The sequence below is a fragment of the Nocardioides sp. genome, from assembly GCF_030149505.1.
Classification (GTDB): Bacteria; Actinomycetota; Actinomycetes; order Propionibacteriales; family Nocardioidaceae; genus Nocardioides.
The window spans coordinates 1-56,533 of sequence record NZ_JASBRN010000001.1 but is presented as its reverse complement, the minus strand read 5'-3'; the positions used below and the strand labels follow the sequence as shown (position 1 = coordinate 56,533).

Annotated in this window: 55 protein-coding genes and 1 pseudogene (1 of these 56 cut by a window edge); 24 read left to right on the top strand and 32 right to left on the bottom strand. The window is 72.7% G+C overall.

Annotation, left to right across the window (positions count from 1 at the left end; translation table 11 throughout):
• The 3 genes in view from cofD to Q1V71_RS00270 are tightly spaced (at most 56 nt apart) and all read left to right on the top strand, a layout consistent with a single transcriptional unit that may run on beyond the window.
• A protein-coding gene (gene cofD, locus Q1V71_RS00280; protein WP_300639048.1) for a 2-phospho-L-lactate transferase crosses the window boundary here: on the top strand, positions 1 to 563 show its 3' portion. It extends 451 nt beyond the left edge of the window; only the last 563 of its 1,014 coding nucleotides appear in the window; its start codon lies beyond the left edge, outside the window; it ends in the stop codon at positions 561 to 563.
• Positions 560 to 1,552: a coenzyme F420-0:L-glutamate ligase gene (gene cofE, locus Q1V71_RS00275; RefSeq protein ID WP_300639045.1), complete on the top strand. Its 993-nt coding sequence runs from the start codon at positions 560 to 562 to the stop codon at positions 1,550 to 1,552. The genes cofD and cofE overlap by 4 nt, the downstream gene beginning before the upstream one ends.
• Positions 1,553 to 1,608: 56 nt before the next feature.
• Positions 1,609 to 2,361, top strand: coding sequence for a DUF3105 domain-containing protein (locus tag Q1V71_RS00270; protein WP_300639042.1), 753 nt, complete (start codon positions 1,609 to 1,611; stop codon positions 2,359 to 2,361).
• 36 nt (positions 2,362 to 2,397) lie between these two features.
• Here Q1V71_RS00270 and Q1V71_RS00265 read toward each other — a convergent pair whose 3' ends face one another.
• A complete protein-coding gene (locus tag Q1V71_RS00265; RefSeq protein ID WP_300639039.1) occupies positions 2,398 to 3,471 on the bottom strand; it encodes a mannose-1-phosphate guanylyltransferase in 1,074 nt (357 codons plus the stop codon).
• A gap of 24 nt (positions 3,472 to 3,495) precedes the next feature.
• Between Q1V71_RS00265 and Q1V71_RS00260 the strand changes: the two genes are divergently transcribed.
• Positions 3,496 to 4,188, top strand: coding sequence for a TIGR03089 family protein (locus Q1V71_RS00260; protein ID WP_300639036.1), 693 nt, complete (start codon positions 3,496 to 3,498; stop codon positions 4,186 to 4,188).
• Positions 4,189 to 4,215: 27 nt separating this feature from the next.
• Here Q1V71_RS00260 and Q1V71_RS00255 read toward each other — a convergent pair whose 3' ends face one another.
• The 12 genes from Q1V71_RS00255 to Q1V71_RS00200 form a co-directional block, all read right to left on the bottom strand.
• The gene (locus Q1V71_RS00255) at positions 4,216 to 6,999 is read right to left on the bottom strand and encodes an FG-GAP-like repeat-containing protein (protein WP_300639034.1); all 2,784 of its coding nucleotides are present in this window, start codon (positions 6,997 to 6,999) and stop codon (positions 4,216 to 4,218) included.
• A 163-nt stretch (positions 7,000 to 7,162) separates the two neighbouring features.
• Positions 7,163 to 7,981, bottom strand: a complete 819-nt coding sequence (locus Q1V71_RS00250) for an ABC transporter ATP-binding protein (RefSeq protein WP_300639031.1) — start codon at positions 7,979 to 7,981, stop codon at positions 7,163 to 7,165.
• Complete coding sequence (locus Q1V71_RS00245; protein WP_300639028.1) at positions 7,978 to 8,880, bottom strand: ABC transporter permease; 903 nt, start codon at positions 8,878 to 8,880, stop codon at positions 7,978 to 7,980. The genes Q1V71_RS00250 and Q1V71_RS00245 overlap by 4 nt, the downstream gene beginning before the upstream one ends.
• Positions 8,873 to 10,876 (bottom strand): glycosyltransferase, encoded by a 2,004-nt coding sequence (locus tag Q1V71_RS00240; protein WP_300639025.1) that lies wholly within the window; start codon positions 10,874 to 10,876, stop codon positions 8,873 to 8,875. The genes Q1V71_RS00245 and Q1V71_RS00240 overlap by 8 nt, the downstream gene beginning before the upstream one ends.
• The gene (gene glf, locus Q1V71_RS00235; protein ID WP_300639022.1) at positions 10,873 to 12,057 is read right to left on the bottom strand and encodes a UDP-galactopyranose mutase; all 1,185 of its coding nucleotides are present in this window, start codon (positions 12,055 to 12,057) and stop codon (positions 10,873 to 10,875) included. Before glf ends, Q1V71_RS00240 begins: the two co-directional genes overlap by 4 nt.
• Before the next feature lie 6 nt (positions 12,058 to 12,063).
• Positions 12,064 to 12,975 carry a glycosyltransferase gene (locus Q1V71_RS00230; protein WP_300639019.1) on the bottom strand — a complete coding sequence of 304 codons (912 nt, stop codon included), beginning with the start codon at positions 12,973 to 12,975 and terminating at the stop codon, positions 12,064 to 12,066.
• Complete coding sequence (locus Q1V71_RS00225) at positions 12,972 to 13,886, bottom strand: glycosyltransferase family 2 protein (protein WP_300639016.1); 915 nt, start codon at positions 13,884 to 13,886, stop codon at positions 12,972 to 12,974. The genes Q1V71_RS00230 and Q1V71_RS00225 overlap by 4 nt, the downstream gene beginning before the upstream one ends.
• Positions 13,887 to 13,891: 5 nt before the next feature.
• Entirely contained in the window at positions 13,892 to 14,596 is a 705-nt protein-coding gene (locus tag Q1V71_RS00220; protein WP_300639013.1) for a PIG-L deacetylase family protein, read from the bottom strand.
• Complete coding sequence (locus Q1V71_RS00215) at positions 14,593 to 15,159, bottom strand: GNAT family protein (RefSeq protein WP_300639010.1); 567 nt, start codon at positions 15,157 to 15,159, stop codon at positions 14,593 to 14,595. The genes Q1V71_RS00220 and Q1V71_RS00215 overlap by 4 nt, the downstream gene beginning before the upstream one ends.
• 155 nt (positions 15,160 to 15,314) lie before the next feature.
• A complete protein-coding gene (locus tag Q1V71_RS00210) occupies positions 15,315 to 16,784 on the bottom strand; it encodes an HNH endonuclease signature motif containing protein (protein ID WP_300639007.1) in 1,470 nt (489 codons plus the stop codon).
• Between the two features lie 336 nt (positions 16,785 to 17,120).
• On the bottom strand, positions 17,121 to 18,569 hold the full coding sequence (locus Q1V71_RS00205; RefSeq protein WP_300639004.1) for an LCP family protein: 1,449 nt from the start codon (positions 18,567 to 18,569) through the stop codon (positions 17,121 to 17,123).
• A 118-nt stretch (positions 18,570 to 18,687) separates the two neighbouring features.
• Positions 18,688 to 19,137: an acyl-CoA thioesterase gene (locus Q1V71_RS00200; protein WP_300639001.1), complete on the bottom strand. Its 450-nt coding sequence runs from the start codon at positions 19,135 to 19,137 to the stop codon at positions 18,688 to 18,690.
• A gap of 80 nt (positions 19,138 to 19,217) precedes the next feature.
• On the opposite strand from Q1V71_RS00200, the gene Q1V71_RS00195 reads away from it, so the two are divergent.
• Both Q1V71_RS00195 and Q1V71_RS00190 read left to right on the top strand, forming a co-directional pair.
• Positions 19,218 to 20,462 carry an LCP family protein gene (locus Q1V71_RS00195; protein ID WP_300638999.1) on the top strand — a complete coding sequence of 415 codons (1,245 nt, stop codon included), beginning with the start codon at positions 19,218 to 19,220 and terminating at the stop codon, positions 20,460 to 20,462.
• Between the two features lie 21 nt (positions 20,463 to 20,483).
• Entirely contained in the window at positions 20,484 to 21,356 is an 873-nt protein-coding gene (locus tag Q1V71_RS00190; protein ID WP_300638996.1) for a crotonase/enoyl-CoA hydratase family protein, read from the top strand.
• An 18-nt stretch (positions 21,357 to 21,374) separates the two neighbouring features.
• Here the strand turns inward: Q1V71_RS00190 and Q1V71_RS00185 are convergent, their stop codons facing one another.
• The 9 genes from Q1V71_RS00185 to Q1V71_RS00145 form a co-directional block, all read right to left on the bottom strand.
• Positions 21,375 to 22,160 (bottom strand): sigma-70 family RNA polymerase sigma factor, encoded by a 786-nt coding sequence (locus tag Q1V71_RS00185; RefSeq protein WP_300638994.1) that lies wholly within the window; start codon positions 22,158 to 22,160, stop codon positions 21,375 to 21,377.
• A 64-nt stretch (positions 22,161 to 22,224) separates the two neighbouring features.
• Positions 22,225 to 22,773, bottom strand: coding sequence for a DNA starvation/stationary phase protection protein Dps (gene dps / locus Q1V71_RS00180; protein WP_300638991.1), 549 nt, complete (start codon positions 22,771 to 22,773; stop codon positions 22,225 to 22,227).
• A 198-nt stretch (positions 22,774 to 22,971) separates the two neighbouring features.
• Positions 22,972 to 24,177 carry a heparan-alpha-glucosaminide N-acetyltransferase domain-containing protein gene (locus Q1V71_RS00175; protein ID WP_300638988.1) on the bottom strand — a complete coding sequence of 402 codons (1,206 nt, stop codon included), beginning with the start codon at positions 24,175 to 24,177 and terminating at the stop codon, positions 22,972 to 22,974.
• A 24-nt stretch (positions 24,178 to 24,201) separates the two neighbouring features.
• Positions 24,202 to 24,717 (bottom strand): 5-(carboxyamino)imidazole ribonucleotide mutase, encoded by a 516-nt coding sequence (gene purE, locus Q1V71_RS00170; protein ID WP_300638984.1) that lies wholly within the window; start codon positions 24,715 to 24,717, stop codon positions 24,202 to 24,204.
• Between the two features lie 4 nt (positions 24,718 to 24,721).
• Positions 24,722 to 25,879, bottom strand: a complete 1,158-nt coding sequence (locus Q1V71_RS00165) for a 5-(carboxyamino)imidazole ribonucleotide synthase (protein WP_300638982.1) — start codon at positions 25,877 to 25,879, stop codon at positions 24,722 to 24,724.
• A gap of 50 nt (positions 25,880 to 25,929) precedes the next feature.
• The gene (locus tag Q1V71_RS00160) at positions 25,930 to 26,241 is read right to left on the bottom strand and encodes a winged helix-turn-helix domain-containing protein (protein WP_300638979.1); all 312 of its coding nucleotides are present in this window, start codon (positions 26,239 to 26,241) and stop codon (positions 25,930 to 25,932) included.
• 146 nt (positions 26,242 to 26,387) lie between these two features.
• Positions 26,388 to 27,404, bottom strand: coding sequence for an adenylate/guanylate cyclase domain-containing protein (locus tag Q1V71_RS00155; protein WP_300638976.1), 1,017 nt, complete (start codon positions 27,402 to 27,404; stop codon positions 26,388 to 26,390).
• A complete protein-coding gene (locus Q1V71_RS00150; protein ID WP_300638973.1) occupies positions 27,388 to 27,903 on the bottom strand; it encodes a PH domain-containing protein in 516 nt (171 codons plus the stop codon). Before Q1V71_RS00150 ends, Q1V71_RS00155 begins: the two co-directional genes overlap by 17 nt.
• A gap of 57 nt (positions 27,904 to 27,960) precedes the next feature.
• Positions 27,961 to 28,779: a biotin--[acetyl-CoA-carboxylase] ligase gene (locus Q1V71_RS00145; protein ID WP_300638970.1), complete on the bottom strand. Its 819-nt coding sequence runs from the start codon at positions 28,777 to 28,779 to the stop codon at positions 27,961 to 27,963.
• A 53-nt stretch (positions 28,780 to 28,832) separates the two neighbouring features.
• Between Q1V71_RS00145 and Q1V71_RS00140 the strand changes: the two genes are divergently transcribed.
• The 4 genes from Q1V71_RS00140 to Q1V71_RS00125 all read left to right on the top strand — a co-directional run bounded on the left by Q1V71_RS00140 (position 28,833) and on the right by Q1V71_RS00125 (position 33,016).
• Positions 28,833 to 30,440, top strand: a complete 1,608-nt coding sequence (locus tag Q1V71_RS00140; RefSeq protein WP_300638967.1) for an acyl-CoA carboxylase subunit beta — start codon at positions 28,833 to 28,835, stop codon at positions 30,438 to 30,440.
• Positions 30,437 to 30,649, top strand: a complete 213-nt coding sequence (locus Q1V71_RS00135) for an acyl-CoA carboxylase subunit epsilon (RefSeq protein WP_300638964.1) — start codon at positions 30,437 to 30,439, stop codon at positions 30,647 to 30,649. The genes Q1V71_RS00140 and Q1V71_RS00135 overlap by 4 nt, the downstream gene beginning before the upstream one ends.
• Before the next feature lie 136 nt (positions 30,650 to 30,785).
• Positions 30,786 to 32,291 carry a glycosyltransferase gene (locus tag Q1V71_RS00130; protein WP_300638961.1) on the top strand — a complete coding sequence of 502 codons (1,506 nt, stop codon included), beginning with the start codon at positions 30,786 to 30,788 and terminating at the stop codon, positions 32,289 to 32,291.
• Entirely contained in the window at positions 32,288 to 33,016 is a 729-nt protein-coding gene (locus tag Q1V71_RS00125; RefSeq protein ID WP_300638958.1) for a hypothetical protein, read from the top strand. Before Q1V71_RS00130 ends, Q1V71_RS00125 begins: the two co-directional genes overlap by 4 nt.
• A 1-nt stretch (position 33,017) precedes the next feature.
• On the opposite strand, the gene Q1V71_RS00120 is transcribed toward Q1V71_RS00125, so the two are convergent.
• Both Q1V71_RS00120 and Q1V71_RS00115 read right to left on the bottom strand, forming a co-directional pair.
• A complete protein-coding gene (locus tag Q1V71_RS00120) occupies positions 33,018 to 34,046 on the bottom strand; it encodes a response regulator transcription factor (protein ID WP_300638955.1) in 1,029 nt (342 codons plus the stop codon).
• A 28-nt stretch (positions 34,047 to 34,074) separates the two neighbouring features.
• Positions 34,075 to 35,070 (bottom strand): glycoside hydrolase family 6 protein, encoded by a 996-nt coding sequence (locus Q1V71_RS00115; RefSeq protein ID WP_300638952.1) that lies wholly within the window; start codon positions 35,068 to 35,070, stop codon positions 34,075 to 34,077.
• 29 nt (positions 35,071 to 35,099) lie between these two features.
• Between Q1V71_RS00115 and Q1V71_RS00110 the strand changes: the two genes are divergently transcribed.
• Complete coding sequence (locus Q1V71_RS00110) at positions 35,100 to 35,714, top strand: nucleoside triphosphate pyrophosphatase (protein WP_300638949.1); 615 nt, start codon at positions 35,100 to 35,102, stop codon at positions 35,712 to 35,714.
• Positions 35,715 to 35,732: 18 nt separating this feature from the next.
• On the opposite strand, the gene Q1V71_RS00105 is transcribed toward Q1V71_RS00110, so the two are convergent.
• Positions 35,733 to 36,929 carry an acyl-CoA dehydrogenase family protein gene (locus tag Q1V71_RS00105; protein ID WP_300638946.1) on the bottom strand — a complete coding sequence of 399 codons (1,197 nt, stop codon included), beginning with the start codon at positions 36,927 to 36,929 and terminating at the stop codon, positions 35,733 to 35,735.
• A 32-nt stretch (positions 36,930 to 36,961) separates the two neighbouring features.
• Positions 36,962 to 37,471 (bottom strand): hypothetical protein, encoded by a 510-nt coding sequence (locus Q1V71_RS00100; protein WP_300638943.1) that lies wholly within the window; start codon positions 37,469 to 37,471, stop codon positions 36,962 to 36,964.
• A 185-nt stretch (positions 37,472 to 37,656) separates the two neighbouring features.
• Here Q1V71_RS00100 and Q1V71_RS00095 point away from each other — a divergent pair, with 185 nt between their 5' ends.
• The 6 genes from Q1V71_RS00095 (at position 37,657) to Q1V71_RS00070 (ending at position 43,469) form a co-directional block, all read left to right on the top strand.
• On the top strand, positions 37,657 to 39,450 hold the full coding sequence (locus Q1V71_RS00095; protein WP_300638940.1) for a biotin carboxylase N-terminal domain-containing protein: 1,794 nt from the start codon (positions 37,657 to 37,659) through the stop codon (positions 39,448 to 39,450).
• 108 nt (positions 39,451 to 39,558) lie between these two features.
• The gene (locus Q1V71_RS00090) at positions 39,559 to 40,041 is read left to right on the top strand and encodes a PH domain-containing protein (protein WP_300638937.1); all 483 of its coding nucleotides are present in this window, start codon (positions 39,559 to 39,561) and stop codon (positions 40,039 to 40,041) included.
• Positions 40,038 to 41,540: a PH domain-containing protein gene (locus tag Q1V71_RS00085; protein ID WP_300638934.1), complete on the top strand. Its 1,503-nt coding sequence runs from the start codon at positions 40,038 to 40,040 to the stop codon at positions 41,538 to 41,540. The genes Q1V71_RS00090 and Q1V71_RS00085 overlap by 4 nt, the downstream gene beginning before the upstream one ends.
• A gap of 11 nt (positions 41,541 to 41,551) precedes the next feature.
• Complete coding sequence (locus Q1V71_RS00080) at positions 41,552 to 41,794, top strand: biotin/lipoyl-containing protein (RefSeq protein ID WP_300638931.1); 243 nt, start codon at positions 41,552 to 41,554, stop codon at positions 41,792 to 41,794.
• On the top strand, positions 41,791 to 42,972 hold the full coding sequence (locus tag Q1V71_RS00075; protein ID WP_300639079.1) for a benzoate/H(+) symporter BenE family transporter: 1,182 nt from the start codon (positions 41,791 to 41,793) through the stop codon (positions 42,970 to 42,972). The genes Q1V71_RS00080 and Q1V71_RS00075 overlap by 4 nt, the downstream gene beginning before the upstream one ends.
• Positions 42,973 to 43,346: 374 nt before the next feature.
• Positions 43,347 to 43,469, top strand: a complete 123-nt coding sequence (locus Q1V71_RS00070; RefSeq protein WP_300638928.1) for a hypothetical protein — start codon at positions 43,347 to 43,349, stop codon at positions 43,467 to 43,469.
• A gap of 21 nt (positions 43,470 to 43,490) precedes the next feature.
• On the opposite strand, the gene Q1V71_RS00065 is transcribed toward Q1V71_RS00070, so the two are convergent.
• From Q1V71_RS00065 to Q1V71_RS00050, 4 genes are all read right to left on the bottom strand, one after another.
• Complete coding sequence (locus Q1V71_RS00065) at positions 43,491 to 44,720, bottom strand: SpoIID/LytB domain-containing protein (RefSeq protein ID WP_300638925.1); 1,230 nt, start codon at positions 44,718 to 44,720, stop codon at positions 43,491 to 43,493.
• A gap of 88 nt (positions 44,721 to 44,808) precedes the next feature.
• On the bottom strand, positions 44,809 to 45,951 hold the full coding sequence (locus Q1V71_RS00060) for a SpoIID/LytB domain-containing protein (protein WP_300638922.1): 1,143 nt from the start codon (positions 45,949 to 45,951) through the stop codon (positions 44,809 to 44,811).
• A 13-nt stretch (positions 45,952 to 45,964) separates the two neighbouring features.
• Positions 45,965 to 46,168 carry a hypothetical protein gene (locus Q1V71_RS00055; RefSeq protein ID WP_300638919.1) on the bottom strand — a complete coding sequence of 68 codons (204 nt, stop codon included), beginning with the start codon at positions 46,166 to 46,168 and terminating at the stop codon, positions 45,965 to 45,967.
• Positions 46,165 to 47,514: an MFS transporter gene (locus Q1V71_RS00050; RefSeq protein ID WP_300638916.1), complete on the bottom strand. Its 1,350-nt coding sequence runs from the start codon at positions 47,512 to 47,514 to the stop codon at positions 46,165 to 46,167. Before Q1V71_RS00050 ends, Q1V71_RS00055 begins: the two co-directional genes overlap by 4 nt.
• Positions 47,515 to 47,612: 98 nt before the next feature.
• Here Q1V71_RS00050 and Q1V71_RS00045 point away from each other — a divergent pair, with 98 nt between their 5' ends.
• The gene (locus Q1V71_RS00045; protein ID WP_300638913.1) at positions 47,613 to 48,266 is read left to right on the top strand and encodes a hypothetical protein; all 654 of its coding nucleotides are present in this window, start codon (positions 47,613 to 47,615) and stop codon (positions 48,264 to 48,266) included.
• Positions 48,267 to 48,296: 30 nt separating this feature from the next.
• On the opposite strand, the gene Q1V71_RS00040 is transcribed toward Q1V71_RS00045, so the two are convergent.
• Together Q1V71_RS00040 and lpdA are read right to left on the bottom strand one after the other, a co-directional pair.
• Positions 48,297 to 49,691, bottom strand: a complete 1,395-nt coding sequence (locus tag Q1V71_RS00040) for an NAD(P)H-quinone dehydrogenase (RefSeq protein WP_300638910.1) — start codon at positions 49,689 to 49,691, stop codon at positions 48,297 to 48,299.
• Positions 49,692 to 49,818: 127 nt separating this feature from the next.
• Positions 49,819 to 51,219, bottom strand: coding sequence for a dihydrolipoyl dehydrogenase (gene lpdA / locus Q1V71_RS00035; protein ID WP_300638907.1), 1,401 nt, complete (start codon positions 51,217 to 51,219; stop codon positions 49,819 to 49,821).
• A gap of 45 nt (positions 51,220 to 51,264) precedes the next feature.
• Between lpdA and Q1V71_RS00030 the strand changes: the two genes are divergently transcribed.
• From Q1V71_RS00030 to Q1V71_RS00005, 6 genes and pseudogenes are all read left to right on the top strand, one after another.
• Complete coding sequence (locus Q1V71_RS00030; protein ID WP_300638904.1) at positions 51,265 to 51,717, top strand: gamma-glutamylcyclotransferase; 453 nt, start codon at positions 51,265 to 51,267, stop codon at positions 51,715 to 51,717.
• Between the two features lie 18 nt (positions 51,718 to 51,735).
• A complete protein-coding gene (locus tag Q1V71_RS00025) occupies positions 51,736 to 52,539 on the top strand; it encodes a purine-nucleoside phosphorylase (RefSeq protein ID WP_300638901.1) in 804 nt (267 codons plus the stop codon).
• A gap of 22 nt (positions 52,540 to 52,561) precedes the next feature.
• A complete protein-coding gene (locus tag Q1V71_RS00020) occupies positions 52,562 to 53,239 on the top strand; it encodes a TetR family transcriptional regulator (RefSeq protein WP_300638898.1) in 678 nt (225 codons plus the stop codon).
• Positions 53,236 to 53,874 (top strand): heme oxygenase (biliverdin-producing), encoded by a 639-nt coding sequence (locus Q1V71_RS00015; RefSeq protein ID WP_300638895.1) that lies wholly within the window; start codon positions 53,236 to 53,238, stop codon positions 53,872 to 53,874. The genes Q1V71_RS00020 and Q1V71_RS00015 overlap by 4 nt, the downstream gene beginning before the upstream one ends.
• Before the next feature lie 37 nt (positions 53,875 to 53,911).
• The gene (locus Q1V71_RS00010; protein WP_300638892.1) at positions 53,912 to 55,582 is read left to right on the top strand and encodes a phospho-sugar mutase; all 1,671 of its coding nucleotides are present in this window, start codon (positions 53,912 to 53,914) and stop codon (positions 55,580 to 55,582) included.
• Positions 55,583 to 55,908: 326 nt separating this feature from the next.
• Positions 55,909 to 56,533 (top strand): annotated as a pseudogene (locus Q1V71_RS00005) (hypothetical protein); the annotation flags it as partial.

Below are 56,533 nucleotides of genomic sequence, written 5' to 3'. Positions count from 1 at the left end.
GTGTCGAGACCCACGTGGTCGTCGCCGACCCCGACGAGCCGAGCGGGCGGCGCGCGATCCACTTCCAGGAGTACTGGGTGCGCCTGCGCGCCTCGGTGCCCGCCGAGACCGTCGTCGTCGTGGGCCTGGACCGGAGCACGCCCGGTCCCGGTGTGCTGGAGGCCATCGGCGAGGCCGACCTGGTGGTGCTGCCGCCGTCGAACCCCGTCGTCTCGGTCGGCACCATCCTCGGCGTGTCGGGGATCCGCGACGCCCTGCGCGCGACGGCCGCCCCGGTCGTCGGCCTCTCCCCCATCGTCGGCGGCACGCACGTGCGCGGCATGGCCGAGCAGATGCTGCGCTCGATCGGGGTCGAGGTCAGCGCCCGCGGCGTGGGCCTGCACTACGGCGCCCGCTCGGCCGCGGGCGTGCTCGACGGCTGGCTGGTGGACTCCCGCGACGCCGACGCGCTGCCCGCGCTGCACGAGGCCGGGCTGGCGGCGGCCGCGGTGCCGCTGATGATGAGCGACCCGGCCGCCACCGCGGCGATGGCCGCAGCGGCGGTCGAGCTGGTCACCCGGTGAGCGGGCGACTCAGCGTCCTGGCCCCGGACGGCGTCGCCGAGGTCACCGAGGGCACCGACCTGGCCGCGCTGCTGCTCGACGCGCTGGCCGCGGCCGGGGAGCCGCTCGCCGACGGCGACGTCGTCGTCGTGACCAGCAAGGTGGTGAGCAAGGCCGAGGGCCGCACCCGTCCCGGTGACCGGGAGACGGCGTTGGCGGAGGAGCTGTCCGCGCCCGGAGCGCGCGTGGTGGCGCGCCGCGGCCCGACCACGATCGCGCGCACCCGGCACGGGCTGACGATGGCCGCAGCCGGGATCGACGCCTCGAACGTCGCCCTCGGCACCGTGGTGCTGCTGCCGCTGGACCCCGACGCCTCGGCACGCGCGCTGCGCCGGCGGTTGCACGACCTGACCGGCCTGCGGCTGGGCGTGGTGGTCACCGACACCGCCGGCCGCGCCTGGCGCGAGGGCCAGACCGACATCGCGGTCGGCGCCGCCGGGATGCTGGTCGCCGAGGACTTCGCCGGTCGGGTCGACGCGCACGGCAACGAGCTGGCCGTCACCGCCCCCGCGGTGGCGGACGAGATCGCCGGCGCGGTCGAGCTGGCCCAGGGCAAGCTGGGTGGGCGCCCCTTCGGCGTGGTGCGGGGTCGTGCCGACCTGGTGCTCGACCTCGACGACGACGGTCCGGGCGCCGCTGCGCTGGTGCGGCCCGAGGGCGGTGACCTCTTCGGGTACGGCGCCCGCGAGGCCGTCGTGCGGGCCCTCGCCGGGGACCCGGGCGACCGGGCACCCTTCGGGGCGCCGGCCTCGGCGGAGGAGCTGACCGACGCGTTGCAGCGGGTCACCGCGCGCACCAGCACGCCTTCCGGGGACGGCCTGGCTGTCGTCGTACCGCTCGAGCAGGTGGCCGTCGTGGCGGCGCTGGCGCTCGCCCACGGCTGGGAGGTCGAGTCACGACTTCGTGTCGAACCCGACGTCGAGGTCCGGTTGCGTCCCGCCACTCCGTAGACTCCCCGCGACACGCCCGCCAGGGGCACCACCCGATCGACGAGGACAGCCGAACCGTGGCCAAGCCCGCCAAGTCCGACCGCCAGGCGAGGATCGAGCAGATCCGCAAGCAGCAGAAGGGCGCCGACGCCCGGCGCAACTTCGCCATCATCGGCACCTGCATGCTCATCGCGCTCCTGATCATCGGCGCCGCGGCCTTCCGGCCGATCAAGGACTGGTGGGACCAGCGCGGCTTCGAGGACACCGAGCTCGCCGCCATCGGCGCGCCAGCCTCGGTCTGCGCCGAGCCGGTCACCGAGTCCGCCGAGGGCAGCGGCCAGCACGTCCCCGAGGACCAGCAGGCCACCTACGACGCTTCCCCGCCGGCCTTCGGCCCGCACTGGAGCGTCCTGGGCCTGGCGCCGGTCCCGATCGGGCGCGAGTTCTACACCGAGGACGACCGCCCCGAGCTCGAGCAACTGCTGCACAACATGGAGCACGGCTTCACGGTGATGTGGTACGACGAGTCGCTGGCCGACGACGCCGAGGCGATGACCGAGCTGCGGGCCATCTCCCGCAAGTTCTCCGACACCACCGACCGCCGCAACGCCTTCATCGTCGCGCCGTGGACCTCCGAGGACGGCGAGCCCTTCCCCGACGACCAGAAGGTCGCGCTGACCCACTGGTCGGCCGGCGGCGCTGGAGAGACCGACCCGGCCAAGCAGGTCGGCGTGTGGCAGTACTGCTCCGAGGTCAGCGGCGAGGCCGTCGAGACGTTCGTGCGCAACTACCCGCAGCTGGACAGCCCGGAGCCCTCGACCCAGCTCTGACCCTGCCGGCGGACCCTCGGGGTCAGCGCGGGTCACTCACGTGAGGTCGTCGCGCCCGGACTCCTTCAGCCCGGCGACGACGGCCTTGACGTCCTGCGCCCGGGCGCGGGTGGTGACCAGCAGGGCGTCGGGGGTGTCGACGACCACGACGTCCTCGAGGCCGACGACCGCGACGGTGCGCCCGCCGGTGACGACGAGGCCGGAGGCGTCGACGACCCGGACCGCGTCACCGTCGCCGAGCACGACGAGGGACTCCTCTCCGTCGCGGCCGAGCAGCTCCGCGAGCGAGTCGAAGTCCCCGATGTCGTCCCAGTCGAAGGCGGCCGGGACGGTGGCGACCCGGCCGGCCTCCGCGGCGGGCTCGGCCACGGCGTGGTCGAGGGCGATCTTGGGCAGCGAGGGCCAGACCCGCTCCAGGGATCCGGGGTCGGCGGCGACCGCGCGCAGGGACTCCGCGAACCGCGGGTGCCACTGCGCCAGCAGGTCGAGCAGCACCCCGGGGCGCACGACGAACATGCCGGCGTTCCAGCGGTAGCCGCCCTCGGCGAGGTAGCCGGTGGCCACCTCGACGCTCGGCTTCTCCACGAACGCCGCGACGTGCTGGGCGCCCGGGTGGTCGCGCAGCGCGTCGCCGGAGCGGATGTAGCCGAACGCCGAGGAGGGGAAGGCCGGCTCGATACCGAGGGTCACCAGCCAGCCGTCGCGGGCCACGTCGACGGCCGTGCGGACGGCCGCCCCGAACGCCTCGGCGTCCGTGATGACGTGGTCGGCGGCGAAGGAGCCCATCACCGCGTCGGGGTGGCGGCGCTCCAGCAGGGCTGCGGCCAGCCCGATCGCGGCCATCGAGTCCCGGGCCGACGGCTCGGCCAGGATCGCCCCGGCCGGGAGGTCGCCGAGCTGGTCGGCGACCGCAGCGGCGTGGGCGGCACCGGTCACGACCACGATCCTCTCCCCCGCGAGCGGCGCGAGCCGGTCGTGGGTCTCCTGCAGCAGCGAGCGGCCGGTGCCGCGCAGGTCGCGCAGGAACTTGGGCGAGCCGGCGCGGGAGAGCGGCCACAGCCGGGTGCCGGCGCCGCCGGCGGGCACGACGGCCCAGAAGTCCTCGATCACGGAGGTCACCCTAGGGTCGGTCACGTGACGACGTTCGCCGATCTGCTGCAAACCCAGCTGCGCCGCGACCCGGGCCGGCCGTTCGTGACGTTCTACGACGTCGCCACCGGTGAGCGGACCGAGCTTTCGCTGACGACGTACGCCAACTGGGTGGCCAAGGCCGCCAACCTGCTCGTCGAGGAGCTCGACCTCGAGCAGGACGACGTGCTGCTGCTGGACCTGCCGAGCCACTGGCTGGGCCCGGTGTTCCTGGGGGCGGCGTGGACCGTCGGCCTGGAGGTGGCGTACGCCGGCGACGACGCGACCCCGGACGCGGTCGTCTGCGGTCCGCAGGGCCTGGCGAGCTGGGCGCCACGGGCCGACGAGGTCGCGGTCGTCGCCTCCGCGTTGCACCCGCTGGGGCTGCGCTTCCCCGACGGCGTGCCGCCGGGCGTGCACGACCTCGGCGTGGAGGTCTGGTCCCAGCCCGATGCCTTCCTCGGCCTCGCGGCCGTCGGCCCGTCGGAACCGGACTGGGAAGCGGCCGCCTCCGGGAGTCTCCTCACCGAGGGCGGCCGCCTCCTGTCGACGGCGAACCCGGCTTCCCCACCGGGACTCCCCGTCCTCACCGAGCCGCTCGCACGCGGCGGCTCGCTGGTCCTGGTCGTCGGTGCCGACGAGACCCGGCTCGAGTCGGTCGCGACCGACGAGCGCGTGACCGCGCGGCACCACCCCTAGGCTTCCCCACCCAGGCCACCAGGTCTGCTAGTCCACCAGGTCGTAGGCCTCCGCCCCGTCGCCGATCACCCGCGGCGCCTTGAACCCCGTCGGCGTGCTCTCGACCAGCAGCAGTCGCCCGGTCCCCCGCTCGCGCACCACCAGGTCGGGGCGGTCCGCCAGCCGGGCGTCGGAGATGCCGGTCACCAGGTCGTAGGACGACAGGTCTAAGGACAGGCTCCGCGAGGAGGACAGCCCGCCCGGGCCGTTGCCGGTGTAGAGCAGCAGCGAGCTGCCGCGCCGCACCAGGACGTCGGGGGCGCCGTCGCCGTCCCAGCGACCGACCCCGAGCTGCTGGGTGGCGTCGAGGCCGCTGTGGGCGACGTACGACGGGCCGAGCGGCGCGGTGCCGCGACCCGGGTAGATCCGCATCGGTCCGCCCGCGGGCTGCCCCATCAGGTCCGGCCAGCCGTCGCCCGTCATGTCGCCGACCACCTCGAGCAACCGGACGTCGCCCATGCCGCCGCCGATCCGGACCGCCTTCGCGAAGGTGCCCTGACCGTCACCGGGACGCACCTTGACGGCGCCGTTCTTGCGCTGGCGCACCAGGAGGTCGCCGAGGCCGTCGCCGTCCCAGTCGCCGGCGTTGAGCACCAGGTCGGCGCCCTTCGCGCCGACGTTGGTCTCGACGACGGCGCCGGTCTCCCAGGTGCCGGAGCCGGCGAGCACGAGGAGGTCGTCGCCGCGGCGGACCACGAGGTCGGGCGCGGTGGACCCGGTGAGGTCGCCGGCACCGGAGAGGTCGATGCGGCCCTTCAGCCGCTTGACCGGGCCGCGGGCCGCGCCCACCGTGCCGTCTCCGCGGCCCGGGAGCACGAAGGCGTGGCCGCCCTCGCGGCGCACGAGCAGGTCGACCAGACCGTCGGCGTTCCAGTCGGCCGCGCCGGTGACCGCGTCGTAGCGCGGGCCGCCCTGCACCAGGACCTCCGCGGCGCCGGTGCCGCCGGCGGGCAGCAACCAGAGCGTCCCGGCCGCGTCGCGGGCCACCAGGTCCGGGGTGCCGTCGGCGTCGAGGTCGCCGACGCCGGAGAGCAGGTCGTAGCCGGACCAGGAGGCGTCGGTGTCCAGCGGCCGGGCGGCGAACCCGCCGGTGCCGCGCGAGGTGAAGAGGGTGGGACGGCCGGTCGCCGCGTCCCGGCCCACCAGGTCGCCGAGGCCGTCGCCAGTGAGGTCGCCCGCGGCGGCGAGCAGGTCGTGGCCGCGGGTCGCGGTCGCGGTGCGGAGCGCGGAGGACTCCCCGCGGACCTCGACCGAGCCGTCGGGCAGCCGGCCCAGGACGTCGGGCCGCCCGTCACCGGTCAGGTCGGGCGAGACCAGCGTGGCGGCGTACCCGCCGACGCCGGAGGCGAGGACGACCGGCTTGCGGACGCTGGTCAGGCCGCCGGTGGGGACGATGACGACCCGCTTGTCCGAGGCGCGCCGTGCGACCAGGTCGGGGTGCGGGGTGCCGACGAGGTCGGAGTCGAGCTCGCGGCCCTCCCAGCCGACCTGGGCGGCGTCGGCGAGGCTGCGGATGTCGCCGAGCCGGGCGTAAAGGAACTTGCCGGGGCAGGCGGTCGAGCCGGCGTCGCGGTGGCCGTTGACCGCCGGGAAGGCCTTGCTGCCGACCTGCTGGCGGGGCGAGGAGGCGTCCACGCCGTGGAGCGAGAGCTTCCAGGCGAAGAGCGCACCGTAGGCCTCGACCATCGCCTGGGTCGGCTGGACGACCTCGAAGTTGCCGATCGCCGACATGGCGAAGGAGTAGTCGTTGTAACCGAGGGTGTGGGCGCCGACGACCGGGCGGTCGATGCCGCCCGCGCGGCCCTCCCAGATGCGCCCGAAGCGGTCGACGAGGAAGTTGTAGCCGACGTCGGACCAGCCGCGCGAGCGCGTGTGGTAGGCGTAGATCGAGCGCAGGATGCCGGGCACCTGGTCGCGGGTGTAGTCGTTGGCGTTGACCGTGTGGTGGACGAAGCCGGCTTGCACCTCGAAGTAGCGCAGCGAGCCCTTGTCGCGCAGGCTCTCGTCGGCGCCCCACTGCTCGCGGGAGAACACCTGGGGCTCCGGCGTGACCCCCGCGCGGGCGGCGGGACCCTCGGCCGCGGTCTGGACCGTCTCGGCAGCCTCGGCCGTGTCGAGCGCCGCGCGCTGGGTGACCGTGCTCGTCGCAGTGCCGGGGTCGATCAGGGCCAGGCGGAGGTCGCGGGGGGCGCCGTCCTCCGCGAGCACCGCCACCTGCACCCGGTCGACCTCGCCGACCAGGAGCGGCTCGGTGCCCGGACGCGCGCGACGGCCCTCGGGGCTGTCGGGGTCGGGGCCGTGCTCGTCGTGGTACTCCACGTCGGTCCAGCCGGACCACACGCCGTCGGTCTCGGTGCGGGCGCGCACGACCAGGTCCTCGTCCTCGACCTCGACCCCGTGCGCCCAGGTGACGCCGATGGCTGCGTAGCCGGTCACCGCCTCGGGGCGGCTGGTCACCATCTCCCCGCCGGAGGCAGCGCGGCGCGCGACCCCGGCGGGCGCCTGGGCGCCGACCAGCGGGACCTCACGGACGCTCGCCTCGACGGGGGCCGCCGGCAGCGTCGCGGCACGCCGCGCCACCCGCTCGTACGCCGTCAACGCGCCGCTCCCCTGGCCCTGCCCGGCCTGCGCACCGACGAAGCCGGACGCGGGCGGCTGGCGCACGACGTCGAGGCTGATCAGGCTGCTGGCGGGCGTGACGACGGCGGCCACGACACCGAGCGCCAGCAGCTGCTGGCAGGCGGAGACGAACCGTGACCGGTGGGGGTGCATCGAGGACCTCTTAGCGCGCGGGGAAGTTCACACTGCGCGCAACTTTCACACGAGTCACACCCGTCACGGAAGGTCTCGTGAGTAACTACAAACGTGTAATTTCCACTCGACACGCCGAGCAGGTCCGTTATTTTTCTGTGATCCTCGGTCCGACGAGCCGGCGTCAGACGTCGGCCCCGAGCTCCTCGTCGTCGTTGTTCTCGTCGTCGGAGTCGTAGTGGAGGAACTTGATCCCCTCGTCGACGTCACCGTCGAAGGCGAGCCGGCCGTTCTCCAGCACCAGCACCCGGTCGCACATGCGGCGCACCGAGCCCGCGGCGTGGCTGACGTAGAACAGCGTGCGACCGGAGTCGCGCACCTCCTCCATCTTGGCCATGCACTTGCGCTTGAACGGCTTGTCCCCCACCGCCAGCAGCTCGTCGGCCAGGAAGATGTCGCAGTCGACGTTGATGGCGATCGCGAACCCCAGTCGCGAGCTCATCCCCGAGGAGTAGTTGCCGACGGGCGAGTCGAGGTGGCGCCCGATGTCGGCGAACGCCGCGATGTCGTCGAAGCGGTCCTTGGTCTCCTGCTCGGTGAGCCCGAAGACCGCGGCGTTGAGGTAGATGTTGTCGCGGCCGGAGAGCTGGGGGTGGAAGCCCGCCCCGGTCGCGATGAGGCCGGCGATCCGGCCGCGGGTGAGAACCTGGCCGGTGTCGGGCTTCATCGTCCCGTTGATGAGCGTCAGCAGGGTCGACTTGCCCGAGCCGTTGAGGCCCATGAGGCCGATCGACTCCCCCTGCTTGACGGTGAAGGAGACGTCGTCGACGGCGTTGAACTCGTCCTTGGTCTTCTGGCCGCGGAACTTCGCCACCGTCACCTGCTTGAAGGTGCGGTGGTAGCGCAGGCTGAAGGTCTTGGTGACGTTCTCGACGACGATCGAGGTGTCGGGGCTGTAGTCGCCCGGCCCCGTGGGGACGCTCGTGCTGTCGGCGGCGCTCACGTCAGGCGCTCCGGGATCTTGTTCTCGAACCGGCGGAAGACCAACTGGGCGATGACCAGCAGCACCACGGAGATCGCCAGCATGAGCAGGCCACGGCCGATCAGGTTGTCGGGGAGCTCGGTGGCGGCCGTCGCAGCGGGGTCCTCGGTCGTGCCGACCCAGAAGGCGCGCTGCACCAGCAGCACCGCGTTCGAGAGCGGGTTCCAGAGGTAGTACTCCGCTGCGGCGCCGAAGCGATCACTGACCAGGGAGTACGGGTAGATCATGGGGACGCCGAAGCGCACGAAGTTGGTCATGATGCTGACCACGCTGGCGAAGTCCCGGAAGTAGACGTTCGCGACGCTGAAGACGAGCGCCAACGCCGTCCCCAGGATCATCACGATGCCCAGGGCCAGGACGAAGGCAGCCATTCCCACGGCGCTGGGCGACCAGCCGACGACGAGGACCGTGACGGTCAGGATCACCAGCTGCGGCGCCACGTGGAAGAGCGAGACCATCATCGAGGCGACCGGGAACATCTCCTTGGGCAGCGCCATCTTCCGGATCAGCGCCTTGTTGCGCACGATCGAGCGGGTGCCGGCGTTGAAGGTCTCGGTGAAGAAGTGGACCACGATCAGGCCGCAGAAGATGTGGATCGCGAACTGCTCGGTCCTTCCCCGGTCCAGCAACATGCCGAAGACCACGATGTAGATGAACAACTGGGTCAGCGGGTTGATGTAGGACCAGATTAGCCCCAGGAACGACCCGGAGTAGCGGGCGTTGATCTCGCGCCGGACCAGAAGCTTGAGCAGGTAGCGCCGGCGGAAGACCTCGAGCAGACCTTGGGTCGCCGCCGGCGGCGCGAGCGGCGCGTCGACGACGTACGTCGTGCCGCCCGCGGGCTCGGGGCGCTCAGTCATCCGTGCCCATCCACGGCGACAGCGTGCGCTCCCAGGTCTGCGGCGAGGTGATGTCGCCGAGCGCGTCGCGGTACTCCCGCGCCAGCCGCGGCCACTCCCGCTTCAGCTCCTCGTGGAGCTTGAGCGTCTTGGTCAGCAGCTCGCGGAACTGCTCGGGGTCGCGCTGGTAGAACGCCGCCGACGTCCCGTCGTTCATGGAGACGACCGCCGAGTCGTAGGAGGCCAGGCGGTACCACTTGGCGTCCATCGCGCGGATCTCGGCCTCGGGGAACTCCCGCGACAGCGGGCGCGGCTTCTTCAGCTGCCGCAGCGGCTGCAGACCGGCGCTGACCAGCTGGGAGAGCCGACCCGGGACCTCGGCGTCGTCGCGGCCCTTGCGCGGCGGCTTCTCCCGGCGCACCGGCGGGAAGGCGTCGCGGTCGGTCTCCAGCCGCGCGTCGTCGTAGCCCGCGCGGATCCCGTTGACGTAGGGCAGCGTCTCGGGCAGGCGGTCGTGCAGGTGGCCGGGCCCGGACATGACGTCGAGCAGCGCCTGGTGCCGCATCGCGACGGTGGAGTACTGCATCGAGACCAGGTGCGCGATCTGGTGGTTGCGGCTCTCGCGCACCATCCGGCCGCCGTGGGGGTACGTCGAGTGCAGCAGGGCCGCGACGAAGCGGTTGCGCTGGTGCAGGTAGGACTGCCAGTCCACCGCGTCGTTCTTGTCGGTCCACGGCACGTGCCACACCGCCGCTCCGGGGAGCACGACGGTCGGGAAGCCGGCGGCGCGGGCGCGCAGGCCGAACTCGGAGTCGTCCCACTTGAGGAACAGCGGCAGCGAGAGCCCCACGGTCTCCAGCGTGACCCGCGGGATGAGGCACATGAACCAGCCGTTGAAGTCGACGTCGACCCGCTTGTGCAGCCAGCGCGAGGAGCGCAGGTTGCGGCTGGCGAAGTCCCAGTCGGCGAAGGTGTCGGTCGGCGACTGCCACCAGAACTTCCAGGGCTGGATGATCTCGCCGAAGCTGTGCATCCGGGACCGGCTGTAGATGTTGAACATGTGGCCGCCGACGATGGTCGGCCGCTTGGCCAGGTCGCCGAAGGTGACCGCCCGGATGATGCCCTCGGGCTCGCAGACGACGTCGTCGTCCATCATCATCGAGTACGTCGCGGTGCCCTTGCGCACCGACTCCAGCTGGCCCCGGGCGTAGCCGCCGGAGCCGCCGAGGTTGCCCTGCTCGATGACGCGCAGCTTGCCGGCGAGCAGCTTCTCCGCGGTCGGGAAGAACTCCGAGCCGGCGGCCTTGTCGGTGCCCTGCTCGATCACCATCACGGTGTCCAGGAAGGGGTGCAGCTCCTCGGCCTCGCCGAGCTGGACGAGCAGCTTGGCGCAGAAGTCAGGGCGGTTCATCGTGGTGATGACCAGGTCGGTGGTGCCGTTGACCGCACGGTCCTCGGGGACCTCCGCGGTCCACTCCGCGGACTCGACGACGACGTCGCCGTCACCGGCCACGACGTCGTACCAGTACCAGCCGCCGTCGATGAACGGCTTGAGGGTGAGGTCGAAGGAGAAGGTCTCGGGCTGGTCGCTCGTGGTCTCGGCGGCCTCGACGCGCTGGGAGTGGCCGCGGGCCATGGACTTGTAGACCAGCAGGGTGGCGCCGGCACCACGCAGGGTGACGGTCAGGCGCACCTGGTCCACGACGGTCCAGCGCCGCCAGTAGGAGGCGGGGAAGGCGTTGAAGTAGGTGCCGAAGGAGAGCCGCTCCCCCTGCTCCACGCGCAGCGCGGTGCGCGACTCGATCTGGTCGGGGTGCAGCGCCTTGCCGGTGCTCGTGGACTGCCGCACGGCGGCGTTGTTGAGGTCCTTGGCCGCCCGGCTGCCGCCGACCTCGTACTTGTCGGCGTCGAGGCGGGCCTCCTCGGGGTCGACGTAGAGCGCCAGCACGTCGAAGTCACGGTCGACGGGCATGATCTGGCGCTGCAGGAGCCTGCGCGCACTGGTCTGGCCGCTCATGCGACACCTCCGCTGGTGAAAGGTGCACCCTCGGCGAAGTGCGGCTTGATCTTGTTGTCGTACATCGACAGCGCCGAGCCGATCGCCATGTGCATGTCGAGGTACTGGTAGGTGCCGAGGCGGCCGCCGAAGAGCACCATCTCCTCGGCCTTGGCCTTCTCCCGGTAGCGCATGAGGATCTCGCGGTCCGCGGCGGTGTTGACCGGGTAGTACGGCTCGTCGCCCTCCTCGGCGAAGCGGCTGTACTCGTGCACCACGATCGTCTTGCCCGGCAGGTAGGTGCGCTCGGGGTGCAGGTGCTTGAACTCCAGCACCCGCGTCCACGGGACGTCCTGGTCGTTGGCGTTGACCACACCGGTGCCCTGGTAGTCGTCGACGTCGACGGTCTCGGCCTCGAGGTCGATGGTGCGCCACGACAGCCGGCCCTCGGAGTGGCCGAAGTACTCGTCGACCGGACCGGTGTAGACGACCGGGACCTTCCCGACGTACTCCTCGCGCACGTCCATGAAGTCGACGCCGAGGCGGACCTCGATGTTCGGGTGGTCGGCCATCCGCTCCAGCCACGCGGTGTAGCCGTCGACCGGCAGGCCCTCGTAGGTGTCGTTGAAGTAGCGGTTGTCGAAGGTGTAGCGGACCGGGAGGCGCGTGATGATGTCCGCGCTCAGCTCCTTGGGGTCGGTCTGCCACTGCTTGGCGGTGTAGCCCTTGACGAACGCCTCGTAGAGCGGGCGGCCGATCAGGCTGATCGCCTTCTCCTCGAGGTTCGTGGCGTCCTCGGTGCGGATCTCGCTGGCCTGCTCGGCGATCAGCGCCCGGGCCTCGTCAGGGGTGTGGGACTTGCCGAAGAACTGGTTGATCAGCCCGAGGTTCATCGGGAAGGAGTAGACCTGCCCCTGGTACTTCGCGAAGACCCGGTGCTGGTAGCCCGTGAAGTCGGTGAAGCGGTTGACGTACTCCCACACGCGCTGGTTGGAGGTGTGGAAGAGGTGGGTGCCGTACTTGTGCACCTCGATCCCGGTCTCCTCGTCGAACTCGCTGTAGGCGTTGCCGCCGATGTGCGGGCGGCGCTCGAGGACCAGGACCCTCAGCCTCAGCTCGTCGGCACAGCGCTCGGCGATCGTGAGTCCGAAGAAGCCGGAGCCGACGACGACCAGATCAGGGGTGGAGCCAGGAGCAGACACGGTCGGTCAGTCTACGGACGACGAGGGCTGCGAGCGCATCCCCCACGCTGCGGCCATGGCCCGGATCACGTTGCGCGCCTCCGCCCGTCCGCCGCGCAGCGGAGCCAGCAGCAGCACCGCCGCGACGATCAGCAGCGGCTTCATCCGCACCGCGACGTTCTCCCCGTAACGCAGGTGCACCACGAAGAGGTTGCGGTACATGTAGAAGCCCTTCCACCCCGCAAGGTCGTGCTGCTGGTCGAAGTCGAGCTGGCGCACGAGCACCGCGTCGCGCACCGCCCAGATCCGCCGACCGGCCCGACGGGCACGGATCGCGAGGTCCACGTCGTCGTAGAAGATGAAGTACGACGGGTCCGGGAGCCCCACCTCGGCGACCACCGCGCGGCGGACCATGAACCCCTCGAAGGCGACGTTCTCGACCTCGACCAGCTCCGGCATCGCCTCGCGGGTGCCGAAGTCCTCGACCATGCCGGTCTTGGGCTTGACGACCCACGGGTGCGTGAGGTCGAAGCGGGTCGCCGCCTTCTCGCACAGCCGCCCGTGGCTGTCCTCGCGGACGCTGGTCAGGCAGTCCTCGTCGACGGCCATGAGGACCGAGAGGCAGTCGGGAGCCGGCACCACGTCGTCGTCCATGAGCCAGAACCGGTCCCAGCCCTGCGCGTAGGCGGTCCTGAGCCCGAGGTGGAAGCCACCGGCGCCGCCGAGGTTCTCCTCGGTCCGGACCACCTGCAGCGGCAGCCGGCCCCGGGCCAGCTCGGCCGCCAGGACGTCGGGGGTGTGGTCGGTGCTGTGGTTGTCCACGACGACCACGGCGTCCGGGGCGCGGTCGAGGGCGGCCAGGCCGTCGAGCATGCCGGTGAGCAGGTCGGCGCGGTCGAAGGTGACGACGACGACCGCCACCGTCTCGGGCGCGCTCACCGGAGGTACCGCCGGTGGCCCGTGAAGTCGCCCCGGAGCCCGGCGTACGCCGCCCGTGCGCTGAGGGCGAGGCGGCGCGGGTCGGGGCGGGTCAGGAGGTAGAACCACACGGTCTTGGCCCAGAACATCAGCACGTGCGGCCAGCCGCGGTAGTCACGCAGGTTGAGGGTGTTGTTGCGGGCCATGCAGTAGGCCTTGAGGTCGCTGGGGCTGTGGTTGTACGTCGTGCGGCCGGCCATCATCGGCGTGCCGAGGTCGCCCACGCTGGGGTGGTGGACGCGCGCGTCGGTGACCGTCGCGATCCGGGCACCGGCCCGCTCGGCCCGCAGGCGGTACTCGTGGTCGTCGCCCCAGATGAAGAACTCCTCACGGGGGTAGCCGATCCGCGTCGTCAGCTCCCGGGTCACCAGCACGCCGTTGAACGGGATGACGATCTCGTCGATCCGCTGCCGCTCGCCACCCGCCCGCTCGACGTCGGCCAGGGCGCGGACCACGCGGGTGCCGCCGGGCAGGCGGATCGGGAAGACCAGCCGGCCCGGGTCGGCCTCGTCCACGACCAGCGGCCCCCAGAAGTCGAGGTCGTCCTCGCGCAGCAGCCGCTCGAGGCAGTCGACCTCGGGCAGGCCGTCGTCGTCCATCAGCCACACGAGGTCCGCGCCGGTCTCCTCGACCGCCCACCGCAGGCCCTCGTGGAACCCGCCGGCCCCGCCGCGGTTGTCCGGCAGTGTCCGGTGCCGCACGTCCGTGCGGGACGCCAGCCACTCCCCCGTGCCGTCGGTGCTGGCGTTGTCGACGACCAGCACGTCGACCAGGGCGGGGCTCCGCTCCCGCACCTCCGCGAGCCGCTCGACGAGCGTCGTGAGCAGGTCCAGGCGGTTGAAGGTGACCACCACCGCCACGACGCTCCTCACGGCCGTCACCCTAGGGTCCCGTGGGCCCGCGCGTAGAACTCGACCCCGAGCAGCGCCTCCTGCTCCCCGGACGTCATCCGGGCGATCAGCGCCGCCAGCGCACCGCGCTCGACCTCGGACCGGTGGGCGGCGATGGCACGGAGCTTGGTCGTCAGCCACGGGCGCACGTCGAGCACCTCGTCGACCTCGGCGTCGTCGACCGTGCGCAGCGCGCGTCCGGGACGCGCCAGGGGCTCGAGCCTGGGCAGCGCGGAGTGCGGGTGGGTGGCGAGCAGCAGCTCGGTCCCCGGTCCGGTCGCTGGCGCGCTCGCCAGCCCGAGCGCACGGACCACGACCTCGTGGGCACGACGGTGGTCCTCGTGGCCGGTCGCACCCCCGAGCCGGTCGTGGGTCACGACCACGTCGGGGGCGAGCTCGACCAGCTGCTCGGCCAGGTGGCCGGCCGCCTCGTCGAGGGGCGCGTCGACCAACCGGGCCCGGCCGGGTGCGGACTCCGGGACGCCCCTGTCGGCGTACCCGAGCAGCCGCACCCGCGTGGCACCGAGCACCCGCGCCGCGTCGCGCAGCTCGTCCGCGCGCACGGTCCCCTCACCCCACGTCGCGCTGATCACCGTGACCTCGTCCCCCGCCTCGGACCGCGATGCCAGGAAGCCACCAGCTGCCAGCGACTCGTCGTCGGGGTGCGCGAAGACCGCCAGGATCCGTTTCACCCGCCGTGCCACTCCTCGGCGACCAAGGCGTACCCCACCTCGTCGAGCCAGCCGAGCTCGCGGTGCCACAGCGCCTGGACCTCGTGCCGCTCCCGCCGCATGCCGGCCTTCTCCAGCACCCGCACGGAGGCGTGGTTGTCGAGGTTGGCCGCGGCCGTGACCCGCCGCAGGCCCAGCCCGTCGAAGGCCGCGGCCAGGAGGGCACGCGCCGTGGCGGTCGCGACACCGGCGCCGTCGTGCCCTGGCCGCACGATGTAGCCGATCAGTCCGTCGGTGCCGGTCGGGTGGCCCGGCTGCCCGGCACCGTCGACGACGTCGAGGAATCCGAGGCCGACGACCTCGCCGTCGCGCTCGACGACGCATGAGAAGTCCGTCGGGCTGTCGGGGATCGCCAGCACCTCCCGCCGCAGGTCGTCGGGCTCGACCGAGGTGCGCACCATGAAGTGGTTGACCTCGGGGGCGTTGCGGAAGGTCAGCAGGACCGGGACGTCGGCCTCCGTGGGCTCCCGGAACAGCAGGCCATCACGACACACGGGCCAGGGGCTGGTCGGAAGCGGGCTCACCGGCAGCAGCCTGCCACGACGGCTGGCGGACACGTCGTACGACGAGTGCGAGGCCTCGTAGCTCGCTCCGTTCGCACCTGGGCCAGCGCCGTCCGGCCGGGGGCGTGCTGGTAGCCCGGCCATCGGGTGGTGGTCGGGCTGCGAGCGGGTGGTGCTCAGAGTGGGGTGGTGCCGTCTGGGTGGACGAGGTAGCGGTGGCCGTGGGGGCTGGTCCAGAGCCAGTGGCCTGGACTGAGTCCGCGGACGGCCCAGGGTCTCCCTGCTGGTGAGGGGTGGGTCTTGGCGCGGTGGTCGTGCCGACAGAGCGGGGCGAGGTTCTCGGTGCTGGTCTGGCCGGGTGGTCCGCCTCGGTCGGGTGGGACGTACTCGACGGTGTGGTCGAGGTCGGCGGACTCCGCGGGCCTACGGCAGTGCGGGAACGAGCACGTCGTCCTGGCAAGCTTCACGCGGGCCGCGATCCGGTCGGGGACCTCGTAGGAGTCCACCGCGACGGTGTCGGCCAGGTCGATGACGGGCTTGACGATGACCTGGGTGCCAGGAACCCCGCACCACTCGCGGATGGTGTCGGCGGTGAGAAGCTGGCGGTGGTTCTCGACGCGGGCGAGGTCGAGGCCGAGCGTGCCGGTGACAGAGTCGACCTGGGGTGCGCCGGTCAGCGCGGCGTCGGAGAGGTGGACGGTCAGGACCACGACCCGGCGGGGTGCGGTGCGCGTGTGGGTTGCGCGGTCTCGACGACGCTCGCTGGCGCTCGCTGCTCGACCATCTTCGGTCGCCTCGGCCTCGGTCGCTTCGGCCTCAGTCCCCTCGGGGTCGGTGTCGGGGAGGGGGTCTTGGCCGCGGGCGAGGTAGCCGAGGGCCTTGGCGCGGCGGACGGCGAGGGTGTCGGTGGAGCCGTCGGCCAGGAGTTGGTGGGCGATGTGGCGGATGGCGTGCTCGAGGTCTTCGGCGTCGGCTCGGTCGAGCAGCCCGTCGGCGGTGACGGCGGAGGCGGTGCCGACCGAGGTGGCGGGGGTGGCGAGGTCGAGGTCGAAGTAGAGGTTGGCGCGGGTGTCGCACTCGGCGACCTCGACCGACTCTGGGTCGAACCGGGCGGATGCTTCGAGGACGAGGCGGTCGACGGTGACGGGGCCGGCGGTGTGGATCACGTGGGCGATCTGGGCGTCCACGAACGCCACGGCCTCGGCGGAGAGGCTGCGGGTGGCTTGAGCCAGGCGGCGTACCCGCCAGGCGGTGACCTGCCCGGCGAGAAGTCGGGCCCAGACCTTGGGGAGGCGGTGCTTGGCCTCCACGACGTCGCCGACCAGGAGGCGGCCGGACTCACGCGTCCGGCCGAGCGCGGTGGACAGCTCGGTGACGGCGAAGTCGGAGACCTCGGGGGCACCGGCACCGGCCAGCTCGAGCATCGTGTCGGCGCCGGGCATGCCGAACCGGGACACCCATGCCGACTCCGCGGCGTCGTAGGCGTCGTCGTCGGGGTGGGAGTAGGTGCCGTACAGGTCCGGCATCAACGCACCCGTCGTGTGGGCATCCGCCCACTGCGCGACCCCGATCAGCAGCTCGCGGGCCGCGTCGTCCTCACGCGCCTTGGCGGCGCGGATCGCGTCGAGGAGGGGGCTGGTGGACATGGTGAAAGTATAGTCGAACACACGTTCGAAAAACAGTGTTTTCCCAGGTCAGACCCACTTTTTCACGACATTCTTGCCGTCCGATCGAAGCCCGCCCGAAGCGAGCACCCCAGCGCAGGGCGACATCGAGGCAAGCGCAACCAAGAAGCCCAGGTGGCACCCACGGCGAGCACGCTCTCCTCAAATTCAGGAGCTGCTGCGGCGCGAACGCGCCACGACCCACCAACGGCGACCCGGGGAGCAACCACAGGAGACGGCAGGGCGAACGGCGTACCCGGTCTCGACGACGGCTCGCTGGCGCTCGCCTCGACCAGCGGTGGGGGCCGCTGACGCCTCTCAGCAGGCGGCGGCCAGGTCCCCGGCCTTGTTGGCGGCGTAGCCCTCGGCGAGCGAGCCGACGGAGCCGCCGGTGACGGGCGCCTCGGAGACCTTCTTGCCGGCCTTGTCCGAGGGCGCCTCGGCGGTGCCCTCGGCCTTGGCGATCGCGTCGGCGACCTTCCGGTGCACCAGGTCGATGTCCGGGTCGGCGGTGTTCACCATCGGCGGGACGATCGAGAGGGTCGAGATCTTCTGGCCCCGGGCCTTGAGGGCCAGCTCGAGGAAGGTGTCGACCTCGGAGGCCGGGACGTTGGTGGAGATCAGCTCGGACGAGGCCTGGGCGATCGACTGGAAGTTGCGCAGGGCGACGCTGGGGCTGACCTGCTGGAGCATCGCGTTCATGACGCACTTCTGGCGGGCCATGCGCGAGTAGTCGTCGGAGTCGTAGCGGGCCCGGGCGTACCAGAGGGTGTCGAAGCCGGACAGCTTCTGCACCCCCGGCTCGATGTAGTGGAAGAAGTCGTCCTGCGGGAGCCCGACCGGGATCGGCTGGCGGACGTTGAGGGTGATGCCGCCGACCGCGTCGACGAGGTCCTTGAAGCCCTCGAGGTTGACCATCGCCCAGTAGTTGATCGACAGGCCGGTGATGCCCTCGACGGCCGAGACGGTCGCGTCGACGCCGGGGTGCTCGCTGTCGCCGAACAGCTCGACCTGGTCCTCGGCCCAGGTGCTCACGCCGTTGAGGTAGTCGACGTCGAAGCCGTCGGGGAACTGCTCGGCCATGACCGAGCCCTCGGCGAAGGGGAAGTTCTGCATGTTCCGGGGCAGCGAGACCAGCACGGTACGCCCCGTCTCGGCGTCCACGGAGGCGACCGTCAGGGAGTCGGGTCGCATGCCCCAGCGCCCCGCGCCGGAGTCACCGCCGAGGAGCAGGACGTTGAAGCGGCCGGCATAGGCCCCGACGACCTCGTCGGAGCCGAACATCGTGAGCATGAGGTCGCGCTGCACGCCGACGACGTGGGCGCCGAAGAGCAGACCCCCGGCGACCGAGAGGCACAGCAGGCCGTTGACCCCCACCACCGCGCGGCGGTGGGCCAGGCCGAGGCTGAGCGGCTGGCCGAGCCGCCAGGCGTCCATGAACAGCAGCGCCCAGCCGACGGCCCCGACCAGCAGCGCCAGCCGCAGCAGCAGCAGGAACCACGGGGTCGAGCCCAGCGTGAGGGCGAGACCGTGGTCGAGGGCGACGGCGACGCCGCCGAGGAGGACCAGTGCCCAGCTCGTCAGCCACACCCGCAGGGCCAGCAGGCCGACGCGGCGGTTGCCGCCGGCGACCAGCTGGGCCGAGCCGGGGGCGAGCAGCGTCATCGCCATCAGCGACAGGGCGCGGCGGAAGCGGATGCGCGCGGCCCGCTCCGCCACGCTCGTGCGGGGAGCGGCCTGCGACCCGGGGGAAGTGACGGGTGGCATGACTGGGAGTATCACCAGTCACAGGCGTCACAGGGTCTCGACACGCGGGTCGCGCCCTCGTTCCTCGGTCGCGCCGCTCGCTCGACCACCACCAGGAGGTCCGCTGGCGCGTCCCTCCTCAGGCGCGCCGACCTGCGTCGATCTCGGTCTTGCGGGCCAACCGGTGCGCCCGGCGGATCTCGGCCTCGCGGTAGCGGCGCAGGTCGTCCTTGGTCTCGGGGACCAGCGGTGGGACCTCCCGCGGGCGGCCCTCCTCGTCGATGGCCACGAAGACGAAGTAGGCCGACGCCACGTGCAGCCCGTCGGCGCTGGGGTCGTTCCACGGCTGGGCCTCCACGCGCACCCCGACCTCCATCGAGGAGCGGCCCGCCCAGTTCACCCGCCCCATCGTGCGGACGATGTCACCGACGTGCACGGGCGCCAGGAAGACCATCTCGTCCAGCGCGGCCGTGACGGCCGGCCCTCCGCTGTGCCGCTGGGCGACCGCGCCGGCGGTGGAGTCGGCCAGCTTCACGACCTCGCCGCCGTGGACGTTGCCCAGGAGGTTGGCCATGGGGGCGTGAGCCATGACGGCGAGCGAGACGCTCGAGAAGGCCGGGGACCGAGGATCGAGTGTGGCCACAGCCAGGCACGGTAGCGTCCCGCAGCATGACGGAGCGTCCCCCCACCGGTGGTGCCGGCGGAGAGAGCAGCAAGCCCCCCTACGACTGGCTGTACGGGCAGGGCGGTGCGTCCGGCGCTGCGGACGACCCCGACGCGACCCGGCGGATGCCGGTGCAGCCGCGCTCGGGCTCCTCGGTCCCCCCGCCCGGCCAGCCGGCGGGCCCGGGCCGTACGCCGTCGCCCGCACCGACCCCCGCACCCGCGCCGACCCCCGGCCCGACGCCCGCGCCCGGTCCTGGCCGCTCCCTTCCCCGCCCGCGGCTGCGCCGCCCTCGCTTCCGGTTCCGCTACGTCTTCCTGGTGCTCGTGCTGTGGCTGGCCTTCCTGGTCGCGGTGCCGATCTACGCCTGGACCCAGATCAACGAGGTCGGTTTCGCGCCCGGCGGAGGCGACCGCCCCGGGGAGCAGCCCGGCACGACGTACCTCATGGTCGGCAGCGACTCCCGCGCCGGCCTGACGCCCGCGGAGCGCAAGAAGTACGGCACCGGCAACGCCACGGGCCAGCGCACCGACACGATCATGCTGCTGCACACCGGGTCCGGCCCCAACCTGCTCATGTCGATCCCGCGCGACTCGCTGGTCGAGGTCCCGGGCTACGGCACCACCAAGATCAACGCCGCCTACGCCTTCGGCGGCCCGCAGCTGCTCACCCGCACCATCGAGAACAACACCGGCATCCGGGTCGACCACTACGTCGAGATCGGGATCGGCGGGTTCGTCGACCTCGTCGACGCCGTCGGCGGCATCGAGATCTGCCCGAAGATGGCCATGAAGGACCCCCTCGCCAACCTCGACGTGAAGAAGGGCTGCCAGGAGGCGGACGGCCCGACCGCGCTCGGCTACGCCCGCTCCCGCAAGCTCTACACCGGCCTGGGCGACGTGCAGCGAGCGCAGGCGCAGCGCGAGGTCGTCTCGGCCGTCGGCGACGAGGTGCTCTCGCCGTGGTCGGTGCTCAACCCCGTCCGCTACTGGAACCTCAACATGGCCGCGACCGAGACCGTCGAGTTCGGCAAGGGCATGTCCCCCCTCCGGGCCGGCATGTGGGCGATGGCGATGACCCGGGTCAACGGCGAGAACGGCCTGACCTGCGGGGTGCCGATCAGCGACCTGTCGGTGCGCTGGGACGCCGAGCGGGCACCGCGGATGTTCCAGGCGATCATCGACGACGACACCGGGCGCCTGGGCGAGCAGCTGTGCTCCCCGTCCGGACTGCTGAACCCGCCGTCATGACCCGGATGACACGATGACCGCGTGACCTACGAGACCCTCCGCTGGGAGGTCGACGCCGACGGCGTGGCCACCCTGACGCTGCACCGTCCCGACGCGCTCAACGCCTTCGACCTGACCATGGCCAGGGAGCTGGAGCAGGTCTTCCGCACCGACGCGCGCGCCGACGACGTCCGCGCCGTCGTCGTCACCGGGTCGGGTCGCGCGTTCTGCGCGGGCATGGACCTCTCCGCCGAGGGCAACGTGTTCGGCCTCGACGAGACGGTCCGCCCCACGCCCGAGGAGTTCCGGGCGTCCTACGACGAGCCGCCGTACGACGCCGGCGTCCGAGACACGGGCGGCAAGGTCGTGCTGGCGATCCACGCGCTGCCCAAGCCGGTGATCGCCGCCATCAACGGACCGGCCGTCGGGATCGGCGCCACGATGACCCTGGGCATGGACCTGCGCCTGGCCTCCACCAAGGCCCGGATCGGGTTCGTCTTCGGTCGGCTCGGCATCGTGCCGGAGGCCTGCTCGACCTGGTTCCTCCCGCGGCTGGTCGGCCCCCAGCAGGCCCTGGAGTGGATCTACTCCGCCGACGTCCTCACCGCCGAGCAGGCGCACGCCGGAGGACTCCTGCGCTCGGTCCACGAGCCCGACGAGCTGCTGCCCGCCGCACTCGGGCTGGCCCGCTCGTTCGTGGTCGACCGCTCCCCCGTGGCGTTGGCACTGGCCAAGCAGATGGTCTACCGCAACGGTGCGGCCGCGCACCCGCTCGAGGCGCACCTCTCCGACAGCCTGGCGATGTACTGGACCTCGATCGGCGACGGCAAGGAGGGCGTGGCGGCGTTCCTCGAGAAGCGCCCGCCCCGCTTCACCCGCAAGGCGTCGCAGGCACCACGGATCTACCCCTCCTGAGCAGGACGGGCGGTCGGCTCAGGCGGCGTCGAGCGCACGGCGCAGCCGGGCCAGCAGCCCGGCCAGGCTACGCGAGACCTGCTCCTGGCTGAGACCGACGACCGCACCGATCTCGGCCTGCGTGCGGTGCTCGAAGAAGCGCATGCGCAGCATCGTGCGCTCGCGCTCGTCGAGGGCCTCGAGCAGCGGCTGCAGCGCCACCCGCGCCTCGGCGGAGGCGTACGCCGGGTCGTCGGCGCCCAGCGTCGAGGTCGGGGAGGTGTCCTGGACCGGGTGCGGCGCGTCCAGGGAGACCGGACGGAAGCACCCGGCGGCGTCCTGGCACTCGCGGACCAGCGACTCCGCGATGCCGAGGTGCGCGGCGATCTCGTCGCTGACCGGCTGGCGGCCCAGGCGCTGGAGCAGCTCGGCCTCGGCGACGACGACCTCGGCCTGCGCCTCCTGCACCGAGCGGGGCGGGCGCACCACCCAGCCGGCGTCGCGGAAGTGCCGGCGCAGCTCCCCGCGGACGGTCGGGACGGCGAAGCTGAGGAAGTCGTGGCCCAGCGTGGCGTCGAAGGCGCGCACGGCCTTGACCAGCCCGAGGCAGGCGACCTGGTCCAGGTCGTCGGCGGCGAGGCCACGGCCGTGGTAGCGGCGGGCCAGGTCGAGGGCCACGTCGAGGTGCAGGCGCACGACCTCGTTCTCGTAGCGCTCGCGCACGGGGCCGGAGCTGGCCCGCGCACGGAGCAGGAGGCGAGCGGCGTGGGTACGCCGTCTCGCCTCGGTCATGGCCGGGGTGGCCCGCGGCCGCTCCTCCCCCATGCGCCGATCGTGGCACGACGGGGAGGAGCGGACGCGGGAATCCCGCAATCAGGTACGCACCGGCTCAGCCAGCGGCGCGCGCGGCCTCCTGCTCGGTGGCGGCACCCTCCGTGGAGAGCGACCCCGAGGAGTCCTCGAGGTGGGCGCGGACGAACCAGTGGAAGAGCTCGAGCTTGTCGGTCTGGGCGATGAACATGTCCTGGGTCACCAGGTCGAGGTCGTCGAGCTCCTTGATCGCCTCGCGGTAGCTCGTGATGACGCCCTGGTAGACGAGGTCCAGCGCGCCGAGGTGCTCCTGGGTCGTGGCCCGGCCCAGGCTGTACTCCGTCCAGCTGCGGTGCTCCACGAGGGCACCCGGGGTGCCGACCGGGGAGCCGCCGAGGGTGGCGATCCGCTCGGCGAGGTCGTCGGCGAAGCCGCGGACCTCCTCCACGTGCGGGTCGATCATCTCGTGGACGGAGATGAAGTGCGGGCCGACGACGTTCCAGTGCACGTGCTTCAGGGTCAGGTGCAGGTCGTTCGCGGCGTAGAGCCGGTCCTGGAGCAGCTCGACGACGCGCACGGCGTCCTTCTCGTCCAGGCCAGGGGTCGTGTACTTCAGCTTGGTCGTCATGCCAAGGGTGTTACCCCGCGACACGCACGGCCTACCCACCCCTCCGGGGGGCGGGGCCGGCGCCGTGTGGGGGGCGGCACCGGCCCCGCCCGGTGGTGGTGCAGCAGGACCCGCCCACGTGGGGGGCAGGTCGACGGGCCCTGCTCCGTGGCCCCGTACCCGACGGTCCCCGGCCCATGCGCCGGCTCCGGCAGCTGTCTAGACCCGGGACCGCGCCGCGGTACGGCGCCGGGGCCGCACCGCCCGTTCGACCAGTCGCGCGGCCGCCGCCATGGCTGCCTCCGCAGGCCCGCGACGCCCCACCAGCGCCAGCGCGGCGCCGAGCAGCACGACCACGGCGTACTGGACCGCTGTGCCGCGGTCGTCCGGGCCGGGTGGGAGCAGGTCGGAGGTCATGAGGACGTGCAGCGTGTAGAAGGTGAAGGTCGCCGCCCCCGCGCCGGTCAGCACGGCCAGGGCACGGGTCGTCCGCGGGCCGAGCAGGCGCACCAGAAGCAGGGCGGCGACGGTCACCGCGACGGCGCTGCCACCTGTGCGGAGCAGGTCCGGGGTGGTGCTGGAGTGGGGCGCGGAGACCAGCAACCACTGCCACGCACCGTCGACCGGCGTCTGGCCGAACATCCCGCCGTCGATCTGGCGACGGATCTCGACCAGCGTCGCCTCCTGGTCCCGGTCCAGGAAACGGTAGAGGTCGCGGTCCAGTGCCCGGGCCACCCCGTCACGGGCCAGGAGCCGGTCGGAGACGACCTCGGCCAGGACGGCCGTGGCCGCCGCGGCCGAGCCGACCAGCGCCAGGGTGCGCGAGCGCATGCCGCGCAGGTCCGCCCGGCCCAGGGCCATGCCGATCGCGAGGTAGGCGGTCCACACGAGGACCGGGTAGTAGCCGGTGAACAGGACCTCGGAGACCAGCAGGGAGGGCTGCTCGAGCTGCGAGACCGACGGACTGTCGAAGCCGCGCGGCGGGAGCCCGGGCCGCAGCCACCACAGGAGCACCGGCGTGACCAGCGCCAGGGCGGCGGCGAGCAGCGCGAGGGCACCCGCCGACCAGCCCACGACCAGCAGCCCGAGCGCCAGGAGGACGGCGTAGTTGACCAGGATGACCGCGAGGCCGGAGTCGACCTCCCCCAGCACCAGCCCCACGGCGCCCAGGAGCAGGAACCGGGTCAGCAGCCCGGCGGAGCGGGCCAGGCGCTCCCCACCCTCCAGCGGCCGCGGACCACCCGTCGCGAGCGAGAGGCTGACCCCGGCCAGGACGGCGAAGAGGGCCGAGGCGCGTCCGGAGAAGACCTCGGCGACCCACGTGGGATCGCCCGCCTCCGTGCGCGTGGCCAGCAGGTGCGTGGCCATCATCCCCAGCAGCGCGCACCAGCGCGCGACGTCGATGCCGACCAGGCGCGGGGACACGGCGGGGACGAGGCTGCCCGGGGCCTAGAACCCGAGCCGGCGCTCGGGCACGGCCTCGCGCCGCACGACCTCGCCCTTGGCGTGCGCGGTGTCCTTGAGCGAGGCCTGGAACTCCACCATCCGCCGGCGCAGGTCCGGGTCGGAGGCGGCCAGGATGCGTACGGCGAGCAGCCCGGCGTTGCGCGCGTTGCCGATCGCGACCGTGGCCACCGGCACGCCTGCCGGCATCTGGACGATCGAGAGCAGGGAGTCCATGCCGTCGAGGTACTTCAGGGGCACCGGCACGCCGATGACCGGCAGCGGGGTGACCGCGGCGAGCATGCCCGGCAGGTGTGCCGCTCCCCCGGCACCGGCGACGATCACCGACAGCCCGCGCTCGGCCGCCTGCTCGCCGTAGGCGAGCATCTCGTGCGGCATCCGGTGCGCGGAGACCACGTCGGCCTCCACCTCGACGTCGAACTCGCGGCACGCCTCGGCCGCGGCACGCATCACGGGCCAGTCGGAGTCCGACCCCATCACGATGCCGACCTGCACTGTCATCAGTTCACTCGCTCTCGTCGCCGAGGTCGCCGCGGAACCACGCGGCGGCGTGCCGCGCGCGCTCCAGGCAGTCCTCGAGGTCCTCGCCGTAGGCGTTGACGTGGCCGACCTTGCGGCCGGGGCGCATCTGCTTGCCGTAGAGGTGCACGCGCAGGTGCGGGTCGCGCGCCAGGGCGTGCGGGAAGCCGTCGTAGAGCCGGCCGACCTCGGGGTGGGGGCCACCGAGGATGTTGACCATCACCGTCCACCGGGCGCGGGGCGCCGGGGAGCCGAGCGGCAGGTCCATCACCGCGCGGAGGTGGTTCTCGAACTGGGAGGTGACCGCGCCGTCCTGGGTCCAGTGCCCGGTGTTGTGCGGACGCATGGCCAGCTCGTTGACCAGGATCCGGCCGTCGGTGGTCTCGAAGAGCTCCACGGCCAGGATGCCGGTCACGCCGAGCTCGCCGGCGACCCGCAGCGCGAGCGCCTGGGCCTGCCCGGCCAGCTCCTCGTCGAGGTCGGGCGCGGGGGCGACGACCTCGTGGCAGATGCCGTCGAGCTGGGTCGAGGCCACGACGGGGTACGCCGCCGCCTGGCCGCTCGGCGAGCGCGCCACGAGCGCGGAGAGCTCGCGGCGGAAGTCGACGAGCTCCTCGGCCAGGATGCGCACGCCGGAAGCAGCCGCGGCCTCGAAGGCCTCGGTGCAGTCCTCGGGCCCGCGCACGACCCAGACCCCCTTGCCGTCGTACCCGCCGCGTGTGGTCTTGAGGACGCACGGGAAGCCGAAGGCGACCACCTCGTCGACATCGGCCACCACGGCGTGGCGCGGGCAGGGCAGGCCAAGCGCCGAGAGCCGCTCGCGCATGACCGCCTTGTCCTGGGCGTGGACCAGGGCCTCGGGACCCGGGCGCACCGCCAGGCCCTCGGCCTCCAGGGCGTGCAGGTGCTCGGTGGGGACGTGCTCGTGGTCGAAGGTGACCACGCTGGCGCCGGCGGTCGCCCGGCGCAGCACGTCGAGGTCGCGGTAGTCACCGACGGTCTGGTCGACGATCACCTGGGCCGCCGAGACGCCTTCGGCCTCGGCGAGCAGCCGCAGGGGCAGTCCCAGGGCGATGGCCGGCTGGGCCATCATGCGGGCGAGCTGACCTCCGCCGACGACGGCGAGCACGGGCGAGTCGGGCACGCGGCAAGCCTAGGGGTCCCGCGGGGGCGGGCGGGTCGGGGGCTCAGCCCTCAGGCGGCGGGCGAGGACTTCTCGAAGCGCAGGCCCTTGCCCCGGATCGTGGTGATCAGGTGCGGGCGCCGCGAGTCGTCACCGAGCTTGCGGCGCACCCAGCCGAGGTGGACGTCGATGGTCTTGGACGAGGTCCAGAACGAGGTGTGCCACACCTCGCGCATCAGCTCGTCACGGGTGACGACCTCGCCGGCCCGGGTGATCAGGGCGTGCACGAGGTCGAACTCCTTGCGCGACAGCGTGATCTCCTCACCCGCCCGCCACGCGCGACGGGTGGAGGGGTCGATGCTGATTTCCTGGACCTTGATCACGGGGTAGATGGTAAAGACTTCAAGTGACTACCCGGTAGGACTTGCTGGGATCTGACAGTGACCTCTTCCTGCCAGTCTTGGACGAGGTGGTCCGACCTGGCCCGTTCGGGCGACACCTTGTGGCCACCACCCGGGTCCGGTGTGCCTCAGTGCCGGCGTACGGCGAGGGGCTCGACGATCCCGAACCCACGGACCGGTCGCGCGGCCATGCGGCGGGTCTCGAACTGGTCGGCGGGCAGCAGCCCCGCCGTGGCGGCGTCGATGATGATCCGGTTGCGACGGGCCACGTTGGTGAGCCGGGCCGCCATGTTCACCGGCGGGCCGAAGACGTCGCCCAACCGCATCACGACCGGGCCGCTGGCCAGGCCGACGCGCACGTCGGGCATCCGCTGGTCGCGTCCGATGACGTTGATGATCCCCTCGGCGGTGTCGTAGGCGCGGACGGGGTCGTCGTTCACGAAGAGCACCGAGTCCCCGATGCTCTTGATGATCCGGCCGCGCTGGGTGGCCACGACGTCGGCGCAGCGCATCTCGAACAGCTCGACGAGGTCGCCGATCCGGTCCTCGGTGAGGGTGTTGGACAGGGCGGTGAACCCGACGATGTCGGCGAAGCCCACGGTCAGCTCGGTGACGTGCAGGTCCTCGTCGTCCTGGCTCGCGAGCGCCTCGATCCGGCCGGCCGCGGCCGCGAGGTGCCGACGCCAGGCGTAGATCAGCAGCTCCTCGAAGGGTCGGGAGAACTGCTCGACCAGCCGGACGGCGGTCTCGACCCGGGTCACGCCCTCGGAGTCAGCGGTCATCTCCTCCACCCGCTGCACCAGCGAGGAGATCTCCCAGTCGGCGAGGCGCGCCATCGTCTGGCCCAGGGCCCGGGTCAGGTTGACGGCCAGGTCGAAGTCCAGCAGCCCCTCGTCCATCACCCCGCGCAGCAGCCTGATCGCGTCCGCGTCGGCGCTGAGGAAGGCGGGGGTGTCGTCGGGGTACTCCGGGAAGCCGAGGGCACGCCACAGCCGACGGGCCTGGTCGCGGGTGACGCCCGCGGCCTCGGCCATCTGCGGCGCGGTCAGCTCGGGCAGCCCGCCGAGGATCGCCCGCTCGAGGTCACCGGGCTGGGGGTCGATGGGAGGCCCGCTCGCGGGCTCGGGCTCAGAGCCCTTCGTCACGACGCTCCCCCCGACCGTGGATCTCGTGCAGCAGGTCGCCCAGGCGGCGCTGGGCGTCGGCCACTCGCGGGATGTCGGGCAGCGCCACCGAGCCGTGCGTGCTGGCGTCGCTGATGACCAGCGTCCCGCAGCCGAGCACCCGGTCGAGCAGGTGCAGCTCGATCGCCACGTCGCTGATCCGGGTCAGGGGGATGTCGTGGCCACGGCGGGTGATGACCCCGGTGCGCGTGATGAGCCGCCGGTCGGTGAAGGCGTACACCGAGGTCAGCCAGTCCAGGAAGGGCCAGACCGAGAAGCGCAGGACCCCGACCGCGACGAGGGCCCACACGACCCAGGCCACGACCGCGCCCGCACCGTCCTCGGTACGGGCGTCCACGAACGTGCCGAGCGCCAGCAGCAGCACGAGCAGCAGGACCGGTCCGATGAGGACCTTCGGGTGGGTCCGCGTGGACACCACGACCCGCTCACCGTCGTTGAGGAGCTTCTGCGAGATCGGCACGGCCCGATCATGGCACTGATCGACCCCTCCCGGCGCGGGTCGTGCGGCGCTGGTCCCTCAGGCAGGGCGCACGTGCACGACGTCGCCCGCCGCCACCGCCACCTCGGGTCCACCGCCGCCAGGGACCACGACCAACCGTCCGTGCTCGTCGATCCCCGTGGCGCGACCCGACAGGGTGCTGCCGTCGGGCATCGCCACGTCGACGCCGCGCCCGAGGGTGGAGCAGACCCGGGTCCACGACTCCCGCAGGTGGGCCGTCGCCGGGCCCTCCTCGCCGGCCTGCCAGGCGTCGTAGGCCTCCATCAGCCCCTGCACGAGCGAGGCCAGCAGGTCGGTGCGGTCGGGCACCGGACGCTCCGGACCCGACTCCACGAGCAGCGATGTCGCGGTGGGGACGGGGAGCTGCTGCTCGGTGAGCAGGACGTTGAGCCCGATCCCCACGACCGCGGCAGGGCCGGAGGGCCCCTCGACCCGCTCGACCAGGATCCCCGCGACCTTCCGCTCGCCCACGAGCACGTCGTTGGGCCACTTCAGCGTGGCGTCGTACCCGGCCGCGCGCAGGGCCTTCGCGATGGCGTACCCCGTGAGCAGCGGCAGCCACGGCCAGCGGTGCGGCGCGACCTGCGGCCGGAGGAGGACCGAGAACGTGAGCGCCGAGCCGGCGGGCGTCTCCCAGGCACGGTCCAGCCGGCCGCGGCCGGCGGTCTGGTGCTCGGTGACGACCACCAGCCCCTCGGGCGCGCCGGCGAGGGCGCGCTCGGCCACGACGGCGTTGGTCGACGGGGTCGCGGGGAGCACCTCCACGCCCAGCGGCGCCAGCCTCGCGGGGTCGAGGGGGTTGTCGACAGGTGGGCGCTCGCCCGGGTGGTCGGTCACGGGCACTAGATTGACGCACCGACGTACCGACGGACCAGAGGAGAGCCGCACCCGTGAGCGCAGCGCCGGACGAGACCCCCGAGATCGACATCCACACCACGGCCGGCAAGCTCGCCGACCTGGAGCGTCGCCTCGACGAGGCGGTGCACGCCGGGTCGGCCAAGGCCGTCGAGAAGCAGCACGCGAAGGGCCGCAAGACCGCCCGCGAGCGGATCGAGATGCTCTTCGACGAGGGCTCCTTCGTCGAGCTCGACGAGCTGGCCCGCCACCGCTCGACCGCGTTCGGCCTGGAGAAGACCCGCCCCTACGGTGACGGCGTCGTCACCGGCTACGGCACCGTCGACGGTCGCCAGGTGTGCGTGTTCTCGCAGGACTTCACCGTCTTCGGCGGCTCGCTCGGCGAGGTCTACGGCGAGAAGATCGTCAAGGTCATGGACCTCGCCATCAGGACCGGCAGCCCGATCATCGGCATCAACGAGGGTGCCGGCGCCCGGATCCAGGAGGGCGTGGTCTCCCTCGGCCTCTACGGCGAGATCTTCCGCCGCAACGTGCACGCCTCGGGCGTCATCCCGCAGATCTCGATGATCATGGGCAACTGCGCCGGCGGCCACGTCTACTCCCCCGCCGTCACCGACTTCACGGTGATGGTCGACCAGACCTCGGCGATGTTCATCACCGGACCCGACGTCATCAAGACCGTCACCGGCGAGGACGTCTCGATGGAGGACCTCGGCGGCGCGCGCACCCACAACACCAAGTCGGGCAACGCCCACTACATGGCCTCCGACGAGGAGGACGCGTTCGAGTACGTCAAGGCCCTGCTGTCCTACCTCCCGCAGAACAACCTCGACGAGCTGCCCGTCTACCCCGAGGACCCGATCCTCGAGATCACCGACGAGGACCGAGCGCTCGACACCCTCATCCCCGACGGGGCCAACCAGCCCTACGACATGCACGACGTGATCACCTCGATCCTCGACGACGGCGAGTTCCTCGAGGTCCAGGAGCTCTTCGCGCCCAACCTGATCATCGGCTACGGCCGGGTCGAGGGCTCGCCCGTCGGCGTCGTGGCCAACCAGCCGATGCAGTTCGCCGGCACCCTCGACATCGACGCCAGCGAGAAGGCCGCCCGCTTCGTGCGGTTCTGCGACGCCTTCAACATCCCGGTGCTGACCTTCGTCGACGTGCCCGGCTTCCTGCCCGGCACCGACCAGGAGTGGAACGGCATCATCCGCCGCGGCGCGAAGCTGATCTACGCCTACTGCGAGGCCACCGTCCCGCTGGTCACCGTCATCACCCGCAAGGCCTACGGCGGCGCCTACGACGTGATGGGGTCCAAGCACCTCGGGGCCGACATCAACGTCGCCTGGCCGACCGCCCAGATCGCGGTCATGGGCGCGCAGGGCGCGGCCAACATCATCCACCGCAAGACCCTCGCTCAGGTCGAGAAGGACGGTGGAGATGTCGAGGCCAAGCGCGCCGAGCTGATCGACGAGTACGAGACGACGCTGGCGAACCCCTACGTCGCCGCCGAGCGGGGTTACATCGACGCGGTCATCCAGCCGCACGAGACCCGGGTCGAGGTCATCCGGGCGCTGCGGCTGCTCAAGACCAAGCGGGCCAGCCTGCCGGCCAAGAAGCACGGGAACATCCCGCTGTGAGCGAGGAGAGCACCCCGCTGCTGCGGGTGGTGAGCCCCGGTGCCACGCCCGAGGAGGTCGCCGCGCTCGTCGCGGTCCTCTCGGCGCTCGGCGGCGGTCAGCCCGAGGCGCCGCGGCCGCGGTCGCAGTGGGCAGCCCCGCACCGCGCGGTGCGCCGCACGCTGCCGCACGGTCGCGGCGCCTGGCGCGCCAGCGGGCTGCCGCACTGAGCCTGGACGTCGCTCCTGCCCTTGAGCAACACTTGCGGCAATCTTGAGGCAGGACGGCGACAGGTCTTGAGGTCGGTTCGCCACGATGGTCGACAGGTGCCCGCACACGCGGAGCACCCGCCGACAGGAGCATGACGTGAGCGACGACACCAGGCTCGACCAGCACCCGGGGGCCGACCCCTGGGCGCCGGCCCCGCCCGCGCCGCGGGTCCCCGACTACGTGCAGCGGCCCGACCCCGGGCTCGAGGCGTACGCCGGGGAGTTCCTCGACGGCCTGGACTCGATCCCGACCTACCGGCCGACCGTCGGCTGCATCATCCCGGCCTACAACGAGGCCGAGACCATCGCGGGCGTGCTGGACAGCCTGCTGCAGCAGACCCGGCTGCCGGACGTGATCCACCTGGTCGTCAACAACACCACCGACGAGTCGGTCGAGATCGCCAGCCACTACGCGGGCCCGCACACCCGGATGACCCCCAGCGGTGAGCAGCACACCGTCATCTACGTGCACGACATCGGCAAGAACCCCGAGAAGAAGGTCGGGGCGCTCAACTACGGCTACTCCCTGGTCGAGCACATGGACTACCTGCTCGGCGTCGACGGCGACACCACGCCCGAGCCCGACGCCATCGAGCACCTCGTCAACGAGATCGCCAGCGACGACCGGATCGGCGGTATCTCGGCGGTCTACTCGATCGACGACAGCGCCTTGGACAGCTGGTGGGAGAAGTTCCTCATCGCCGGCCAGCGTGCGCAGTTCTCCGCCTTCAACATGCAGAACCTGCTCAAGGGCCGCAACATGGCGGTGCTCGGCGGGCAGTTCTCGATCTTCTCCACGCAGGCGCTGCGCGACGTGATGCGCGACAGCCACCAGCGCACCCCGTGGGTCAGCGACTCCGAGGTGGAGGACTCCCTGCTCTCGCTGCAGATCAAGTCCGCCGGCTACCTCACCAAGATCTCCGCCCAGGCCCGGGCGCACGTCGGCGGCATGACGACGCTGCGCTCGCTCGACGCCCAGCAGGTGAAGTGGAACTTCGGTGCGATCGACCTGATGTGGCCCGGCCAGCGCGGCGACACCCGCGGGCAGCCCTTCCACCCGAACCTGCGGCTGCGCTGGTTCGAGCACATGTCGATGGTCCAGAACATGACCACGCGGTTCCTGTTCATGGTGCTGCTGGCGTGGTCGCTGATGTTCGACGCGTTCGTCTTCAGCCCGCTGTGGCTGATCCCGCCGCTGGCCGCGGTGTGGCTCAACGTCCGCGTCGCGCACTCCATGGAGTTCCGCAACAAGCGCGACTACCTCTTCGCGCTGCTCGTGGTCCCGGCCGAGGCCTACATGTTCACGCGGATGGGCCACTTCGTCCGCGCCTGGTACAAGTTCTTCAGCCGCCAGCAGACCGACAACTGGGCCGCGCAGGCCAAGGCCGAGCGGGGCAAGGGCATCGCGTGGATCTACCCCTTCGTCATCGCACTGGTCATCTACGCGCTGCTGCTCGCGGGCTGGCAGCTCGGTCCGCTCGACGCCGCGGCGAAGTCCGACATCCTCTACGTCGGGTGGCGCGTCCTGGGCGTGCTCACGGTGCTGCAGACTGCGTGGATGATCATTAAGGCCAGCAAGCGCTACCGGGGGTACAAGGCATGACGTCCCGCACCGTGCGCGGCCGAGTGGCCGCGCGGACGACCGCGCTCGCCCTCGTCGGAGCGCTCACCCTCACCGGCTGCGGCCTCTTCGACGGCGGGTCCGAGCCGGTCCCGGCCGAGACCGACGCCAGCCCCCTGGAGCGGGTCTACGACTCGCAGTTCACCCGCGACGGCACGTTCCAGAGCCACATCGAGGTCGACGGCGCCAAGGACGTGGACTTCGTCTACACGCTCTACCCCACGAAGTCGACGCCGCGCACCAACGAGTGGTACCCCCGCGGCAAGAAGTTCTTCTCCTTCACCTTCCAGGCCTACGACCTCGCCCAGGGGCTGCGCGACCCCTTCCGCACCAAGCGGAAGGTCTACCTGGAGAGGATCCAGGTGACCTCGCGGACGATCACCAGCGGAGGAGGCCGCACGGAGCGGCCCTACGAGCTCGACGCGGAGGCCCGCCGGATCACCTTCGACCCCGAGCCGCTCTCCACGCGGTACGGCATGCTCATCACCTCGCCCAAGGGCGCCTTCGAGCTGCGCAACCAGGCCATCCGGGGCACCGACCCCGACACCCGGGGCATCGACCTGATGTTCACCGCGACGGTGTGGATCGAGACCGCCGCCGGCAGCGGGCGGTTCATCGAGCGCACGGTGGAGCAGACCGTGCCGATCGCGATCTTCGAGTCCGACGAGAAGACCGAGGTCGCGGACATCCCGGTGAACGCGAACTGAGCTAGAGCGCCTCGGCCAGGCGGTAGCCCACGCCCCGCACGGTCTCGATGAACCGCGGGTTGGTGGAGTCGTCGCCGATCTTGCGACGCAGGTTGGCGATGTGCACCTCGACCGAGCGCTTGTCGGCCTCGTTGACGAAGTACGACGTCACGTACTGCTGCCCGCGCATCGTGAGCACCAGGTCGGCCTTGGAGCGGACCCGCCGACCGGTGCTGAGCAGCGAGGCCAGGAGGTCGAACTCGGTGCGGGTCAGCTCCACCGCGGCACCGCCGACGGTCACCAGCCGGGTCTCGGCGTTGAGCGCGAGGCCGTTGAACCGGACCCACGACCCGTCGGCCGACGGGCCGCCCGGGCTCGGGGGCACCGGCGGGACGGGCTGACCGGGCACGGCCGTGGGACCGGCGTACGTCGTCGCGGGCTCGGGCTGGGCCGGGTGGACGGGCTGCACCGGCGCAGCGGGCTGGGCCGGCGCCGCGCTCGGCGGCAGGTGGTCGGGGACCGCGCGGGCGTGGGCGCCGCCGGTGCGCGGCGGGGGGCCTCCGGCCTCCTCCACCAGCTCGCGGGCCGCCCGCGCGGCCCAGGACTCCTGGGCCGGGGCGACGGGCGCGGCAGCGGGCGCGGTCGACTCGGGGCCGCTGCCCACGTCGAGCCGCTCGCGCGGACGGCGCAGCATGGAGTCGGCCCGCGCGCGCAGCTCCCGGGGTCGGAACGGCTTGACGAGGTAGTCGTCGGCCCCGGCCTCGAAGCCGGTGACCACGTCGATCTCCTCGGCGAGCGCGGTGATGAAGATGAGGTAGGTGTTGCTGAACTCGCGCAGCCGCTTGGCCACCGCGAAGCCGTCCATGCCGGGCATGTTGACGTCGAGGGTGGTGATGAGCGGGTTGTGCTCGCGCACCGCCTCCACGCCCTCGAAGCCGTCCTCGGCGAGCACCGTGCGGAAGCCGGACTGGGTGAGCACCACGTCGATCAGGTCGCGGACGTCGGGATCGTCCTCGATGATCACCGCAGTCCAGTCGGAGTCGCCCACCATGCGCGGGAGCCTATAGCAGCAGCGGGGCTCACCAACCGGCAGCACGAGCCATGGCGAGCGCCTGGTCGAGGTAGACCTCGCCGGCCTGCGGCCCGAGGTTGCAGGTGCCGTCGGACTCCGCGGGCGGCTTGACCCACAGGTAGGCGTCCAGTCCGCTGCCGTCGTCGACGAAGCCGGGGAGCCGGCCCAGCGCGCGTCCCGGCGGGTTGCACCACTCCTCGGTGGCCCCGTTGCCGTTGCGCCCGCGGTCGATGACCCAGTGCGTGCCACCGCCCAGCGCCCGGTCGAGGCGCTCGGCGTAGGCCATCTCGGCCTCGTCGGTCTGGTAGTTGGAGACGTTGGTGCTGAAGCCGCGGACCCGGTCGATCCCGACCTCCTCGAGCATCGCGGCCATCTCGTCGACCGGCACCCAGTCGGAGTGCCCGGCGTCGACGTAGGTCGTGATGCCGGCCGAGGCCAGGACGTCCACGGCCTCCGCGATCAGCCCGACCCGCTCGTCGCGGTTGCCGCACTCCAGCGAGGAGGCCAAGGCGTCCGGCTCGACCACCACGGCGACGTTGTCACCGGCGCGCACGGCCAGCACCGACTCCGCGATCTCCTCCACCCACGGGCGGTAGTCGTCCGCCTCCAGCCCACCCGCGGAGAACCCGCCCGAGCAGTCGCGGTCGGGGATGCCGTAGAGGACGAACACGGGGATCTCGTCGGCGGCCTCGGACTTCTGCACGACCGAGACGACGTACTGGTCGGCGCGGCCGGGCGGGTACTCCTCCGGGGTCAGCCAGATGCCGGAGGGCACCGCGGCCATCTCCCGCAGGATCGCCGCGTCCTCGGGGCGACCCTCCGCCTCCATCCGCCCCGCTGCCTGCAGCGTGCGGTTGGCGGGGTCGGTGAAGAGCGCGCGCTCGGCGAAGATGTTGCCACCCGGTGCGGGCCGGTCGAAGGGGCCGAGGTTGCGCGACGCGGCGACGGCGACGAGTCCAGCTGCAAGCGCCAGCACCGCCACCAGGGCCAGGAGGATCCGCATGCCCTTCATCATGCCGGTACGGTCCGAGCGTGCTGCCCTTCGTCCTCGCCTCCGCCTCCCCCGCACGCCTGTCCACGCTGCGCAACGCCGGCCTCGACCCGCTCGTCGTGGTGTCGGGCGTCGACGAGTCGGTGCTCGACGGGCTGCCCCCGGCCGAGCTGGCGGTGGGCCTGGCGGAGCTCAAGTGCCGCGCGGTGGTCGACCGGGCCGAGGTCCCGGCCGGGGCGCTGGTGCTGGGCTGCGACTCCGTGCTCGAGCTCGACGGCCAGGCGCTCGGCAAGCCCGGCACCGCCGAGGAGGCGGTGTCGCGCTGGGAGGCCATGCGCGGGCGCACCGGGGTCCTGCACACCGGGCACTGCCTGCGCATCGCCGGCGACGCGCACGAGCTCTCGACGCTGGCCTCCACGACGGTGCACTTCGCCGAGCCCAGCGACGCCGAGATCGCGGCGTACGTCGCGACGGGCGAGCCGCTCCACGTCGCCGGCGCGTTCACCGTCGACGGGCTCGGGGGCGCCTTCGTGCGCGGCATCGAGGGCGACCACCACAACGTCGTGGGGGTCAGCCTCCCGGTGCTGCGCGAGCTGGTCCGCGAGCTGGGGCGCGAGTGGACCGACCTCTGGGCCCCGCGTGCCGACCGCGCCTGAGCGCCTGAGCGGCCGGGGCTACTCGACCGGCAGCCCCAGGCCCCGCGCGATGAGCATCCGCTGGACCTCCGAGGTGCCCTCGCCGATCTCGAGCACCTTGGCGTCGCGGTAGAACCGGGCGACGGGGTACTCCTCCATGAAGCCGTAGCCGCCGAAGACCTGGGTGGCGATCCGGGTCGCGGTGACCGCGGACTCGGTGGAGTAGAGCTTGGCGACCGCCGCGGCCTGCTTGAACTCCTGGTAGGAGGCCGAGCCGTCGCGGTCCATCGCGTCCTTGATCGCGGCCGCGCGGTAGGTCAGCATCCGGCTGGCGTGCAGCATCACCTCGAGGTCGGCGATCTGGAAGGCCACGCCCTGCTTGCGGCCGATCGGGCCGCCGAAGGTCTGGCGCTCGCCGGCGTAGGCCACCGACATGTCCAGGCAGGCCTGGATGCAGCCGACCGAGAGCGCCGAGATCGCGACGCGACCGTCGTCGAGGGTGGCCAGGAACTGGGCGTAGCCGCGGCCACGCTCGCCGAGCAGGTGGTCTGCGGGCACCCGGACGCCCTCGAAGGAGAGCGGGTGGGTGTCGGAGGCGTGCCAGCCGAGCTTGTCGTAGGCCTTCTCCGCGGTGAACCCGGGCGTGCCGGCCGGGACCATGATCGCGGAGATCTCCGGGCGGCCGTCCTCGCGGGTGCCGGTGCGCGCGGTGACCGTGACCAGGCTGGTGATCGAGGAGCCGGAGTTGGTGATGAACTGCTTGGCGCCGTCGACGACCCACTCCTCGCCGTCGAGGACGGCCTTGGTGCGGGTGGCGCCCGCGTCGGAGCCGGCGCCGGGCTCGGTCAGGCCGAACCCGGCCAGCCGCTCCCCCGCGACCAGCGCGGGGAGCCACTCCTTCTTCTGGGCCTCGGTGCCGTAGGTGAGGATCGGGTTGATGCCCAGGCCGACGCCGGCCTGCAGCGTGATGCCCATCGACTGGTCGACGCGCCCGATCTCCTCGATCGCCACGCAGAGGCTGGTGAAGTCGCCGTCCTCGCCCGCGCCGCCGAACTCCTCGGGGGCGGTCAGTCCGAAGAGGCCGAGCTGCCCCATCTTCTGCACCACGTCCACGGGGAAGTGGTGGTCCTTGTCCCACTGGGCGGCGTGGGGGGCGATCTCGGCCTCCGCGAACTCGCGGACGCTGCGGCGGAACTCCTCGTGCTCGCGGGAGAGCTCGAACGCGGTGCTGGTCATGGCGGCCAGCGTACCCCCGTGGTTAGCGGTTGTTAACCAGCCTGGCGGAGCGCGAGCCGGAGCCGGCCCCTGCGTCCTGTGGGACCCCCAGCAGCCGCGGTGCTCGCGCCCCCGGCACGCGGGGCGGGGACCACGGCCGTGGGCAGGCCGGTGCCGACCAGGTGCAGCAGGCCGTCGCGCAGGCTGGTGTCGAGCTCGAGCAGGGCGACCACCGCGGAGGAGCAGGGCGTGCAGGACCCGCCGTGGACCGCGAGTGCACGCCGCTCCTGGCGGGCGAGCCGCTCGCCCGCGCTGTCGGCCAGGCGCAGGACCAGGGAGCCGCACTCGGCGTCGTACCCGGTGCCGAGGCCGAGGACGACCTCGCGCCGGAAGGCGAGCACCGTGGTGCGGACGAGGGCCTCGGTCTCGGCCTCCGAGCGCCCCAGTCGGTCGGCGAGCGCGGCGACGGGCTCGCGCTCGACGACCCGCGAGTGCAGGACCGTCCTGCGCAGCGGGCTCAGTGCCTGCCATGCCTCGGACCACGGGTGCTCGGTCGCGTTCACGTCCTCTTCAACGCCCGCGGCGCGCCAGGGTCACGCGCGGGCGTCCGGAGTCTGGACCACGGACGTGCCGGTGTCCGCAGCGCGTACCCCGACCGACCGGGTACCCCGCTGGCGATACCCTGCGTCGCGGACCGGCGCCCGTCGGCCCCACAGCCCCTCGCACACCCCGCCAGGCAGGAGTCAGCGTGCCGGAGATCAAGCCACTGCAGAAGGTCCTCATCGCCAACCGCGGTGAGATCGCGGTCCGCGTCATCCGGGCCTGCAAGGACGCCGGTATCGGATCGGTGGCCGTGTACGCCGAGCCCGACCGGGACGCGATCTTCGTGCGGATGGCCGACGAGGCCCACTCCCTGGGCGGCGCGACGCCGGCCGACTCCTACCTCGACATCGCCAAGATCATCGCGGTGGCGCAGAAGTCCGGTGCCGACTCGGTGCACCCCGGCTACGGCTTCCTCGCCGAGAACGCCGACTTCGCCCAGGCCGTCATGGACGCCGGGCTGACCTGGATCGGTCCCCCGCCGGCCGCCATCGAGGCGCTGGGCGACAAGGCCAAGGCCAAGCACATCGCCGACCGCGCGAACGCCCCGCTCGCCCCCGGCACCAAGGACCCCGTCGCCGACGCCGACGAGGTCGTGGAGTTCGCCAAGGCCAACGGCCTGCCGGTCGCCATCAAGGCGGTCTTCGGCGGCGGCGGCCGTGGCCTGAAGGTCGCCCGCACGCTCGAGGAGATCCCCGACGCCTACGAGTCCGCGGTGCGCGAGGCGGTCACCGCCTTCGGTCGCGGCGAGTGCCTGGTCGAGAAGTTCCTCGACAAGCCGCGCCACGTCGAGACCCAGTGCCTGGCCGACCAGCACGGCAACGTCGTGGTGGTCTCCACCCGTGACTGCTCGCTCCAGCGCCGCAACCAGAAGCTGGTCGAGGAGGCCCCCGCGCCGTTCCTCACCGACGCCCAGCTGAGCGAGCTCTACGAGTCCTCCAAGCGGATCCTCAAGGAGGCCGGCTACTACGGCGCCGGCACGTGCGAGTTCCTCGTCGCCCAGGACGGCACCATCTCCTTCCTCGAGGTCAACACCCGCCTCCAGGTGGAGCACTGCGTCTCCGAGGAGGTCACCGGCATCGACCTGGTGCGCGAGATGTTCCGCATCGCCGCCGGCGAGGAGCTCGGCTACGACGACCCGGAGATCCGCGGCCACTCCATCGAGTTCCGCATCAACGCCGAGGACGGCGGCCGCAACTTCATGCCCGCCCCCGGCACCCTCTCGGCCTGGACCCCGCCACAGGGCCCCGGCGTCCGCGTCGACGGCGGCTACGAGAACGGCCAGACCGTCCCCGGCTCCTTCGACTCCCTCATCGCCAAGCTCATCGTCACCGGTCGCGACCGCACCCAGGCGATCGAGCGCTCGCGCCGCGCGCTGAGCGAGTTCGTCGTCGACGGCATGCCCACGGTCATCCCCTTCCACGAGGCCGTGCTCCGCGACCCGGCGTACGTCGGCTCCTCGAACGCCACCGGCGAGGGCGAGTTCACCGTCTACACGCAGTGGATCGAGACCGAGTTCGACAACCAGATCCAGCCCTACTCCGGCGACGTGGCCGAGGCCGAGGAGGCCGGCGAGCGCCAGTCGGTCGTCGTCGAGGTCGGCGGCAAGCGGCTCGAGGTCGTCCTCCCCGCGGGCCTGGCCTCCATCGGCGGCGGTGCGGCCGCTGCGGGTGGCGCCAAGAAGCCCAAGCGGGCCGGTGGCAAGAAGGCCGGTGCGGCCGCCTCCGGCGACGCGGTGACCTCCCCGATGCAGGGCACCGTGGTGAAGGTCGTCGTCGAGGAGGGCGCGAGCGTCGCCGAGGGCGACACCGTGGTTGTCATCGAGGCGATGAAGATGGAGCAGCCGCTGAAGGCGCACAAGGCCGGCACCGTGACCGGCCTGTCCGCCGAGGTCGGCGCCACCGTCACCAACGGCCAGGTCATCTGCGAGCTCAAGGACTGACGAGGACGCGGCAGCGGACTCGTCGATCGGTGGTCGAGCGAGCGGCACGGCTGAGCCTGCGAAGCCGTGACCCGAGTGGTCACTGCGCGTGCCCGTAGGGTCGAGGGCGTGACGACGCTGCGCCGGCCCGCCCACCGCGTCGACCCCCGCGCCCGGCTCATGTGGCAGCTCGGCGCGGCCACCGAGGTGGTGGGGCTGGCCACCGCGCTGGTCGTCACCTCGCTGGTGCTGGACCTCTACGACCTGCGCTGGTGGATGCCCGCCCTCCTCGCGACGTACGCCGTGGGGCGGGTCGGCCTCGTGCCGGTCTGGCGCTACCGGGTGCACCGCTGGGAGGTCACCGAGCACGCGGCGTACACCCAGACCGGGTGGTGGGCCCGCGAGCGCCGACTGGCCCCGATCAGCCGGATCCAGACCGTCGACTGGGACCAGGGGCCGCTCGAACGCCTCCTGGGGCTGGCCAACGTCACGATCACGACCGCGTCAGCGGCCGGCGCGATCGCGATCGCGGGCCTGGACCAGGCGACCGCGGAGTCGCTCGTGGCCGAGCTGACCGTCCGCGCGGATGCAGCCCCCGGGGACGCCACGTGAGCGGGCCGCTCGACGACGCGACCTGGCACCGCCTCGACCGACGGATGCTCGTGGTGCAGCCGGTGCAGGAGCTGCGCCGGTTCCTCCCGCTGCTCGTGGGGGCCTTCGTCGCCGGTGGCACCGCTCGCGGCGGCGGGCTGGGCTGGGAGCTGGGGGCGGTCGCGGTCCCCGTGCTCCTGGGCGTCGCGCGCTACCTCACCACCCGCTACCGCATCCACGACGGCCGCGTGGAGCTGCGGCGCGGCCTGCTGCAGCGCACCCTGCGCACCGCCCAGCTGGACCGCGTGCGGACCGTGGACCTGACCTCCGGGCCGGTGCACCGCATCCTGGGGCTGTCGACCGTGCGGATCGGCACGGGTGCCGGCGCCGACCAGGACCTCGACCTCGACTCGCTCGGCCGTGACGAGGCCCAGCGCCTGCGGGTGGCGCTGCTGGACCACGCGGTCGCCGAGGGTGCACCACTCGCCGCCGGGGGCACGGAGCCGGGCACGGCAGCGGATGCCCCTGCCCCGGAGCCGGACCGCGTGGTGCTCCGCCTGGACCCCTCCTGGGCGCGCTACGCACCCCTCACCAGTGCCGGCGTGCTGGCTGCCGCGGCGCTGCTCGGCGTCGCCACGCAGGTCGCCCCGGACTCCGCCTGGCGCGTGGACCGGCTTCCCGACCTGACCCCCGAGGGCTGGGGGTGGCTGGTGCTGCTGGGCGTGGGGCTCGTCGCCGCCGCTCTCGCCAGCGCCGTGCTCGCCGTCGCGGGCTACCTCGTCACGCACTGGGATCTCACGCTCACCCGCACCCCGCGGCAGTGGCGGCTGGTCCGCGGCCTGCTCACCACCCGGGAGACCTCCGTGGAGGACGCCCGGCTGGCGGGCGTCGTCGTGCGCGAGCCGCTCGGGCTGCGCCTGGCCGGGGCCGCGGAGCTGGGAGCGGTCGTGACCGGGCTCGGCGGGGAGCAGAAGGGCACGCTGACCCTCGTGCCGCCCGCGCCGCTCGCGACGGTCGCCGGCGTGGCGGCCGAGGTGATCGGGGCCCGCTCCCCGGCGTACGCCCCGCTGCGCGGGCACGGGCCGGTGGCGACCCGACGCCGGTGGCTGCGCGCGCTGGCCCCCGTGCTGGTCCTGCTCGTCGTGGCGACCGCGGCCGTGCTGCTGGCCGACGTCCCGGCGCCGGTGCTGGTGCCGATCGCGCTGCTCCTCCTGCCCGCGGCGGCGCTGGCCCGCGACCGGTCCCGCTCGCTGGGCCACGCGCTCGTCGAGGGCCACGTGGTCGCGCGCTCGGGGAGCCTCGTACGCCGTCGCGAGGTGCTCGGGGTCGGTCACGTCATCGGCTGGACCGTGCGCGACACCTGGTTCCAGCGCCGGCAGGGCCTGGTGACCCTCGATGCGACGACCGCGGGCGGACGGCAGCGCGTGACGGTCCTCGACGTCCCGGAGGGCGCCGGCATGGACCTGGCCGCCGGGTCCACCCCTGAGCTGCTGGCTGCGTTCGTGCTCGACGGTCGGTAAGTTCTGCAGCCATGTCCCCGCTGACGTCGACCGAGCGCGCGCGCCCCGGCCACGTCACCGCACCGTTCCAGGGCGTCGTGAGCGTCCTGGTCCGCGAGGGCCAGCAGGTGGGCGCCGGCCAGGTCCTGGCCACGATCGAGGCCATGAAGATGGAGGCGGCCATCACCGCCCCGCGCGCCGGCACGGTCGCGCGCGTGGCGCTCCGGGACGCCCAGGCCGTGGCCGGTGGCGACCTCGTGGTGGTCCTCTCCTGAACCGCGAACGCCTGGCGAGCGAGGCCGCACTGGCCGGGGTGGTCGCCGCGGTCGTGGGGTTCTCCAGCAGCTTCGTCGTCGTGCTGGCCGGCCTGGTCGCCGTGGGCGCGACCCCGGCGCAGGCCGCCTCGGGCCTGGTGGCGCTCTGCGTCGCGCAGGCGCTCGGGATGCTGTGGCTCGCGCTGCGCCACCGCACGCCGGTCTCGCTGGCCTGGTCGACCCCGGGCGCCGCGCTCCTGGTGACGACCGGGACGGTCCAGGGCGGGTGGCCTGCCGCGGTGGGCGCGTTCGCGCTCACCGGCGTCCTGGTGGTGCTCACCGGACTGGTGCCGCGCCTAGGCGACCTCGTCGCCGCCATCCCCGTGCCGCTCGCGCGGGCGATGCTCGCCGGGGTGCTGCTGCCGCTGTGCGTGCAGCCGGTGCTGGCCCTGGCCGACTCCCCGCTGCTCGTCGGCCCCGTCGTCCTCGCCTGGCTGGTGCTGGTCCGGCCGGCGCCGCGCTGGGCCGTGCCGGCCTCGCTGGCCGTCGCGCTCGTCGTCGTGGTCGTGGAGGCCGACGACACGGTGGCCGCGCAGGACCTCCTGCCGACGCTGTCTCTCACGCTGCCGGCGTGGAGCGCCTCGGCCGCCCTCGGCATCGCCCTCCCGCTGTACGTCGTCACGATGGCGTCGCAGAACGTGCCGGGCGTGGCCGTGATGGCGACCTTCGGCTACCGCGTGCCCTGGCGGGAGTCGCTCGGCGTGACCGGCCTGGGCACCCTGCTCGCGGCACCGCTCGGCGGCCACGCCGTCAACCTGGCCGCGATCACCGCCGCCCTCATGGCCGGGCCGGCCGCCGGGGCCGACCGGGCCCGCCGCTGGCAGGCCTCGGTCGCGGCCTCGATCACCTACCTCCTGCTCGCCGTCGCGGCCGGGGCGCTGACGACCCTGGTGGCGGCTGCGCCCGAGGGCGTCGTGCAGTCGGCCGCGGGCCTGGCCCTGCTCGGCACCCTCGCCGCCTCGCTGGGCGACGCGCTGGCCGAGGAGCAGGAGCGGCTGCCGGCCGCCGCCTGCCTGGTCGTGGCGGCCTCCGGCGTCACCGTCCTCGGCATCGGCGCGGCGTTCTGGGCGCTGGTCACGGGCCTGGTGCTGCGGCAGGTGCTGGTCCCGGCTCGTTTGCCGGGCCGGCCGCGTGGGTAGGGCCCGACCGACCCGGCGTGACCGACGAGGGACGAGAGGAGCTCGACGTGCAGGATCCCGTGGAGGAGCTGGCCGAGCTCAGGAGCGCGTTCGACGACGTCGCCAACGAGACCAGTGACTTCGGAGCGGGTGGCTGGCCGCGCGCCGTCATCTGATGACCAGCTCCGCACCCTCCCGCTCACGGCTGCGGACCCTGTCGGCGCTCACCTGTGCAGGCTTCGCCGCCCTGGTCGTCCTGGCGCTCCTGGCGCGTCCCCTCGCACCCGAGCTGTGGACCTGGACCGCTGCCTACGCCGCGGCGGGCGCCCTCACCGCGGCCCTGCTGGGCGGGCTGGTGCCCGGCGTCGGTCCTGGGGGGGGCGGGGACCCTCGCCGTGCTCGTCACCGTCGTCCTGGCGATCGTGCTGGTGGTCGTCGGGGGACTCGGGGGCCTGGCCCTCGCCGCGAGCGTGTACGCCGTGGTCGCGCTCTGGCAGACGGCGCGCGCCCAGGCCTGAGAGCGCCCTCGGCCGCAGCAGTCAGGGCTGCCGGAACGTGACCCAGGTGGAGCGCAGGCCCAGCCCGGAACGGAAGGCGTCGCCCGTCACCGTGACGCTGCCCCCGGAGCCGGTCAGCCGCAGCGAGCGGACCCGGCCGCCCCACTGTCCGTTGCCGTCGCGGGCGAGCACCTCGACCGAGCGCAGGTCGCCGACCTTCGGCCAGGTCGACTCGATCCGGTCGTCGGTCACGGTGACCGACCAGGAGTGGACGGTGTTGCCCTCGTACCCGTCGTAGGGGTCCTCCTGCGCGACGAGGTAGTCGACCGAGCCCTGCGAGGTCCAGCCGCCGCTGCTCGCGGAGAACTGGGTGAACGCGGGCTCGCCGTCGACGGTGCGCGCCTGCCCCTTGGTGGCGCGAATCGCCGCGTCGGAGGCGGGGTGCTCGGCATCGGCGCCGCCGTAGACCTGGCAGGAGGTCGTGTCGCAGACCTGGTAGTGCTGCGCGCGGGGGTGCGCCCGCTCGTACGCCGCGTAGGTGCGGGCGGCGACCGACTGGGCCTGGACGGCCGCCGGGCTCCACAGCGCCGGCATCTCCAGCGGCACGACCCCGCGCAGGTAGTCCTCCAGCCGGACCCGGTTGACGGTGTCGCGCGCGGGGCTGCCCGGGGTGGGCGCCGCGGCGTGGAGACGACCGCGGTAGCTGCGCTCGGCGCCACCGGGCAGCACGAGGGTGACCGGGGCGTTGCGGGCGTCGAAAGCGCCCTCGCCCTGGAGCACCAGGTGCTTGCGCCAGCCGCCGTCCTGGGCCGCGCCCGAGGGCAGCCAGGAGACGCGGTCGCGACCGGTGTGGTCGCGGCGGACCCGCCACAGGGCGGCGCCCTCCTCCTCCAGCGCGGTCACGGTGCCACTGGCCAGGTCGCGCACCCGCAGGCCGGGCCGGGCGCGGACGACGAGGTCGTCGGTGGTGTCGGCGCTGATCAGCACGCTGATCCGACCGGCGGCGCGGCCGTCGTCGGTGCGCGGGTAGTAGAAGTCGAGGATCTCCTCGGCGCTCAGGCCGGCCCGCGCGGCTCCCTCCGCACCGTGCTGGGACATGCCGCGGCCGTGTCCGAAGCCGCGCCCGAGGATGCGGATGCTCGGCTCCCCGGCGACGTCCCAGCGGTCGCGGTCGGCACCCGCGGCGGCCACGGTGGGCGCCGACGACAGGCTCACGCCGAGGCCCAGCGCGAGCACCGCGGCCAGGCCCGCGGCACCGCGGAGGGGGGACATGGTCCCTATGGCACCACGCGTCACAAGAGGTAACAATCGCCTCAGGAGAACTACAGATCTGTAGTTCTGGGAGGCCTGTCCCAGCCGGTCAGGACACCTCGTGGAAGAGGGTGCTGCGCAGCCCGAGGCGGATCCGGAAGGTGTCGCCGCTGACGGTGCTCGAGCCCTCGCTGCCGACCACGGTGACCCGCGTGACCCGGCCGCCCCAGGCGCCACGGCCGTCGCGCTCGACCACCTCGACGCGCTCGTAGTCGCCGATGGTGTCGAAGGCGGTCTCCAGGTCGGCGACCGAGACGGTCTGCTCCCACTTGTAGCGGTCCCACGAGTCCCGGCGTGCAGGGAGGTAGTCGAAGGAGCCACGGACGCTGTAACCGCCGTTGCTCGCGGAGAACTGGGCGAAGATCGGGTCCCCGCCCCGGGTCACCGCACGCCCGCGGGTCGCCCGGATCGCGGCGTCGGACGCCTCGTGCTCGGCGCTCGCACCGCCGTAGACCTGGCACTGCGAGGTGTCGCAGATCTGGTAGTGCCTCGCCGCCCGGTCGGCGCGCTCGAACGCGGCGTAGGTGCGGGCGGCGACCGCCTGTGCCCGGACCGCGTCGGGGTCCCAGAGCGCCGGCACCTCCTGGGGCACGACCCCGCGCAGGTAGTTCTCCAGCGAGAGCCGGTTGACGGTGTCGCGCCGGGTCCCATCGGCGGACGCCGCGGCCGAGCGGAGCACCCCGCGGTAGGCCGTCCGGCCCTCGGGGGTCACCAGCGTGATCGGGGCCGGGGCGCTGAACTCGGCGTCACCGGTGAACACCTGCTGCCGGCGCCAGGACCCGTCGCGGCGCGACTCCAGCACGCTGCGGCCGCGGCCGTCGGCGGAGACCCGCCACTGCTCGGCCCGGGGGTCCAGCTTCGCGAGCGACCAGCTCCTCGCCGTACCGACCTTGGCCAGGCGCAGCCCGGGACGGTCCTCCACCCGGGTGTCACCGTCGTCGTCGCCGGAGATCCAGACCGCCACCTGCCCGCCCGCCCTCCCGAGTCGGGTCCCGGGGTAGTAGGTGCGCAGGATCCGTTGCCAGCCGACCCCCTGCGTGGCAGCACGTTGGGCGCCGTGCTGCGAGAGCCCGATGCCGTGGCCGAAGCCGCGGCCCTCGAGCCGCAGCGGGTCGGCCGCGGAGGCGGGCGCGACGGGCAGCAGCAGCCCGAGGGCCAGGAGCAGGGCAGGGGCGAGGGTCCGAGTTCCCATGCCCCCTATGACATCACCCGTCGTAGGAAGGTTGCGACTGGGCGTTGAACGTGCCCATCCGCACCTTCTTGGCCTCGTCCAGGAGCGGGTCGTCGATGCTGAAGACCTCGAGCTGGCCGAGGACGTCAACGCCGGCCAGGCCGCCGAGGTCGTGCGGATGCAGCGGCTGCTGGCCGACCTCTGAGCCGTGCCGCCCCTGCCCTGAGGGGGCGGTCAAGGGCGGGGGTCCATCACCGGCACCTCGGTGTCGATGAGGGACGGCGGGCCGACTGCGATCGCCTCCTCGGCCTCGGGCGCGGAGGAGCGGGCGTCGGCCAGCACCTCGGCGGGGACGTGCTGCTCGAGCCACCGCCGTGCGTAGAGAGCCACGGGGTGGAGTGCGGCCGTGGCGAGCACGATGATCCCGGCGATCACCAGCCAGCCGTAGGAGCTCCAGGTGATCGCGAGGAAGGTGTAGACCGCCGGCGCCCACACGCGGCCGAACGTCCCGCTGAACTCCGCCACGCCCTGGTAGTTGCCACGCTGACGCGGGTCCATGAGCTCGGCCTCGAAGGTCCAGCTGGCGGCCGAGAGCTTGAGCTCGGCGCCGGTCAACGTGACGTGCCCGAGCCAGATGAGCAGGATCGTGACCCAGCCGACCGTCGAGTGGGTCGCCATGGTGATCAAGCAGGAGAGCACGAAGAACGCCGAGGAGAGCCTCATCGCCTTCAGTGCCGTCGGCACGTCGGACACACCACGGGCCGCCGCCATCGGCAGCACGATGCACATCACCGTGTTGGTCCCGAGCAGCAGGGCGACCAGCTCACGGGGGGCGTCGGTCTCGCTGATCACCCACAGCGGGATGACCATGTGCAGCAGCACCTGGTTGGTCCAGGCCACACCGACCAGGAACGTCGTGGCCAGCCAGCCGGGGTTGCGGAGCGGCCCCGGACCCGGCACCTTCACCTTCCGCTCCTCGGGCGTCTTGGAGTCGTGCGAGGCGTCGGGCAACCGGGTGATCGCGGCCGCGTTGACCAAGAAGGCCAGCGCCGTGAACCACGGCAGTCCCTGGAGCAGCAGGTCCCCCGGCATGGCGAGGGCAAGCGCGCCCACCGCGGCACCGATCGTGAAGCCGGCGTTGAGCGCGGAGTACATGTAGGCGCGCGACCGGACCCGCTCGCCCGGAGGGAGGACATCGATCGTGTACGCGCCGTGAGCGGCGCCCCCGAGAACACCCACGACCTCCATGGCGACCGCCATGACGACGTACCCCGTGAAGTCGTCGATGAACGGCCACAACGCGAACATCGAGGCCTGCCCGACCGCGGAGACCGCCCACATCCGACGCGGACCGAAGCGGTCGACGACCTTGCCCATCGGCAGGGCGGCCACGAACGCTGCAATGCCGGCGATCGTGAGACCGAGCCCGACCTCGACCGGCTCCAGACCGACGATGACCGTGAAGAACACCGCTGACCCGGCGAGGAACGCTCCATCGCCCAGCGCGAAGAGCAGCGACTGGCGAGCGAGCCGTCCGGCGAGCGGCGAGGGCGGGCGGGCGGCACGGAGCAGGGCGGCGATCATCGGGTCGGATGATCCTCGCGCACGCGGTCGTGCGCCAATCGATTTCGAGGAGGTCTCGGCCGGGTTTCGAGTTGGCAGACAGGTGACAGGATCGGGGCATGTGGAACCCCCTGCGCGCGCGGCGAGAACGCCGCGAGGCATACCTGTTGGAGCGTGAGGCGTTCCGCGCCGCCAAGCGCCTGGTCCGCGAGGACGTGACGCTCTTCGGGGAGCAGGTCGCCGCGCTCGAGCTCGCGCCCGACGCGACCCACGACGTCCGCGAGCACCACCGCTTCGCCCTCGAGGCCTACGACCGGGCCAAGGCGGCCCTGGAGCCGGCCGACTCCCTCGCCGAGGTCGAGGCGGTGGAGGCCGTGCTGGAGGACGGCCGCTGGGAGCGTGCCGCGGTCCTCGCGCTCGCCTCCGGCGAACCGCTCCCCGAGCGCCGCGGCCCCTGCTTCTTCAACGCCCAGCACGGCCCGTCGGTGGCGAAGGTGCAGTGGGCACCGCCCCACGGGACGCCCCGCAGCATCGACGTGTGCCGCAACGACCAGCTGCGGCTGGAGGGCGGCGAGGAACCGGAGGCGCGCAAGGTCCGCGTGGGCGACCGGTGGCTGCCCTGGTACGCCGCCGAGGAGGCCACCTCGGAGGCGGCCATGCTCCGCCAGTGGGCGGGCGGCAGCCCCCTCGGCCGCGCCGCACGGGCCGAGCTGAGCACGCTGATCCAGGGCGTCAGCTCGATCTCGCCCTCGGACGGCCGCCCCCGGCACTGACCTGTCGGCGCGACCCGGATAGGTCCCCGCTCAGATGCGGTGCAGCCTCCGTGCGGCCTCGGCGATCGAGCCGCTCATCGAGGGGTAGACCGTGAACGCCTGGGCCAACTGGTCGGCGGTGAGCGACTCGGCCACCGCGATCGAGACCGGGTGGATCAGCTCGGAGGCGCGCGGGCCGACGACCACGCCACCGACGACGATGCCGGTGCCGGGACGGATGAAGAGCTTCACGAAGCCGTCGCGGACGCCCTGCATCTTCGCGCGCGGGTTGCCCGACAGCGGGAGCATGACGACCTCGGCCTGCATCTCGCCCGCGTCCACCGCCTCTTGCGAGCAGCCGACGGTGGCGATCTCCGGGGCGGTGAAGACGTTGGAGGAGACCTTCTTCAGGTCCAGCGGATGCACGGTGTCGCCGAGCAGGTGCCACATCGCGATCCGGCCCTGCATGGCAGCCACGGAGGCGAGCATGAGGACGCCGGTGCAGTCGCCGGCGGCGTACACCCCTCGCGCGGAGGTGCGCGAGACCCGGTCGACGTAGACGAAGCCGCCGTCCTTGAGCAGCACGCCCGCTTCCTCGAGACCGAGGTCGGTGGTGTTGGGCACCGAGCCCAGCGCCAGGATGCAGTGCGAGGCCTGCACCTCGCGGCCGTCGGTGAGCGCCACGGTGACGACGTCGCCGGAGCGGGTCACCGACTCCATCCGCGACTTCGACAGCACGTTCATGCCGCGGCGCTTGGAGACCTCCTCGAGCACCATGGAGGCGTCCGCGTCCTCACCGGGCAGCACCCGGTCGCGGGAGGACACGAGCGTGACCGGGATGCCCAGGGCCTGGTACGCCGAGGCGAACTCCGCGCCCGTGACGCCGGAGCCCACCACGACCAGCTCCTCGGGCCGCTCGTCGAGGTCGTACACCTGCTCCCAGGTGAGGATCCGTTCCCCGTCGGGCTGGGCGCTGGGCAGGGTCCGCGGGGCGGCGCCGGTGGCGACGAGCACCGCATCGGCGTCCAGCACGGTCTCCGCCCCGTCGGCGCCGGTGGCGACCACGCGCCCCGGACCGTCGAGCCGCCCGCGGCCGTGCACGAGCCGCACGCCGTCGCGGTCGATGCGGCGGGCGATGTCGCGGGACTGGTCGGCGGCCAGCTGCTTGACCCGGGCGTTGACCCGCGCGAGGTCGACCGTGATGCCGGAGGCGGCGTCACCCTCCTTGTCGCGCATGGTGATGCCGAGCTCGCCGGCCTCGGCGACCTCGGTCATGACCTCGGCGGTCGCGATGAGGGTCTTGCTGGGCACGCAGTCGGTGAGCACCGCCGAGCCACCGAGCCCGTCGGTGTCGACGATGGTCACCTCGGCCCCGAGCTGGGCGGCCACGTGGGCGGCCTCGTAGCCGCCGGGGCCTCCGCCGACGATGACGACGCGGTCGGTCATTGGACTGTCTCCTCGCTAGCGACTGGTGTCTCGACCCACCGGACCACGGCTTCGTCCCTCAGCCGTGCCGGCTGCTCGACCTTGACTCGCCCACGCGTCGAGCTCCTTCGTCGCTCGTCGCTGCTCGTCAAAAGTTGATCATGTGGCCGGTGATGCCGTGGACGGCTTCCTTCACGGCCTCCGACAGGGTCGGGTGGGCGAAGACGTTGCGGGCGACCTCGTCGGCGGTCAGGTCCCACTTCTGGGCCAGGGTCAGCACCGGGAGCTGCTCGGTGACGTCGGGGCCGATCATGGCCGCACCGAGGATCTCGTTGTGCTCGGCGTCGGCGATCACCTTCACGAAACCGACGGCCTCGCCGAGTCCCTGCGCCTTGCCGTTGGCCGAGAACGGGAACGTCGCGGTCTTGACGTCGTACCCCTTCTCCTTGGCCTGCTCCTCGGAGTAGCCGAAGGAGCCGATCTGCGGCTGGCAGTAGGTCGCGCGCGGGACGAAGTCGTACTCCACGGGCATGGTCTCGGCGCCGGCGAGGGTCTCGGCGGCCACGATCCCCATGGCCTCGGCGACGTGGGCGAGCATGAGCTTCCCGGTGACGTCGCCGATGGCGTAGACGTGGTCGACGCCGGTGCGGCAGTAGTCGTCGATCTCGATCGCGCCGCGGTCGGAGACGGTCACGCCGGTGGCCTCGAGGCCGTAGCCGTCGACGCGGGGGGCGAAGCCGAAGGCGGCGAGGAACTTGTCGGCCTCCAGCACCTGGGAGTCGCCGCCGGACGCGGGGCTCACGGTGACCTTGACGCCCGAGCCGGTGTCCTCGACCTTCTCGACCTTGGTGGAGGTCATCACCTTCACGCCGAGCTTCTTGTAGTGCTTGGCCAGCTCCTTGGACACGTCGGCGTCCTCGGTGGGGACCATCCGGTCCAGGAACTCCACGATCGTCACGTCGACGCCGAAGTTCTTCATGACGTAGGCGAACTCGACGCCGATGGCGCCGGAGCCGCCGATGATGATCGAGCTCGGCAGGTTCTCGTCGAGGATCTGCTCCTCGTAGGTCACGACGTTCTCCGAGAGCTCCAGGCCCGGCAGCAGCCGCACCTTCGCGCCCGTGGCGATGATCAGGTCGTCGCAGGTGTAGGACGTCGTCGAGCCGTCCTTGCCCTTCACGTCGAGCGAGGTCGGACCGGTGAGGGTGCCCCAGCCGTCGATCTCGGTGATCTTGTTCTTCTTCATGAGGAAGTGGACGCCCTTGACGATCCCCTCGCTGACCTTGCGGCTGCGCGCGTGGGTCGGGCCGAAGGACATCGTGGCGTCGCCCTCGATGCCGTACTTGGCCTTGTCGTGGGTGAGCACGTGGGCCAGCTCGGCGTTCTTGAGCAGCGCCTTGGAGGGGATGCAACCGACGTTGAGGCAGACACCGCCCCAGTACTTCTCCTCCACCACGGCGACCGACTTGCCGAGCTGAGCCGCGCGGATGGCGGCGACGTAGCCGCCGGGGCCGGCGCCGAGGACCAGGACATCGAAGTGCGTCGTCACGTGTCCCACCCTAGTCCCGGTCCGCGGACGGTTAACCTTCGGCCTGTGACGCTGTACGCCGCCTACGGGACCAACCTCGATCCCGCGCGGATGGGCGAGCGGTGCCCGCACTCCCCGCTGCGCACCACCGGCTGGCTGGAGGGCTGGCGACTGACCTTCGGCGGTGAGGAGCACGGCTGGGACGGAGCGCTGTCCACGATCGTGCAGGACACCTTCGAACGGGTCTTCGTGGCGGTCTACGACGTCACCCGCGAGGACGAGCGGCTGCTCGACGAGTGGGAGTCGGCCGACAACGGCCTCTACCGCAAGACCAAGGTGCGGGTCTCGACGATGACCGGCAGCCAGGTGGCCTGGACCTACGTCCTGGACGCCTACGAGGGGGGCATCCCCTCTGCGTCGTACCTCGGCGTGCTCGCCGACGCCGCCGAGGCGGCCTCGGCGCCCGACGACTACGTCGCCGCGCTGCGTCGTCGGCCCTGTCGCTCGACCGGACTGTGACGCCGTAAGGTCCGGCTCGTGAACGAGGAGCCGACCCCCTACTCCCGTGCCGAGGACGCCGCCGCGCGCCTGGCCGACCTGACCGGCGTCGAGCGCCACGACGTCGCCCTCGTGCTGGGTTCCGGCTGGCTTCCGGCCGTCGACGCGCTGGGCGAGGCGACCGCCGAGATCGACACCACGGACCTGCCCGGCTTCTCCGCCGCCGCGGTGGCCGGGCACAGCGGGAAGATCCGCTCGGTCCGCGCCGGGGACCGCCAGCTGCTGGTGTTCCTCTCCCGCATCCACTACTACGAGGGGAAGGGCGTCGAGGCCGTGGTGCACGGCGTGCGCACCGCCGCCGCGGCCGGCTGCCGCGCGATCGTGCTCACCAACGGCTGCGGCGGGCTGAAGCCGCACTGGACGCCCGGCACACCGGTGCTCATCAGCGACCACCTCAACCTCACGGGCCGCTCCCCCATCGTGGGCGCGCGCTTCGTCGACCTCACCGACCTCTACTCCAGCCGGCTGCGCGAGATGTGCCGCAGCGTGGACCCCTCCCTGGAGGAGGGCGTCTACGTCCAGTTCCCCGGACCTCACTACGAGACCCCCGCGGAGGTCCGGATGGCCGGCATCCTCGGCGGCCACCTCGTGGGCATGAGCACCACCCTCGAGGCGATCGCCGCCCGCGAGGCCGGCATGGAGGTGCTGGGCATCAGCCTGGTCACCAACCTGGCCGCCGGCATCAGCGACCAGCCCCTCGACCACGCTGAGGTCCTCGAGGCCGGCCGCGCGGCGGCGTCCCGGATGGGGGACCTGCTCAGCCGGGTCGTCCCGGGGATCTGACGGAGCACCAGGAGGCACGCTGATGGACCGGACCCCCGCCACCCAGCCCGTCCGTCCGGGCGGGACGGCTGCCAGCGGCGCCGAGACCCGCGAGCGGCTCCTGGTCGCCGCGACCCGCGCGTTCGCCGAGCACGGCGTCACGAACGCCTCCCTGCTCGACATCACCCGCCAAGCCGGCCAGCGCAACCGCGGCGCCGTGCACTACCACTTCGGCTCCCGCGAGGGCCTGCTGGCCGCCGTGCTCGAGCAGCACGCCGCCTTCCTGTCCGAGCGCGAGCACCGGCTGCTCGAGGTCGCCCAGGGGCGACCCGACGACGACCTGGCCGCGGCCCTGGAGGCGCTGGTGCGGCCCGCGACCGAGCTCTCCGAGACCGGCTGGAGCGGCCGCTGCTACCTCGTCATCGTCGCCGACCTGATCGCCGACGAGCAGCACGACAAGGACCCCGACGTGCAGGCGGCGCTGGAGCGCTCGGGCGGGGTCCCGGTCTACGAGCTGATCTCCGCGCGGATGCCGCAGATGCCCGACGACGTCCGCGCCGAGCGCCTGGCCCTGCTGACCTCCTTCATCCTGCGCTCCATCGGCGACCGGGCCCGGGCCGAGGAGCGCGGCTCGACCCAGCGCCTGGCCCTGGACACCGAGTCCTTCGTGCGCAACCTCGTCTCGATGTGCGCGGGCATGCTGCGCGCGCCCCTGCCTTGAGCCTGACCGTCGCGGTCAAGGAGGGCACCCGCGCCGAGCACGAGGCGGCCGAGCGCAGCCCCTTCCTCGTCGCCCTGCTCGGTGGCGGGGTCGACGCGAGCGGGTACGCCGCCTACCTGCGCCGACTCCGACCGGTGTACGCCGCGCTCGAGTCGGTCGGCCGGGCGATGCGGGAGGACCGATGGGTCGCCGCGGTCCACGACCCGGCGCTGGACCGGCTCGCCGCCATCGACGCCGACCTCGCCCACTGGGCACCGGGCGCACCCGTGGCCGTGGACTCCCCCGCCGCCGCGGCGTACGTCTCGCGGATCGAGGCCACCACCGCCTCCGGCGCGCGGTACGTCGCTCACCACCACACCCGCTACCTCGGCGACCTCACGGGCGGGCGGGTCGTGCGCCGGGCCGTGCAGCGACACCTGGGCGCGACCGGACCGGGCCTGGCCTTCTTCGCCTTCGAGCTGTCGGAGAAGCCGAAGGCGTACAAGGACTGGTACCACTCGCGCATCGACCGGCTCCCGACCTCCCCGCGCGACGTCGAGACCGTGGTCCACGAGGCGCGCGTCGCCTTCGAGCTCACCCGTGGCCTGCTCGACGAGCTCGCCGACGGCCCTACCGAGGACCCCACGCCGCACTGACGCACGGTCAGGAGCCCCCGGCCGCTAACGTCGCGCCATGAGCACCGCCGCCTCGCCCGAGATCGCCGACCTCCTCGACCGCGCCCGGGCGTGGGCAGCCGCCGACCCCGACGCCACGACGCGCGCGGAGCTCGAGGCGATCGTCCGGGACGTCGAGGCCGGGGGCGACCCCACCGACCTCGCCGACCGCTTCGACGGCACGCTGGAGTTCGGTACCGCGGGCCTGCGCGGGGCCCTCGGCGCCGGCCCGAACCGGATGAACCGGGTCGTCGTGCTGCGCGCGGCGGCCGGGCTGGCGGCGTACCTCCCCAGCCGGGGGGCGGTGGTCGTCGGGTACGACGCCCGCCACCTCTCCGACACCTTCGCCGAGGACACCGCCGCGGTCATGAGCGGCGCCGGGCTCGACGTGTGGTTGCTGCCGCGCCCGCTGCCGACGCCCGTGCTGGCCTACGCCGTCCGCGAGCTCGGCTGCGTGGCCGGCGTCATGGTCACCGCCAGCCACAACCCGCCCCAGGACAACGGCTACAAGGTCTACCTCGGGGACGGCAGCCAGATCGTCTCGCCCGCCGACGCGGAGATCGCCGCCAGGATCGCCGAGGTCGGGGACCTCGCCTCGGTCCCGCGCGGCACCGGGTGGAAGGTGCTCGGCGAGGACCTCCTGGACCGCTACCTCGACACGGTGGCCGGGCTGGCCGAGGACGGTCCGCGCGACCTCGACGTGGTCTACACCCCGCTGCACGGCGTCGGCGGCACCGCCGTCGCGCAGGTGCTGGAGACCGCCGGCTTCGAGCCCGCGCAGGTCGTGCCCGAGCAGGAGGAGCCCGACCCTGACTTCTCCACCGTCGCCTTCCCCAACCCCGAGGAGCCGGGGGCGATGGACCTCGCGCTCGCGCTGGCCCAGGAGCGCGGCGCCGACCTGGTCGTGGCCAACGACCCCGACGCCGACCGGTGCGCCGCCGCCGTGCCCACGCCCACGGGGTGGCGGATGCTGCGCGGCGACGAGGTGGGCGCGCTGCTCGCCACGCACCTGCTGCGCCGGGGCCGCACCGGAGTCCTGGCCACCACCATCGTGTCGTCCTCGCTGCTGTCGAAGATCGCGGCCGCCGCGGGGCAGCCCTACGAGGAGACCCTCACCGGCTTCAAGTGGATCGGCCGGGTCGAGGGGCTGGCCTTCGGCTACGAGGAGGCCCTGGGCTACTGCTGCGACCCCGAGCACGTGAAGGACAAGGACGGCGTCTCCGCGCTCCTGCTGCTCTGCGAGCTCGCCGCCTCCCTCAAGGCCGAGGGCCGCACCCTGCTGGACCTGCTCGACGACCTCGCTCGCGAGCACGGCCTGCACGCCACCGACCAGGTCTCTGTGCGGGTCTCGGACCTCTCGCTCATCAGCGGCGCCATGGAGCGGCTGCGCACCTCACCGCCCACCTCGCTCGGCGGCCTGTCCGTGCTCGGGGTCGACGACCTCGCGCTCGGCTCGGACTCCCTCCCGCCCACCGACGGCCTGCGGTTCCGCCTGGACTCCGGCGCCCGCGTCGTCGTCCGACCCAGCGGCACCGAGCCGAAGATCAAGTGCTACCTCGAGGTCGTCGTCCCCGTGGAGCCCGCGTCGCAGAACCCCGACCAGGTCGACGCCGTCGAGGCGGCCTGGATCTCCGCCGCCACCCGCCTCGACGCCCTCGGCGCGGACATCCGGCGGGCTGCCGGGCTGTAGGTCCCTCTGCTGGTCGAGCAGGCGAGCGCCAGCGAGCCGTCGTCGAGACCGCGTACGCCGGTCGCCCTGCTGTTACCAGGGTTGCTCCCTGGGTCGCCGTTGGTGGGTCGTAGCGGGTTCGCGCCGCAGCAGGTCCTGGATTTCGAGAAGGCGTGGTCGCCCTCGGCGCCGCTTGGGCTTCTTGGTTGCGGTCCGCTCCAGCCTCGCCCCTGCCTGGGGTGCTCGCTCGGGCTGGGCTTCGATCGGACGGCAAGAATGTCGCGAAAAAGTGGACCTGACCTGGGGAAACACTGTCTATCGAACGTGTGTTCGACTATACTTTCACCATGTCCAGCAGCCCCCTCCTCGACGCGATCCGCGCCGCCAAGCAGCGCGAGGACGACGCCGCCCGGGAGCTGCTGATCGGGGTCGCCGAGTGGGCCGACCGTCACACCACCGGTGCGTTGATGCCGGACCTGTACGGCACCTACTCCCACCCCGACGACGACGCCTACGACGCCGCGGAGTCCGCGTGGACGGCCCGGTTCGGGATGCCCGGCGCCGACACCATGCTCGACCTCGCCGGCGCCGGTGCACCCGAGGTCTCCGACTTCGCCGTCACCGAGCTCGCCACCGCCCTCGGCAGGACGAAGGAGTCCGGGCGCCTCCTCGTCGGCGACGTCGTCGAAGCCAGGCACCGCCTCCCCAAGGTGTGGGCGCGACTCCTCGCCGGGCAGGTCACCGCCTGGCGGGTACGCCGCCTCGCTCAAGCCACCCGCGGCCTCTCGGCCGAGGCGGCCGCGTTCGTGGATGCGCAGGTCGCCCACGTCGTCCACACAGTCGGCCCCGCCGTCGTCGAACGGCTCGTCCTGGAAGCCTCAGCCCGCTTCGACCCCGAATCCACCGAAGTGCAGGAATGCGACACCCGGTCGAACCTCTACTTCGACCTCGACCTCGCCACACCCGCCACCA

Coding starts and splice junctions, on each gene's coding strand:
- Q1V71_RS00255 (WP_300639034.1), bottom strand. CDS start 6,999: ATGCACCCCCACCGGTCACGGTTCGTCTCCGCCTGCCAGCAGCTGCTG.
- Q1V71_RS00245 (WP_300639028.1), bottom strand. CDS start 8,880: ATGACTGAGCGCCCCGAGCCCGCGGGCGGCACGACGTACGTCGTCGAC.
- Q1V71_RS00240 (WP_300639025.1), bottom strand. CDS start 10,876: ATGAGCGGCCAGACCAGTGCGCGCAGGCTCCTGCAGCGCCAGATCATG.
- Q1V71_RS00210 (WP_300639007.1), bottom strand. CDS start 16,784: ATGTCCACCAGCCCCCTCCTCGACGCGATCCGCGCCGCCAAGGCGCGT.
- Q1V71_RS00205 (WP_300639004.1), bottom strand. CDS start 18,569: ATGCCACCCGTCACTTCCCCCGGGTCGCAGGCCGCTCCCCGCACGAGC.
- Q1V71_RS00200 (WP_300639001.1), bottom strand. CDS start 19,137: ATGGCTCACGCCCCCATGGCCAACCTCCTGGGCAACGTCCACGGCGGC.
- Q1V71_RS00195 (WP_300638999.1), top strand. CDS start 19,218: ATGACGGAGCGTCCCCCCACCGGTGGTGCCGGCGGAGAGAGCAGCAAG.
- Q1V71_RS00185 (WP_300638994.1), bottom strand. CDS start 22,160: ATGGGGGAGGAGCGGCCGCGGGCCACCCCGGCCATGACCGAGGCGAGA.
- dps (WP_300638991.1), bottom strand. CDS start 22,773: ATGACGACCAAGCTGAAGTACACGACCCCTGGCCTGGACGAGAAGGAC.
- purE (WP_300638984.1), bottom strand. CDS start 24,717: ATGACAGTGCAGGTCGGCATCGTGATGGGGTCGGACTCCGACTGGCCC.
- Q1V71_RS00125 (WP_300638958.1), top strand. CDS start 32,288: ATGACGTCCCGCACCGTGCGCGGCCGAGTGGCCGCGCGGACGACCGCG.
- Q1V71_RS00120 (WP_300638955.1), bottom strand. CDS start 34,046: ATGGTGGGCGACTCCGACTGGACTGCGGTGATCATCGAGGACGATCCC.
- Q1V71_RS00115 (WP_300638952.1), bottom strand. CDS start 35,070: ATGCGGATCCTCCTGGCCCTGGTGGCGGTGCTGGCGCTTGCAGCTGGA.
- Q1V71_RS00105 (WP_300638946.1), bottom strand. CDS start 36,929: ATGACCAGCACCGCGTTCGAGCTCTCCCGCGAGCACGAGGAGTTCCGC.
- Q1V71_RS00080 (WP_300638931.1), top strand. CDS start 41,552: ATGTCCCCGCTGACGTCGACCGAGCGCGCGCGCCCCGGCCACGTCACC.
- Q1V71_RS00065 (WP_300638925.1), bottom strand. CDS start 44,720: ATGTCCCCCCTCCGCGGTGCCGCGGGCCTGGCCGCGGTGCTCGCGCTG.
- Q1V71_RS00060 (WP_300638922.1), bottom strand. CDS start 45,951: ATGGGAACTCGGACCCTCGCCCCTGCCCTGCTCCTGGCCCTCGGGCTG.
- Q1V71_RS00050 (WP_300638916.1), bottom strand. CDS start 47,514: ATGATCGCCGCCCTGCTCCGTGCCGCCCGCCCGCCCTCGCCGCTCGCC.
- Q1V71_RS00045 (WP_300638913.1), top strand. CDS start 47,613: ATGTGGAACCCCCTGCGCGCGCGGCGAGAACGCCGCGAGGCATACCTG.
- Q1V71_RS00040 (WP_300638910.1), bottom strand. CDS start 49,691: ATGACCGACCGCGTCGTCATCGTCGGCGGAGGCCCCGGCGGCTACGAG.
- Q1V71_RS00020 (WP_300638898.1), top strand. CDS start 52,562: ATGGACCGGACCCCCGCCACCCAGCCCGTCCGTCCGGGCGGGACGGCT.
- Q1V71_RS00010 (WP_300638892.1), top strand. CDS start 53,912: ATGAGCACCGCCGCCTCGCCCGAGATCGCCGACCTCCTCGACCGCGCC.